This is a genomic window from Amycolatopsis ultiminotia (assembly GCF_039536925.1).
GTDB classification, from domain to species: Bacteria; Actinomycetota; Actinomycetes; order Mycobacteriales; family Pseudonocardiaceae; genus Amycolatopsis; species Amycolatopsis ultiminotia.
The window spans coordinates 406,508-464,178 of the sequence record NZ_BAAAZN010000006.1 but is presented as its reverse complement, the minus strand read 5'-3'; the positions used below and the strand labels follow the sequence as shown (position 1 = coordinate 464,178).

The window sequence follows — 57,671 nt, the reverse complement described above, 5'->3', positions numbered from 1 at the left end:
TCCAGCAGTTCGGTGCGCCGGGCGGTCAGCGCGAGCACCGCTCCCCGTTCGGCCAGCCGCACCGCCAGCGCCCGCCCGATCCCGCTGGATGCGCCGGTCAGCAGCACCCGCGCGCCCGACACCGTCCGCCGCCGCATGTCCCACCTCCTGCGTTCCGTGCCAGCGTGCCGACTGATTGATAATCAGTCAATACCGCGGGGACTGTGCAGGACGGTCCGGGGCGGCTACCGGGCCGGGACGCTCGCGGCGAGGATTTCCGCCAGTGGCCGTGGACGCAGCAGCGGGTCGATGTGGCCGACCGCGAGGGAGTGCACGTCGAACGGGTTGCCCGGGGTGAGTGCGTCGGCCTCTTCGATGAACCGGTCCTGCAGTGCGATCGGCAGGCTGGTGTCGCCGGTCAGCCGGACGTAGGTGTGCGCCGTGGTGCCCCAGGTGTCGGCGGCGGCCCGATCGGTGCCTGCGTCGAGTGACTCGTCCGGCTCCATGGTCGCGAGGAAGGCGAGCAGTTCCGCGTCGGTGCCCTCGACCACCAGCGCCCGTTTCAGCGCGGCGAGCTGGGCGGGATCGGTGGTGCGCCAGTTCATCCGCTGGGCACCGAGCCGGTGCGGATCGCCGACCAGCACCGTGGCCGCTTCCGTCAGCGGCTCCGACTGGAAAGCGGGTTCGGCCGCGTAGCCCGCGAAAGTACTGTCCACACAGCACCACGCGGATACGTAGACGATCCGCTCCAGCAGCTCCGGCACGGCATTCGCGACGCTGGTCAGGGTGAACCCGCCCCGGCTGTGCCCGACCAGCACGACGGGTCCGTGCTCCCGGGCCTGCCGGACCAGGCCGATCACCTGCGCCGTCGCGTCCGCTTGCGTGACCCCGGCCATCGGCGACGGTTCCTCGGCGAACGCAGCCAGGTCCTGGGTGTGGTAGGCCGTCGAGAACCCGGCTGCACCACGTCCGGGAAGGTCGACGCCGAGTGAACGATGTCCGAGCAGCGCCAGTTCCCGCTGCAGCGCGGTGAAGCACCGGCTGCTCGTGTGCGAACCGGGTACCAGGATGAACGTCGGTGACATGCGGGCGATCCTCGCACAGGAACCGGGCGGTCACGACCGGATTCCGCGCCGGCGCCGGTGCGGCACTGGGGCCGTTAGGGGTCGTTGTGGCGCGGTGCTCGTGGTTAACGTGGCCCGTCGAGACGAAGCCGGGTCGTCCCCGATCCGGCCGAGGGAAGGGCGCGGAGATGACGGCTGGCGCGGACATCGACGACGAAAGCTGGTTTCGTCGCTTCCACCCCTCGCCGGGGGCGGAGGCGAGGCTGGTGTGCCTGCCGCACGCCGGTGGCTCGGCTCCGTTCTACTTCCCGGTGTCGAAGGCGCTCGCGCCTGCGGTCGAGGTGCTGGCCGTGCAGTACCCGGGCAGGCAGGACCGCCGGCACGAGCCGTTCCTGACCAGTATCGACGCGATTGCCGAGCGGATTGCCGCGCTGCTGCGCGGCAGGGCCGACCTGCCGCTGGCGTTGTTCGGCCACAGCATGGGCGCGATGGTCGCCTTCGAGGTGGCCCGGCGGCTGGAGGACGCGGGCAACCGGGTGACAGCGCTGTTCGTGTCCGGTCGCCGGGCGCCGTCGCGGCACCGCGACGAGAACGTGCACACCCGCACCGACGACGGAGTACTCGACGAACTGCGCCGGCTGAGCGGTACCGAAATGGATCTGCTCGGTGACGACGACGTGGTCCGGATGATCCTTCCCGTGGTGCGCAACGACTACCGCGCGGTGGAGACCTACCGGTACCGGCCGGGGCAGCCGCTGGCCGCGCCGGTGGTCGCGTTCACCGGCACCGACGACCCGGTGGCGTCGGTGGACGAGGTGCGCTCGTGGGGCGAGCACACCGCGGCGGAGTTCGAGCTGGTACCGCTCGCGGGCGGGCACTTCTTCCTGACCCGCCACCAGGATGTGATTCTCCGCTATCTGGCCGATCGGCTTGTCGACAGGGGGCGTGTCCATGTCTGAGGCACCGGTTGCCGAGGCAGCATTCGAAAATCGGCTCGGGGAGCTGCGGGAGACCAAGGAGGCGGCACGGCGCGGACCCGACGACGCCGCAACCGCCCGGCAGCACAGCCGCGGCAAACTCACCGCACACGAGCGGATCGAGCTGCTGCTGGACCCCGGCACGTCCACCGAACTCGAAGCGCTGCGGCGGCATCGCGCGACCGGCTTCGGGCTCGAGCACCGCCGGCCGTATTCCGACGGGGTGGTCTGCGGCTGGGGCACTGTGCACGGTCGCACCGTTTTCGTGTACGCGCACGACTTCCGCATTTTCGGTGGTGCCCTGGGTGAGGCGCACGCGCAGAAGATCCACAAGGTGATGGACCTCGCCGCGGCTGCGGGAGCGCCGCTGGTGTCGCTCAACGACGGCGCCGGCGCGCGTATCCAGGAGGGCGTCACCGCGCTGGCCGGATACGGCGGGATTTTCCAGCGGAACACGCGTAGTTCGGGGGTCATCCCGCAGATCTCGGTCATGCTCGGGCCGTGCGCGGGCGGTGCGGCCTATTCCCCGGCGCTGACCGATTTCGTGTTCATGGTGCGGGAAACCTCGCAGATGTTCATCACCGGCCCGGACGTGGTGCAGGCGGTGACCGGCGAGCAGATCACGCAGAACGGCCTCGGTGGTGCCGACGTGCACGCGTGCACCTCCGGGGTGGCCGCGTTCGCCTACGACGACGAGCGTACCTGCCTGGAAGACGTGCGGTATCTGCTTTCGCTGCTGCCGTCCAACAACAACGAGGCACCGCCGGTGGAGCCGACCGGCGATCCGGCCGACCGGCGTACCGATCGGCTGCTCGAGCTGGTGCCGACCGATGCGGCACGCGCCTACGACATGTGCGCGGTGATCGAGGAAGTCGTGGACGACGGCGAATTCCTCCAGGTGCACGCGGGCTGGGCGACCAACGTGGTGTGCGCACTCGCCCGGCTGGACGGGCACGTGGTCGGGATCGTGGCGAACCAGCCGGCCACGCTCGCCGGGGTGCTCGACATCGAGGCCAGCGAAAAGGCGGCCCGGTTCGTGCAGACCTGCGACGCGTTCAACATCCCGCTGGTGACGCTGGTGGATGTGCCCGGTTTCCTGCCGGGGGTGGACCAGGAACACGGCGGGATCATCCGGCACGGGGCGAAACTGCTGTACGCCTACTGCAACGCGACCGTTCCGCGGGTGCAGGTGATCCTGCGGAAGGCCTACGGCGGGGCGTACATCGTGATGGACTCGCGGTCGATCGGCACGGACGTCTCGCTGGCCTGGCCGACGAACGAGATCGCGGTGATGGGTGCCGAGGGTGCGGCGAACGTGATCTTCCGCCGCGAGATCAACGCGGCGGACGATCCGGAAACGGTGCGGCGGCTGAAGATCAAGGAATACCGGACCGAGCTGATGCATCCCTACTACGCGGCCGAGCGTGGCCTCGTCGACGACGTGATCGAGCCGGCCTGCACCCGTGAGCTGCTGATCCGCTCGCTCGCGATGCTGCGTACGAAGCACGCCGACATCCCGGCGCGCAAGCACGGAAACCCGCCGGTCTGATGGCGGAGCCCGCGATCCGCATCGTGCGGGGCAACCCGGACGACGTGGAAGTGGCGGCCCTGGTCGCGGTGCTGTCGGCGCTGGGCGCCGGAACACCGCGATCGGCGCCGCCCGGATCGCCGGTGCCGAAGCCCCGGAAGCCGGTGCGCTTCGTCCCGGCGACCAGCTGGCGGATGGCCCGCTGAACCCGGAAGGCGCCCCGGACCGGAAGGACGGCTGAGACCGGACAGCCCGCTGTGATCGGCGGGTTGGCTGAGAGCGGCTGGCTTGCGGTGATCGGGATGAGCCGCTGTGGTCGGGGAGGTTCGCCGGGTGGGCTGGCTTGTTGTGTCTGAGGAGGCTCACTGGATTGGCTGGCTTGCGGTGATCGGGATGGCCCGCCGTGGTCGGGGAGGTTCGCCGGGTGGGCTGGCTTGCTGTGCCTGAGGAGGCTCACTGGATCGGATGGCCTGCCGTGCCCGGGGAGGCTCGCCGGACCTGGACCGGACTGCCCGCCGACGGCGGACGCCCGGTTCGTGGAAACCCCCAGAGCAGGGCCGCAACCCACCCGTGGCCCGGCAACCGGCGCCCCGGCTTGCGTGCCGGTGCGTCAGGCCTTGACGGCGGTGCGGTCCAAATAGGTCAGCACTGCGCGGATGCGGCGGTTCTCGTCGCGGCTGGCTTCCAGGCCCAGTTTCGCGAAGATGTTGCTGATGTGGTTTTCCACCGCGCCCTGGGTGATCACGAAGGCCTTGGCGATGGCCGCGTTCGACAGGCCCTGCGCCATCCTGGACAGGACTTCCGTCTCGCGGGCGGTCAGGCTGTCCAGCGGGTCCCGGCTGCGCGACAGCATCTGGGCCACCACGTCCGGGTCGATGGCGGATCCGCCGCCTGCCACGCGACGGACGGCTTCCAGGAAGTCCGCGACATCGGCGACGCGTTCCTTGAGCAGGTAGCCGACGCCGGAACTGCCTTCGGCGATCAGGTCCACCGCGTAGCTGCCTTCCACGTACTGCGAGACCACCAGCACCGGCAGTCCGGGGATCTCCTTGCGGGCAGCCAATGCCGCGCGCAACCCCTCGTCGGTGAAGGTCGGGGGCATCCGGACGTCGGCGATCACCAGGTCCGGCTGGTGCTCGCGGACGGCGCCGAGCAGAGCGTCGCCGTTGTCGACGGCGGCCGCGGTTTCGATGCCGACATCGGCCAGCAGGCTCTGCACCCCCGCGCGCAAGAGCACGGAATCCTCGGCGATCACCACACGCATGGTCGGGCCTCCAACACGAAAATCACCAGCGGACAGGAAGATCGGCGCGCACGACGGTCGGTCCGCCTGCCGGGCTGACCACGGTCAGCACGCCGTCGATCGTGGCGGCGCGGTCGGCAAGGCCGGCCAAACCGCCGCCAGGGTGTACTGAAGCACCGCCGTGGCCGTTGTCCATGATTTCGACGACCACGGTGTCGTCGTCGCGGGTCACGCGCACCGAAGCGCGGTCGGCACCGGCGTGTTTGGTCACGTTGGTGAGGGTCTCGCTCACGATGAAGTACGTCGTCGTCTCGACCGGTGCGGGCGGGCGCGGCTGCACCGTGACCTCGACGTCCACCGGGATCGGCATCCGCGCGGTGAGCGAGGACAGTGCCGCGTCGAGACCGCGGTCCTGCAGCACCGGTGGGTAAATGCCACGGGCGAGGTCACGCAGTTCGGAGACGGCCAGCTTTGCGTCGGTGTGTGCCGCGCCGATCAGGTCGCGCACCGAGGAGGAGCCGGAGAAGTCTTCGGAGTCCAGTTTGAGCTGCGCCCGGCCGAGACTCATCGCGACGGCCACCAGCCGCTGCTGGGCACCGTCGTGCAGGTCCCGTTCGATCCGCCGCCGCTCGGCTTCCACCGCGTCGACGCCGCGGGCCCGCGAATCCTGCAGTTGCTGGGTACGAGCCTCCAGCTGCGAAGTGCGGTCCGGCCCGAGGAACGACGAAGCGAGTGCGGCGTGCATGGTCCCGATCCGCGGTGCCACGAAGATCCCGAACGGCGGCACCGCGATCGAGACCACACCGGCAACGAATTCCACGATCCCCAGCGGAAAAGCGATCAGCACGAAGATCAGCGCACGCCACGTCGCACGGTCGAGCAGCCGCGCCTGCCACAGTGCGAGCAGACCGGGTGCGTGCGGACGGCGGAGGATCGGTTCGGCGATGGTGACTCGCAACATCTTGCCTGCCCACTGCCGTTCGAACGCGGCGAACCCGTGCATCAGCGAGGTCGAGACGAGCAGGATCGGGATGCCGATCCACAGCATCGTGGTGCCGACGCCGACCAGCATGGTGACCAGCACCAGCACGAAGGCCGCGAGCCGGATCGGGAAACTCACGAGGAGGAACCCGATCGCGCGGATCGTGGGCGGCCGCGGCGTCACCGGCATCCCGCGATCCGTTCCAGTTCCGGCACGAGGTCGCCGAGCGTCGGGGTGGCCAGCATTTCGTCGCGCACTTCGAGTGCGCAGTCCCGGAACGACGGCTCCTCCAGCAGCCGGCGCAGCTCGGTGCGGACGCTCGTCGCGGTCACGTCCGCCAGATCGAGCAGCAACCCGTTGCCCCGCTTGACCTGCGCCACCGCGGAGCCGCGTTCGCTCCAGGTGGTCCCGGGAATCACCAGCTGTGGCACACCGTTCACCACGGCGTTGCCGATCGTCGCCCCGCCACCCTGGTGCACGATCGCCGAGCACGAGGCGAGCAGTTCGTTCATCGGCACGAAATCCACCGCGCGCACGTTGTCCGGAACGGACCGTACCGACGCCAGCTGGCTCTCGTTGAGCGTGGCCACCACCTCGATGTCGAGGTCGGCGAGCCCGTCGAGCAGATCGCCGACCGAGGTCTCCTCGACGCCGAGCACCTGCCGGTTGGAGATGCCAAGGGTCAGCATCACCCGCGGCCGCTGCGGGCGCCGCAGCACCCAGTCCGGAATCGCCATCGGCTTGTTGAGCGGCACGAACCGGGCAGGCAGGTAGTCCACGTCCACGCCGTCGTAACGCAGGTACGACGGATGGCAGTCGATGGTCGCGGTGCCGTAGCGCAGTGCGTCGTCGTAGTCCGCGCCGAACCGGCCGACCGCAGCGGACATCCAGGTCACGAACGGATCCGGGCTGTCGTCGTCGGGCCGGCTCGCCCGCAGATCGCGGTACTGCGCACCGATCCGGGCAGTCTGGTCGGCCGCGTACATCATCCGCAGGTGCGCCGCGCCGATCGCCTGCGCGACGATCGGTGCCGCGTAGATCATCGGGTCCCACACGATCAGGTCCGGCTGCCAGTGCCGGGCGAAGCGGACGAGTTCGTCGAGCAGCGCGTCCGGCGTGGTCCAGCGGAACACCTCCACCCAGTGCTCGTACACGGTGCGCACGTATTCGTCGGTGTAGCGCTCCGGACGGCTTTCGGAAATCCGGAAGTCGCCCTGCATCGCGTTGTTCCCGTCGATCTGCAGCTGGCGGTGGCGCGCGATGTCCAGTTCGGCGCCGAACCACATCGCGTCGAGCCCGGTTTCGGCGAAGGAGGCGACCTCGCGTGGATTGCGCTGGCCGACGAACCGCACCTCGTGCCCCGCCGCGGCCAGCGCCCAGCCGACCGGAGCCATGCTGTAGACGTGCGTCCTCGTCGGGAAGACCATCAGCATCACGCGCATCGCGGTTCTCCGGGGTGTTCGCTCGGGCGGGTTTGTTCGGCCACCGGGGAAACGGTAGGGCCGGCGGGCGCTGCAGCCGACCCGGCAACGCCCGGGTAGGGGCCCCTCAACCGCAGGCCCGCCGACCGGATTCAGACCGGCTTTAGCCGCCCCTTAGGGGCTGGCCGCGACGCGGCCGTGGCGGATAGACAGGTAACCGGTCCGGAGTGCACCGGACGAGGAACACGAGCGAGGTGATGAGGATGGCCGTGGCACCCACCACGAAGGGCTGGGTCCCGTTCGGCGAGTACCGCACGTGGTACCGGGTCACCGGGGTGACCGGGGGTGCGCTGCCCGCCGTCGTCGTGGTGCACGGCGGCCCCGGCAGCACGCACGACTACCTGCTTGGCCTTTCCGAACTGGCCCGGCACGGTTTCCCGGTGGTCCACTACGACCAGCTCGGCAGCGGCGGCTCGACCCGGTGCCCGGACGAGGGCGCGGACTTCTGGACGCCGGAGCTGTTCGCCGACGAACTGGACAACCTCGTGTACCGGCTGGGCATCGAGGACAACTACGTCCTCTACGGACAGTCGTGGGGCGGGCTGGTCGTGGCCAGGCACGCGGCGCAGCGCCCGGACGGGCTGCGCGGCCTGGTGATCGCCAATTCGCCTGCCTCCTACCAGCTGTGGCGCAGTGAGATGGACCTGCTGCGGGCGCAGCTGCCGCCGGGGGTCGACGAGGGACTGCGTGCGCACGAGGCCGCGGGCACCACCGGCAGCCAGGAGTACTTCGACCTGATGCGGGTGTTCTACGACCGGCACGTCTGCCGGGTGCTGCCGTGGCCCGCCGACTACCTCGCCTCGTTCATGGAGATGGCCGACAACGGCACGGTCTACTCGGTGATGAACGGACCGAGCGAATTCACCGTCACCGGCACGCTCAAGGACTATTCGGTGATCGACCGCCTCGAGGACATCGAGGTGCCGACGCTGCTCATTTCCGGCGCGCACGACGAGGCCACCCCGGCCACCGTGCAGCCCTATTTCGACCGGATTCACGACGTGCGCTGGGAAATCCTGCCGGAATCCAGCCACGTCCCGCATCTGGAGGAACCCGAACGGTTCCACGAGGTCCTGCTGGGATTCCTGCGGGACGTCCACCCCATCCCCGCCGAAAGCGAGGTCGCCAGTCATGGATGAGGCAAGCCGATCCGGTTCGGCGGTCGTGTTCCCCGGTATGAGTCCGTGCCGGTTCGCCGATTTCGGCAAGTTTCTGCTGATCAACCCGTTTGCGCGCAGACTGATCAAGGAGGCGGACGCGCGCCTTGGCTATTCGCTGGTCGACCGCTTCCGGGAAACCGAGGGCGACTACTCCGAATACGCCCAGGTCGGGTTCATGCTGACCTGTGTCGCGCTCGCCGAATGGGCGGAGCAGGAATACGGGATGAGCCCGGACTACTGCACCGGACCGAGTTTCGGCGAGAAACCGGCCAGCGTGTACGCCGGCGCGCTGTCGTTCCCGGACGCGGTGTGGATGACCGCACAGCTCGCGCGGTGCCTGGACGAGTTCTTCGCCACCGAGTACACCGACGTGGTCACGCACTCGTTCGTCCGCACACCGGAGGAGAAACTGCGTGCCGCGCTCACCGAACTCGACGGGCGCGGCGAATGGTCGGACATCTCCTGCTACATCGACCACGACTTCTACATGGTCTCGGTGCGGGAGCGGAACCTGGAGTGGCTCAAGCAGACCGTGCGGAGCATGGGTGGATTGTCGTTGTACACCATGCGTCCTCCGCTGCACTCGCGTGCGTTCGGCGCACTGCGGCGCAAGGCGGAGGACGAGGTGCTCGGTGACCTCGGCTTCCACGATCCCCTCCTTCCGATCGTCGCCGATCAGGACGGTTCGATCCTGCGCTCCGGTGCCCAGGTCCGCACGATGCTGCTGGACAGCATCGTCGAACCGCTGCGCTGGCCGGACGTCGTCTCGTCACTCGAACAGCTCGGTGTGCGCAAGCTCTGGGTGGCCGGTCCGGACACGCTCTTCGGCCGGGTCCGCGCGACCACCAGCCGGTTCGAGGTGACCACGATCAACCCGCGCCTTGCCCTGCAGCCTCGCCGTCGCGGCACCGGCCCGCGGGTCAGCTAGCCGGCTGCAGCTGCGACAGCGTGGCCCAGAGCCGTCCGGGGTTCTCGAACGTCTCCAGGTTCAGCGCGTCGTCGGAGAACCGGACCTGGTAGGTCTCCTCCAGTACGGCCAGCAGTTCGACGGTGGCGAGCGAGTCGAGGCCGTACTCCCTGAGCGGGGTCTCGGCGGTCAGTGCCTCGTCGGCGGGCAGGAACGGGAGGAACGGACGAAGGGTCTCGTCGAAGGAACTGTCCCACATGGCTACTCCGGTGGCTGGATCGGACACGGGACCAGGCGGGGAAACCGACCGCCCGGTTCGGTTTTGGACTCTACCTCGTGCCGCCGTCCCGAAGCGACGCGCCGGCACCCCTATTCACCGCGGAGGACGATGATGGACCTGAGCACCATTCCCGGGCTGCACGCGCGCTTCCTGCGCGGGCTCGCCCTTTCCGAGAACGGCACCGCGGTGTCGGTCGGCGGGCAGACGCTGAGCTACCGGCAACTGCACGAGCGGGCCCTGCGCTGGGGCGGTGCGCTGGCCGAATCCGGCGCGCGCACGGTAGGGGTGCTGGCGGGCAAGGGAGTCACCGCCTACGCCGGGATCCTCGCCGGCCTCTACTCCGGCGCCACCGTGGTCCCGCTGCGGCCGGACTTCCCGGCGGCACGGACCGCGCAGATGGTCGAAGCCGCCGGGGTCGACGCGCTCATCGCCGACGAACGTGGTCTCGCGCTGGTTCCGGAGGTCGGGGCCGGGCGGACCGTGCTCGCCCCGGAATGCGGGGCGAGCAGCGGCGTGCTGCGTCCCCGTGCGGCACAAGCACTGGTGGCGCCGAAGGAAGTGCGATCCACCGACACCGCGTACGTGCTGTTCACCTCGGGCTCCACCGGACGGCCGAAGGGCGTGCGGATCGGGCACAGCGCCACCGAGCACTACTTCGGCCTGCTCGACGACCGGTACGATTTCAGCCCGGACGACGTGTTCTCCCAGACGTTCGATCTGAACTTCGACTGCGCGATGTTCGACCTGTTCTGTGCTTGGGGTGCCGGGGCCCCCGCGGTCGTCCTGCCCGGCGCGGCTTATCGCGACGTCCCCGCGTTCATCGCCGAGCACGGGCTCACCGTGTGGTTTTCCACGCCGAGCGCGATCGACCTGGTGCGCCGGACCGGACGGCTCACCCCGGGTGCGGCGCCGGGCCTGCGGTGGAGTTTCTTCGCCGGCGAAGCGCTGACCGTGCGCGACGTAGCCGACTGGCGCGTGGCGGCCGGAAACTCTGTGGTGGAAAACCTGTACGGACCGACCGAAGCGACCATCACTGTCGCCGGATACCGGTGGGACGACGAGAAGACCCCGCGGGTGGCAGTGAACGGCGTGGTGCCGATCGGTGCCGTGCACGACGGTCACGAGTACCTGCTGCTGGAGGAAACCGAAGCGGGGGAAGGCGAACTCGCCATCGCCGGCCCGCAGCTGACGCCGGGCTATCTCGATCCGGCCGACGAGCGGGGACGGTTCCTGCAGCGCCGGGGACGGCGTTTCTACCGCACCGGTGACCGCGTGCGCCGGCTCGGCGGCGACGAGCTGGCCTACCTCGGCCGGCTCGACTCGCAGGTGCAGGTGCTCGGCTGGCGCGTGGAACTCACCGAGGTGGAGCACGCGCTGCGGGACTGCGGAATCCCGGACGCGGTCGCGCTCGGTGTCACCGGGGCAGGCGGCACCGAACTGTTCGTCTTCTACACCGGCGGCGAACGCCCGGTGATCGAACTGGTGCGAGCACTGCGCGCGGTACTGCCGGAGGGGGTGATCCCCCGGCACTACCGGCACGTGGCCGAATTCCCGCTCAACGCCAACCGAAAGATCGACCGGAAGGCGCTCGCCGCCCGCGCCGCCGAACTGCTGGCCCCGGTGCCGGTCGGCTGACCGGTCAGCGGCGCACGGTGAGCACGCGGCCCAGTGCGGTCGTGGTGATCTCCGGATCGTGGAAACCGGCCTTCTCCGCTTCGGCTGCCAGCTCCTCGGCGGAGCGGCCGAACGTCGCGCCGGCGCGACGGTGGAAGAGCTGGTCGAGGTGTTCGCGGGCGCCGGCCTGCTCGGTCAGCGGCGGGAACAGCTCCTGCATCAGCAGCAAGCCACCGGGGCGCAGTGCGCGGTGGATCGCGGCGAGCGTGCCGGGCCGGGCGTCGCCGGCGAAGAACGGCTGTGCCCAGAAGCTCGCCGCGAACACGCCTTCGTCGTTCAGCTCGCGGGCGTCCACGGCGCGGATTTCCACGCGGTCGGCCAGTCCGGCTGCCTGCGTGCGGGAACGCAGTTCCGTCGCGATTTCCGCAACGACCTCGACGCCGACCCCGTGGAGCTGGTCGAACAGGGACACGGTGGTCAGCAGCGTGCCGCCGATTCCGCTGCCCACGTCGAGGACCGGGCCGCCTTGTTCCAGCAGGCCCCGGTATTCCGGCAGTGCCTGGTAGATCAGCCCGTACAGTGCTTGCGCGCCGGGGCCGACCCGGACCCCCGAGTCGCGTGCCACGGTCAGGGCCTGTGCGCCGTCGAGGCCGTTCGCGGGCTCGGCAGCCCGCGCGATCTCTGCGCGGGTCAGGTCCGTGGAGGCCAGCGTGGCACTCAAGTCGACCCCTGCGACACCGTCGACGAGTGCGGCGAACGACGGCGTCAGATGCCAGGAGCCGCCGTCGGCCTCGACGACTTCGGCGGAACCCAGCACGGACAGGACGTCGGCCGCCGATTCGACCGGAATACCGGTGGAAGCGGCCAGAGCCACGGCGGTCGTCCCGTTGCGCAGCCGGCTCAGCCAGCCGGCCTCGTGTGCCGTCCGCAGCAGCTCGACCAGCTCCGCGCCGGTGGACCAGTTCTTCACCACCGAACGCGCAGCCAGTGCGGCTTGGAGTTGCACGACGTCTTCGGGCACGGCCGTTCCTCCTGCGGTTGTTCGTCCGGAGAAGACCAGCCTAGCGGTGACGAGGCAGCGCTTGGCCCGGTGACCGAATACCGGAGAACCACCGTCGGCGCAGCGCGTCGAGGCCGGGCGCCGGACCGCACTCGCCCGGCCTCGACGAGCGTCACTGCGTCCGGTCGGCCATGATCGCGTGGAACGCGTTGGCACCGCAGGCACCGTGTACTCCGCCACCGGGGTGGGTGGAGGAGTCGCAGAAGTACATGCCCCGTACCCGGCTGCGGTACTGGCCGGTGCCTTCCCGCAAACGCATCTTGCGGTTGACGTTCTTCGCCAGCGAGATTCGCTGGGCGAGCACGGCGTCCTCGACGTTCGGTGCGTAGCGCCGCCACATCGTCAGGAACGCGGCCGGGTAGCTGCGCTGCACACCGGCGAGGTCCGCGTCGTCCAGTCCGTCCGGGAACGCGCAGTCCGCCCCGGCGACGTGGTGTCCGGCCGGTGCCTGACCGGGATCCCACAGCGTGTTCAGGCGAACGGGTCCGCACGGGGCCGGGAGGTGACCGGCCCGAAGCTCCTCCAGATGGTCGAGGACCTCGCGGGTGCTGTCGAGTCCGAGGAAGGTCTGTGCGCACTCGTCGATCGCCGGATCGTGTGCTGCGCTGGTGTACCGGGGTGCCTCGCGCAGCGCTGCCGCGTAGCTGCCCATCAGGGTGGCTCCGGTGTTCTCGAACCGGGACAGCTCCGCGGCCTCCGCCGGGCTCAGCTGTTCGCGGCCCACCAGCTCGTTGAGGTGCACCTCGTAGCCTGCGCTCGAAGCGACGACCGGGGCCTCGACGACTTCGCCACTGCGAAGCCGGATTCCCCGGACGGCGTTGTCCTCGATGAGCACCCGTTCCACCGCGGCCTCGGTCCGGATCCGCACGCCGGCCGCGGTCGCCGCCTCCGCCAGCGCCTGCGGGACCGAGCTCATCCCGCCGAGCGGCAGGGATCGCCTGCCCAGCAGCCAGAACACGTAACCGAGCAGTCCCACCGCACCGCCGGGCTCGTGCAGGTCCCCGGAGAACTCCGTGGCCAGCAGGTAGCACAGCGTCCGGACTTCGTCCGATTCGAAGAGCGTGTCGATCAGTTCCCTCGCCGACGCCCGTGCCAGCGTGCGCGGGTCCACGATCCCGTCGAAGGCCTCGGACACCTTGGCGAGGTACTTGCCGAACGACGCGGATCCGGGCGGGGTGAAGTACAGCCGGGACAGCGTCGTGGTCAGCCGGTCGGCACGTGCCTTGCACTCCTCGTAGGCACGGGCGTCTCCGGCCGAATAGCGCGACAGCGATCTGCGGGTCTTCTTCCGGTGGTCCCGCCGGTGGATGATCACCGGCGGGCGGCCGTCGCGGAAGCACAGTCCGTGCTGGGCGATCGGCGTCCGCGTCGGGGGCAGCGCCATCGCGCGGCACGCCGGTTCGGTCCTGGTGCCGATGAAGTCCTGAAAGGACAGATAGTTGGCATGCGGGTGCACGAGGAAACCGGGCAGCAGCGGCTGCTGCGTGCTCGCCTGCCCGCCGACGCGGCGTTCGCTCTCCACGACGAGCGTGCGCATCCCGGCCGCGGCCAGGTTCAGCGCGAGTGACAGGCCGTTGGTGCCGGCGCCGATGATCACGGCGTCGTACATGAGGCGTCCCTTCCGCCGGTGCCGATCAGCTCTTCGGCCCGAGGTAGTCGCGCATGATCTTGTCGATCTGCGGCCTGGTCTCCGGTGAATACTGGGTGTCAGGGTAGAGGTAGCGGAAGCCGTGCCCCTGTTGCGGCCCTTCGAACAGATGCACCGGCACTCCCGCGTCGCGCAACCGGTTCACGTACGCCATCGCCTCGCCGTGCAGGATTTCCCATTCGCCGAGCCAGCCGAGAGCGGGTGGCGCGCCCTTGAGCGAGGGAGCCAGCACCGGCGACGCCCGCCAGTCGTAGGCGTCCTCCCTTGACCGCAGGTAGTTCTGGCTGACGAAGTCCGCGTCGTCCAGCCGCAGGCCGTACCCGTCGGCGAATTCGAGATGGGACAGGTAGTTGTTGCGCATGTCGGTGGCCGGTGACCAGAGGAACTGGACGGCAGGCACGGTCTCCCCGGCGTCGCGGGCCATCAGCGAGATGACCGTGCCGATGCTGCCGCCCGCGCAGCCACCGCCCACGCCGATCCGGGCCGGGTCCAGCCCGAGTTCGTGGCCGTTCCTGCCGAGGTACTGCAGTGCGGCGTAACAATCCTCGACGGCGGCGGGGAATTTGTGCTCGGGTGCGACCCGGAAGTCCGGGCGGACCACCGCGCACCCCCAGTCGAGCACGTGCTGTCCTTCTTCGGCGTCGTGTCCTGCCATGCCGTTGCTGAAGTTCCAGCCGCCGCCGTGGGTGCTGAGATACACGCCCACCGGCTCGGCGGCCCCTTCCGACATCCAGATCCGCGTCGGAACGGGGCCGGCCGGTCCGGGGATCTCGATGTTGCGGGCGGTGACGCCCTTCGGCACGACCGACGCCTCCGGCCGGCCGGCTCCGGTGCGCATCGCCGCGATGCCGGTCTGCCGGATCGACGGACCGGCGGCCACCCGGTCGTAGACGGCCTTCATCTCCGGATCGACCTGCGTCATCCGTTGCCGGCGGAGTGCTTCGTAGTCGGTGGCGACCGGGATACCGGGCAGGTTGAGGAGGTGATCGCTGCCCTCGGCGGACGGTGCGGCTCCGGCTGCGTCCCCGCTGTCGCACGCGGCCGTTCCCGCGAGCAGCCCGGCCGCTCCGGCGCTGACGCCGAAGAACCGGCGGCGGCCGATCCCCGGAGTGTTTGATTCGGTCATTTCCGGGCCTCCGCATCGAAGCGTGCCGAAGATTCGGCGTTCGTCGACGTGCCGCCGCGGGCGCGGTCGAGCACTGCGGCCGGGTCGGGCTCTCGCGACGAGCCACGCCAGGCGACGTGCCGGTCGGGGCGGACCAGGAGCAGGTCGGCGCCGGTCAGCTCGCGCAGATCGGGGCGGTGCAAGCGGAATCGGGTCAGCGGCAGTCCGCGTGCGCCGGCGGCCGCTGCCCATTGCGGGCCGGCCGGCTCGCCGAGTTCGAGCAGGGTGAAGCCGGGGCCGAGCGCGTCGTAGAGGGAGCGGCCGGCGGCCTGCCACAGGTGGGGCAGCCGGACCCCCGGCGCGGCGGAGGGCCGGTAGTGCGAGGTCGTCGAGCCGGGCGCAGGTCCGTCGTCGTCGGCGAGCAGCGGTGAGCCGAGATAACGAGCGCCGAGCACGAATCCGAGCGTGTACAGCTCGGAAGTCTTGGTCCGCCGGATCGCGGCGGCGGCTTCGCGACGGGCGTGCGCACCGGCCGGACCGTCGTCGTCCAGCTCGGGGCGCGCCAGTTCGCCGGGCAGCACCTGCATGTTGCGCTCGGCCTCGGCGATGGTCCGCAGCCCCATCCGGCGCCGTTCGGCCTGGTAGGAATCGAGCAGCTGCGGTCCGGCCCAGCCCTCGACCGCGGCGGCGAGCTTCCAGCCGAGGTCGACAGCGTCCCCGATGCCGGTGTTGGCGCCGAAACCGCCCCACGGCGGGTTGAGGTGCGCGGCATCGCCGAGCAGGAAGCACCGTCCGGCGCGGTATTCGTCGGCGATGAGCATGCGCGCGGTCCACGGATCGTGCGCGAGGACCTCGACCGGATGCGGCGCCCCGATCATCGTGGTGAGCGCGTCGCGTACCCAGTCCGAGGACGGTGCGGCCGGTGCGCCGAGGATGATCGCCCACCAGGTGTCCTCGGTGTCCAGCTGCCCCATCAGGCCGTTGACCCGGTCGTTGACGATCCAGTACTGCACGGCCCGGCCGTGGTCGTGTGCGCGGTCGAGTCCTGGTGCGCGGAAGGTCGTCTGCAGGTTCCGGATTTCGTGGCTGCGTCCGGAAAGCCGGATCCCGAGCAGGCGGCGGACGCTGCTGCGGGAACCGTCTGCACCGGCGAGGTAACGGCCGCGGATCCGCAGCGCGGCACCGTCCGGGCCGTCGGCGATCGCGGTCACCCCGGTTTCGTCTTGTTCGATCCCGGTGAGCGTGGCGCCCCAGAGCGGGGTGACGCTCGTGCGGCGGCGCAGTGTCTCGCGCAGCGCCTCCTCGAGACGGTTCTGCGCACACCACTGCGCGGGTTCGGCGAGTTCGGTGGCACCGGCCCCGGACAAGGCGAAGATCTGGTCGAACCGTTCGATCCGGTGCCCGGTGAGGCTGGTGGCGAACACCGCGGAGTCCGACCAGCCGAACGGCAGCCCGGACGCGGCGCGGATGTCGTCCGCGACGCCGAGGCGGCGGAAGATCTCCATCGAGCGCGGGTTGACCTGTTTGCACCGGGGTGATCCGCTGCTGGTCGCCTCGCGCGGTTCCAGCAGCACGCATGCGATCCCGCGGGACCCGAGCTCGTGGGCAAGGGTCAGGCCGACCGGTCCACCGCCGACGATGACGACGGCTGTTTCGTACTCGTTCATACCGGTGCCTCCTCGCGGCGGGAGCGGGTCCGGGCGCGTGCGGGCAGCAACCCGATGATGATCGCGCCGAGGACCGCGGGAACGGCGAAGGCGTAGAAGCCCACGTGGGCCGTGGTGATCAAGATGGTGACCACGGCGAGGTAGCTCGGCCCGACGATCGCGCCGATCCGTCCGACGCCGAGGCTGAACCCGAGTGCGGTGCCGCGGATGCGCGGCGGGTAGAAGCGCGCGACGTAGCTGTTCACGAGGTTCTGCGCGCCGAGCGAGCCGAGTCCGGCGATCGCGCACATGGTCAGCAGCAGCCAGCGCGACTGCGGAACGCTGAGTGCGAGCATCGCGACGGCGGCGAACAGGAAGCAGGCAACCGTGACCGGTTTGACGTATCCACGGTCGGCAGCGGGGGCGACCAGGATCGTCCCGACGATCGCACCGACGTTGAAGGTGACCGCGAACTCGAGCGAGGAGCCGACGTCGTAGCCCGCCTCGACCATGAGCGTGGGCAGCCAGGTGCTCGCGCCGTAGACCAGGATCAGCGCCAGGAAGGTGGCCGCCCAGAACAACAGGGTGGGCCGGCGATAACCCGGGGCGAACAGCTGGGCCGCGGTGCTCGCCCGCTGTCCGGCGCGGTCCTTGGCGGGATCGTCGACCTCGCGGGGGACCAGGCGCCACACCACGGGGGCGAGCAGCAGCGGGAACGCGCCGATGAGGAACAGCCACTGGAAGTGCAGGGCCGGGAGCAGGGCACGGCCGAGCAGGGAAGCGGCGAGACCGCCGAAGGCGATCCCGGTCAGCGCGACGTTCGAGTGGAAGGTTCGGCGGTGCTGCGGTGCCCGGTCGGTCACGAAGGCCACCACCACCGGGACCAGCGCGCCGAGGCCGATCCCGGTGGCGAACCGGGTCGCGCCGAACAACCACAGCGTCGGGGCCACTGCGCTGAGCAGCATCCAGAACGAGATCCACACCAGGCTGACGGTCAGCGGGGTGCGTCTGCCCCAGCGGTCGCCGGACCATCCGGCGGCGATCGCGCCGAGCGGCATCCCGAGTGCGGTGACGCTGCCGAGCACCCCGAGCGCGGCCGGAGTCGCGTGCCACGGCGCGTAGGCGAGCAGGGAGGGTCCGGCCGTGCCGAGCACGAACAGGTCGTAGCCGTCGACGAAGAGGATGACTACGCCGAGGACGAGGCCCGCCGTCGAGCGACCGGGCGGTGCGGGGGTGCGAGCAGCCATGCGCGGACTCCTTCGTCCGTGATCGCCCCGGACGGGGTGGTGCGAGCGCCCACACCGGTATCGATCAGTATCAATCATGATTGATTGGTTCATCATGATGGCGTTCCCGCGGGCGGTCAAGCGGTGCCCTACGATCAATCATGACGAATAGGCCCGAGGGCTGCCGGGGACAGGAGGCGGTACGTGACGGATTCGGCCGAGGTTCCGGTGGCGGTGCCCGGTACGCACCTCGGAAGCCGGGCCGACGGTGCCGCGCGGAAGCTCCAGCAGCTCGCCGAGCGTGCCGAACCGGGTGCGCACCTCGGCACGAAGGTGCGCCTGCGGGAGGAGTGCGGGGTCTCGGTCGGCACCTTCAACGAAGCGGTCAAACTGGCGCAGAGCCGGGGCTACGTCGTCTCCCGCTCGGGTCCGGGCGGGGGGATCTTCGCCGCCGAGCGCTCGCCCATCGTGCGGCTCGGCAATTCGTTTCTCGCACTGGACGGCAGTGCGACCTCGGTCGCCGATGCGGTGCGGATGCGGGACGCACTCGACCCGCTCCTGGTGGACGATGCGCTCTGGTACTCCTCGGCCGCCGACATCGGCAAGATGCGCGGCAGCCTGGCGGACATGGCCGCCGCGCGGGACGGCGGGGACTACGTCGCGTTCGTCCGCGCCAACTGGGCGCTGCACCGACAGATCGCCGAGGTCAGCCCGAGCGTGCTGGTGCGCTCGGTCTACGTCTCGCTGCTGGAGCTCATCGAGGCGCACACCCGTGGCGTCGGCGGCACCGAAGCAGTGCCCCTGCCGGACTACGTCGCCGCCCGCCACCAGCTCCACGTGCGTCTGGTCGACGCGATCGAGGCCGGTGACCAGAGCGCGGCCCGCCGGCTGATCGCCGAGCACAACAACACCGAAACCGCGCGCTGAGGAACTATCGAGTGATGGGACCCGAGCTCGTCATCCTGATACTCTGACAGTACTCAGTCCCGTCACGGGAGAGTGTACGACAAGCGATCGGGAGAACCAGGTGGACGACTACGAACGCTTGCGCGAGGAGCGGCTCGCCAGGGTGTCGGCGGAGGACCGGGCGGCGATCGAGCGCTGGCCGGATCTGGCCGAGATCGGGGTGGCCGGGGTGCGCGGGCTGATCGGCGGGCACCGGCAGGCGCCGCCGGACAACGGGGTGGTGAGCCGGGACGTCGAGGTCGAGGGGCCGAACGGGCCGGTGCCGGTGCGCATCTACACGCCCGTGCACGAGGAAGGCGAGCGGCTTCCGGTGGTGCTGCACACGCACGGCGGCGGGTTCGTCGCGGGCGGCGACCCGGACATGTGGGACGCGGCGAACTCCTCGATGGCCGCGGCGGTGCCCGCGATCGTGGTGCACCCGAGTTACCGGCTGCCGCCGGAGAATCCGTTCCCGGCCGGGCTCGAGGACGGGTGGGCGGTGCTCAACTGGGTGGCAGACGGCGACGTGCACGAGGAATGGGACACCACCCGCGTGGCCATCGGCGGTGGCTGCTCCGGGGCGAACATCGCCGCGGCGCTGGCGTTGCTGGCGAGGGATGCGGGCGGGCCGGACCTCGCGCTGCAGTATCTGCAGGCGTGGCCCGCAGATCTGCGCAACGACAGCCGTTCGCAGTACGAGTTCGCCGACGGCTACGGATTGCGCAAGTCGGACAACGACTTCGTGAGCGCGCAGTATCTCGGGAACCCGGAGAACCGGTGGGATTGGCGGGCTTCGCCGCTGCTGGCGGACTCTGTGCGAGGTGTTGCGCCCGCGCACATCACGGTGGGCGAGCTGGACATCCTGCGGGACGAGGATGTGCTGTACGCCAACCGGTTGCGTGATGCGGGGGTGCCGGTGGAACTGCACGTGGACGCCAACCAGGGACACGTCGTCGCGGACTTCGGCCCGATCTTCACCCGGCAGGTCGACGCCCTGCGCCGCGCATTCGGGATCAAGCCGGCGGACTGACCGCGACGACCCGTCAGCGGCGGTGCAGCCGCCCGGGGAAGGGCCGGCATCCGGACGAGAGCTGCCGCCCGGGAGAACCTCGCTGTCCGGGAAAGGATCGCTGCTCGGAAAGGATCGAGGCTCGGCAGGATCGCGGTCGGGGAAAGGATCGAGGCTCGGCAGGATCGCGGTCGGGGAGAGGATCGTGGCCCGGCAAAGGATCGCCGCCTGGGAAAGATTGCTGCCGGGGAGAGCATGGTTGTCCTGGAGAGCATTGTTGTCCGGGAAAGCGCTGCTACCCGGCTGCTTGCCGGTCGATCGCCTCGGTGTCGGAGAGCCGGTTCGGTTCGTCGGTGAACCTCCGCCAGTGCGGCGGGGCCGAGCCGGTCGATCTGCTCCGCGTCGTCGGCGGTGTCGCGAACGCGGGCCCGGCGGCCGGACGAGGCCGTGCGCCTGGTCGAGCTTATCCAGTGGATTGCGGGGCGAACGCTGAGCCGGGTGACGATACTCAGTGCCGTCACCTAGGCTGGCGGGATGGGTCGATGGGAACCGAACGCGCGCGAACGTCTGGTGCGGGCGGCGCTCGAACTGTGCGCCGAACAGGGCTACGAGCGCACCACCGTGGTGGAGATCGCCGAACGGGCCGGGCTCACCAGGAGCACGTTCTTCCGGCACTTCCCGGACAAGCGGGAGGTCCTCTTCGCCGGCCAGGACATCCTGTCCCAGCTGCTGGTGGACGGGATCGCCGCGGCACCCGGCGCGGCCACCCCGCACGAACTGATCGCCGCGGCCCTCGACGCCGCTGCCGAGGCTTTCCCGGAACGGCGGCGCGCATTCGGTCCTCAGCTCAGCGCGGTGATCGGGGGCAACAGTGAGCTCCAGGAGCGCAGAGCGCTGAAGACCGTCCGGCTTGCGGAGGCCATGGCGAACGCCCTGACCCGGCGCGGCCTGCCGGAGATCACCGCCGGTCTCACCGCCCAGCTCGCCGGTTTCGTGCTCAACCGGGCCTACGCCCGTTGGTCGGATCCGAAGTGCGATCGCCCGTTCGGCGAGATCGCGCACCGGGAGCTGCGCGAGGTGCGCGAAACCCTCGGCACGCTCGGGACCGCCGTCGTGCTGCCCTGACCGGCGCTCAGCGGGAAGCCGACGCGTACAGGGCGCGGATCAACCGGTCGTTTTCCGGGGCGACGGCCGGCGGGAACGGCGTGCGCCTGCGGGTGTAGCCGTAGGCGATGCCGTTGCGGGGATCGGCGAACGCCTGCTGCCCACCCGCGCCGCTGTGCCCGAACGAACCCTGGCCCAGCACCGGGTAGTACTCGGAGGTGGCGTGGAATCCCACCGCGAACGCCTTGTGTTCCCGGGTCACCAGGTCGTGGCCGATGGAGTGGATCTGTGCGAACGCGGCCGCGGTGTCCGGCTCCAGCAGCGGTGCCTTGCCCTCCAGCGGGCTGATCGCCGCCGCGTACATCCTGGCCAGTCCGCGGGCCGGGGCGACGCCACCGAACGAGGCCGGGCCCAGCCTGCGTACCAGCGGGAAGTTCGGCAGTTCCCATACCTGCGGGCCGTCCGGGCGGTTCCGGCCGAAGGCGATCCCGCTCAGGCTGTTCGGACCGCTCGCCTGCGCGGCCAGCGCGGCCATCCGTTCCGGCGTCTGCTGCATCGGCTGAGCGGGCCGGAACCGGGGCTCCTGGTCCGCGGACAGCCCGAGGTGGAAGTCCACCCGGTACGCGTCGCGGATCCGCTCGGCGAAGTGCTCCTGGATGGTGCGGCCGGTGACCCGGCGGACCACCTCGCCGCTGAGCGCCGCGATGACGAGCGCGTGGTAGCCGAATGCGGTGCCCGGCCGCCAGTACGGACGCTGTGCGCCCAGGCGCTGCGCGACGATCCGGTCGTCGGCGAGTTCGGCGAGGGTGCATCCGGCGTCCGCGCCGACCAGTCCGGCCCGGTGCGCGAGCAGTTCGCGCAGTGTGACGTCCTGTTTGCCGGCCACGGCGAATTCCGGCCAGTAGTGGCTCACCCGCTGGTCCAGGTCCAGTACGCCGTCCTGCACGAGCAATGCGACGACCAGGTGTGCCGCGCCCTTGCTCGCGGAGTACGCGCCGAGCAGCGAATCCCCGGTGATTTCCGGTCCGGTCCACAGGTCCACGACGCGTTCGCCGTGCCGGTAGGCGGCCAGTTGCGCGGTGAACCCGGCACCTTCGGCGGCCAGTACCGCGGCGAACTCTTCGCGGACCGGCTCGAAGCCGTCGGCCACCGTGCCCTGCACTGTGCTTTCCTCGCTCATACCCACCAGTGAACCATCTTTGTGACCATTGGTCACAAAGGTAGGGTGCTCTGCATGGGTCACGTTTCGGCCGGCCGGCCGCGCCCCGGCCGCCCGGCACAGCTCAACCGCGAGCGGATCGTCGACGCCGCGTTGTCCAGCGGGAACCTCGACACGCTGACCATGCGGGAGCTGGCCGGACGGCTGGCGGTCAGCCACGGCGCGCTCTACCGCTGGGTTGCCGACCGCGATCAGCTGTTCGACCTGGTCAGCGAGGTGGTGATCGACCGGATCCTGCCCGCCGAAGGCCCGTCCGGGCGACGCTGGCGGCCGTGGCTGGTGCGCGTCGCATGGGCCATGCACGACGAGTTCCTCGCCGTGCCCGGGTACGCCACCCGGCTGTCCCGGCCGCACCGGCACCACGACCGTTCCTTCGAACGGATCCGGGGCGCGGTCGTCGGGGCCTTCACGCACGCCGGTGTCAGCCCCGGCCTCGCCGAGCAGAGCTGGTACATCTTCATCACCTGCGTGGTCAGCTGGCTTGCCACGCAGGAGAATCCGCTGGACCTCGGGCCCGGTGCGCCGCGTTTCGAACTGTTCCTCGACACGCTCCTGCGTGGTCTGCCCGCGCGCGAACCCGGCGCGGCGCGGAGCTGAGCGGCCGGCTCACTCGGCGAACGCGGCCAGCGCACGGGCGGTGTCGAGGTACTCCCGTTCGTGCCCAGCCCCTCGACCAGCCGCCTCGCCGAAGCCCGGTTCTGCTCGATCGTCGTGGTTCCCCGTCGCTGACGGAGCCTGCTGCGGAAGCCTACCCAGCCGTTACCGGCTTCGCGGCCACTCGCGCACGGCGTGGGCGTTGCGGTATTAGGGGCGGTTAGGGGTGTGGCCGCCGCTGCGCGTACGGCTAGCTTTCTCCGCGTCGGGGAGTGGGAATCCCCCGCCTGCACGGTGATTCTGGGGAGTGGCAGTCGTGAACGATTCCGGATCTCTCGTCCATGCTCTGCTCGACGCGGCGGTGGCCGATGCGCCGGACGCGCCGGCGGTGCGCGACCGCGCGGGAGTGTGGACCTACGCCGAGCTGTCCGTGTGGAGCCATGCGGTGGAGGCAGTGCTCGAGCGGCGCGGGGTGCGCCGTGGTGACCGCGTGGTGGTGCAGCTGCCCACGGACCGTGCGCTCGTCGCGCTGTTCCACGGCACTTCGCGCCGGGGCGCGGTGTTCGTGCCGATCAATCCGGCGATGAAACAGTTCCACTTCGACTCGGTGGTGGCCAATGCGGAACCGGTGCTGGTGCTCCGGCCGGCCGAGTTCGGTCCATTCTGGACAGAGGTCGAACAGGCCCGCGAAAGTGGTGTCCGGGCCGAATCCATCGAGGTTGTTCCGGACGACATCGCAGTGCTCGTGTACACCTCCGGCAGCACTGCGGCGCCGAAGGGGGTGATCGGCCCGCATCGGCAGGTCACCTTCGCCTCGCGGGCGATCCAGCAGGTGCTCGGTTACCGCCGCGACGACGTGGTGTTCTGCCGGTTCCCGATGTCCTGGGACTACGGCCTGTACAAGGTTCTGCTCGCCACGCTGGGACGCAGCGAGATCGTGCTGGCCGACGCCGAATCCGACCTTCGCCTGCTGCAGCGGATGCGGGAGGTCGGGGCCACGGTCGTGCCGATCGTGCCCTCGCTGGCGAGCATGATCGCCACGCTCGCCGAACGCGACACCGGCCCGGCCGCCCCGGTGCGGTTGTTCACCAACACCGGTGCGGCACTGCCGGATCCGACGATTACCAAGCTGCGGGCGGCTTTCCCCGGCGTGCGCGTGGTCCGGCAGTTCGGGCAGACCGAGTGCAAACGGATCACCATCATGCCGCCGGAGCAGGACACGCAGCGGCCCGGTTCGTCCGGGCTGCCGCTGCCCGGCACCTCGGTGCACATCCTCGCCGCGGACGGCACTCCGTTGCCTGCCGGGGAAATCGGCGAGATCGTGGCCGCGGGACCGCACGTGATGCCCGGTTACTGGCGGGCCCCGGAGCTGTCCGCCGGTACGTTCCGCCGCGCCGCGGCCACCGGGGATCTGCGCCTGCACACCGGCGACTACGGGCGGCTGGACGCCGACGGGTATCTCTACTTCGAGGGCCGCCGCGACGACATGTTCAAGCGCAAGGGAATCCGGATGTCCACTTTGGAGATCGAGGCGGCCGCGATGGACATCCCCGGAGTCCGCGCGGCCGGGGCGATCCCGCCGAGCGGCACGCGGGACCTGGCCATCTGCGTGGAAAGCGAGCTGCCGCCCACGACCGTGCTCAAGGAGCTGGCGAACCGGCTGGAACCGCAGAAGGTGCCCGCACTGTGCCACGTCGTGGACGAGTTCCCGCTCACCGCACACGGCAAGAACGCCACGAAGGAACTCGCCCTGCTGGTGGAAGGTGCCGGTAAATGAGCAACCACGACGCGCTGGCCGAACGGTTCGGCACTCCCACCTACGTCTACGACCTCGACGTCACCGCCCAGGCGCGGGACCAGCTTTTCGCACTGCTGCCCGACGGTTTCGGTCTGTACTACGCGCTCAAGGCCAATCCGCATCCGGAGATCGCACGGGAACTGCGCGAGGGCGGCTGCCGTGCGGAGATCAGTTCCACCGGTGAACTGGCGAACGCGCTGCGCGCCGGGTTCTGCCCGGAACACATCCTCTACACCGGACCGGGGAAAACCGACGGCGAGCTGGACGCCGCGATTTCCGCAGGGGTGCGGCTGTTCTCGGTGGAATCGTACACCGATTTGCAGCACGTCGGTTCGGTCGCGCAGCGCCACGGCACGACGGCACGCTGCCTGCTTCGGGTGAACACCACGCAGGGCAGCGCCTCCACCGGAATCCGGATGATGGGCAGGCCCTCGCAGTTCGGCATCGACGCCGAAACCCTGCCGTCGCTGATGCCCGCGTTCAAGGCGGTCGCCGGGGTGCGCGTTGTCGGGGCGCATTTCTTCACCATGAGCAATGCGCAAGACGAGGACGCGTTGCTCGGCGAGTACGAGTTCGTGCTGCAGTCGGCCGCGCAGTTGCGGCAGGAGGCGGGACTTCCGCTGGAGCTGCTCGACATCGGCGGCGGGTTTTCCTCGCCGTACGCGGTGCCGGGTGCGCGCACCGACTACCCGAAGCTGCGGGTGGGACTGACGCAGCTGCTCGATCTGTACCTGCCGCAGTGGCGGACCGGGGAGATCGAGCTGGCCTGCGAATCCGGCCGCTACCTGTCCGGCAGCTGCGGGACGCTGCTGGCCGGCGTGGTGAACGTGAAGGAGAGCAGGGGAAGCCGGTTCGTGATCCTCGACGCGGGGATCAACGTGGTCGGCGGCCTGTCCGGGATCGGCCGCCTGCTGCCCGCTGCGGTCGGCATCGAGCAGGCCGGCCAGGAGCCGGGGCATCTGGTCGGTCCACTGTGCACGCCCGGAGATTCGCTGGCCAAAGCGGCAAAGCTGCCCGAACTGGCGCCCGGCGACCTGGTCACGGTGCCGAACGTCGGCGCCTACGGGGTTACTGCGAGCCTGCTCAGTTTCCTGGGCCGACCCGCGCCGACCGAGGTCGTGCTACGCGGTGGTGATGTGGTTTCTGTGTCGCGTTTGGACTATCAGCGCGCCTATGAGGTTTCGCCATGAGCGAGGAAGTGCACGCGTACCGCGGTGGGGTGGTCACCGAGCCCGGCAGGCGCACGGTGATCGTGAGCAGCATGGCGTCGGACTCGCACACCTGGAATCTGGTCTATCTGGAGCTGCTGGTCGGCGAACTCGGTTTCGACGTGGTGAATCTCGGCGCCTGTGTGCCGGACGAGCTGCTGGAGTCGGAATGTCTCAGCAGGCTGCCGACAATGCTGGTGCTGAGCAGTGTGAACGGGCACGGCTACCAGGACGGGCTGCGTGTGGTGCAGCGGCTGCGGGCGTTCCCGCAGCTGCGGCACCTGCCGATCGTGCTCGGCGGGAAGCTCGGCACCGGCGGCCCGCTCACTGAGGAACAGACCGCGGAACTGCTGTTCGCCGGCTACGACGCGGTCTTCGACGACCAGCAGGGCGCGGCCGCCTTCCGCCGGTTCGCCGCTGCACTGCCCGGCGCCGCTCCCGTACCGGTGGAGGGCGCGTGATCCCCGCCGACGTGCTCTTTCCCGCGGAGGCGGAATTAGGCGCTGCCGACGTGCTCTTTCCCGCGGAGGCGGAATTAGGCGCTGCCGACGTGCTCTTTCCCGCGGAGGCGGCATGAGCTTCGAGCGGTTCATCGCGCAGCAGCATGCGGCCGGGCGGTTGGTCGTGCAGCCTCGGATGGGGTTTGCCGATCCCGGGGTGATGCGGGATGGCCTTGCCGCGACGAAGCGGGCCGACGCGGCGACCGTCGGCACTGTCACGCTCGACAGTTACACCCGGGTCGGTGACACCGATTCGGTGGATCATGCGCTGCGCAACGGTATTCCGCTCAACGGGTACCCGATCGTCAACCATTCCCCGGAAGTCACCAGGCGAATGCTGGACGGCATCGAGGGGCCGGATTTTCCGGTGCAGGTGCGGCACGGTTCGGCGCGGCCTGCGGGCATCTTCCGCGCGATGATCGCGGCCGGGCTGCATGCCACCGAGGGTGGTCCGGTGTCGTATTGCCTGCCCTACAGCCGAACGCCGCTCGACGAGTCGGTGCGCAACTGGGAGCACTGCTGTGAGCTGCTGATGGCCGCCGATCATCCGGCCGGCCGGCCGCACCTGGAGACCTTCGGCGGCTGCATGATGGGTCAGTTGTGCCCGCCGAGCGAGCTGGTCGCGATCAGCGTGCTGGAGGCGTTGTTCTTCTACCGCAAGGGGGTGCGCAGTATCTCGGTGAGCTACGCGCAGCAGACCAACTTGCGCCAGGACCAGGAGGCGGTGGCGGCGTTGCGCCGGCTGTGTGCCGAGCTGCTGCCGGAAGCGGCGTGGCACGTCGTGATCTACGCCTACATGGGACTCTTCCCGCGCACGCCCGGCGGCGCGATGTCGTTGCTGGGCAAGGCCGCCGAGCTGGCCACGAGCACCACGTCCGAACGGCTGATCGTGAAGACCGTCGCGGAGGCGCACCGCATCCCGACGGTCGCCGAGAACCTCTCGGCCCTGGAACACGCGGGTTCGGTGGCCGCGTCCGGCCCGGTGGTGGTGGATGCCGACAACCAGGTCTACCGCGAGGCCTGCGCGCTGGTCGACGCGGTGCTGAACAGCCATGCCGACCTCGGCCGCGCGATCGTGGTCGCGTTCAAGCGCGGTCTGCTCGACGTGCCGTACTGCCTGCATCCGGACAACGCCGGGCAGGCCCGCAGCCGGCTGGACGCCGAGGGCAGGCTCGGCTGGTCCGAGCTCGGTTCGCTGCCGCTGCGCGGCGTCGTGGACCGTGCGCCCGGCGGCCGGATCACCTCGTCGACGCTCATGTCGGCGCTGTCCTACGTCCAGCACGTCCACGACACCGCGGCGCTGGAAAACCCGATGACCTCGATTGGAGGGGATTCGCGATGAGCACCCGCCGGACCGTCCGGGCCTACCCGTTCGACATGCACGAGATCTCCGTTTCCGAGACCTACCACCAGCTGCAGCGCGACGAGCCGATGAGCCGGGTGCAGCTGCCCTTCGGCGAACCTGCCTGGCTGGCGACGAAGTACGCCGACGTCAAACTGGTGATGACCGACCAGCGCTTCAGCCGGGAGCTGGCGCAGGGTCTCGACCAGCCGCGGATGCGCCGTCAGCAGATGGGCGACGGCATCATGGGGATGGATCCGCCGGACCACTCGCGGCTGCGCCGCCTGGTGTCCAAGGCGTTCACCGCACGTCGGCTCGAAGCAATGCGTGCCGGGGTGCGAAACCTGGTGAACGAGCTGCTCGAGGGCATGGTGGCCGACGGCGACGCGGCCGACGTGGTCGAGGATCTGGCCCGCCCGCTGCCGGTCACGGTGATCTGCGATCTGCTCGGGGTGCCGCAGGAGGACCACAAGATCTTCCGCGAGTGGACGCAGGCGCTGGTCAGCGACGCCACGGCGAAGGGCGATGTGCTCGACGTCTACGGCGACCAGCTCGACAACTACGTGGCAGGCCTGGTCGCGCAGCGGCGTGAGGAACCGACCGACGATCTGCTGGGCGCGCTCGTCTACGCACGGGACGCCGGGGACAAGCTGACCGAGAACGAGCTGATCTCCATCGCCGGTGCGGGCCTGCTCACCGGCGGCGTGGAAACGGTGTCCTCGGCGTTGCCGAGCTTCGTGTTCACCTTGCTGACCCAGCCCGAACTGCTGGCGCAGCTGCGGGCCGATCCGGACTTGATGCCGACGGCGGTGGAGGAACTGCTGCGGTACGTGCCGATCAACACTGCCGCGATGTTCGCCCGCTACGCCCGTGAGGACGTGCGGTTCGGCGATGTCGTGGTGCGTGCGGGCGATCCGGTGCTGCCGGCGCTGCACGCGGCCAACCGCGACCCCGAGGTGTTCGCCAATCCGGACGCTGTCGACCTGACCCGCAGCCCCAATCCGCACGTGGCGTTCGGGCACGGCCCGCACCACTGCATCGGGGCGCAGCTGGCCCGGCTGGAACTGCAGGAGGCGCTCAAGGCGATTCTCGCGCGGTTCCCCGAACTGCGGCTCGCCGACGGGCGGGACGGCGTGAAATGGGAGTACGGGGTGATTGTGCGCGGCCCTTCGCTGCTGCGCATCACCTGGTGAGTTCCCTGCCCCTAGCGGCTTTTTCTGGGGATCCGGCCGGTTCGTGACCCGGCTTACGATCCCCGCGACGACCATGAATGCTGCCTTGCTACAGCGGTGGAGTGCGCAATGCGTGACAGTGAGAAGAATCGGGAATCCGGCTTCGGTCAGCGGTTGAGTGAATTGCCGCCGGGGGACCGCGCGGCGTACCTCGCCGATCTGGTGCACCGCGCCACCCGGGCCGCGCTGCAGGCGGCGCTGCCCGAGGTGCCCGCCGTGCTGGATCCGGAGAAGGCGTTCTCCGACCACGGGTTCGACTCGCTCGCCGCGGTGGAGCTGCACGCGCAGCTGACCGACGCGACCGGCCTCGACCTGCCGGTCACGCTCGCCTTCGACCACCCGACGCCGGCCGCGGTTGCCCGGTTCCTCTACGCCGAGGTGTTCGGCGCGGAGACCGGGCACGCCGCCGCCCCGGTGGGCGGCGCGACGGACGAGCCGGTGGCGATCGTCGGTATCGGCTGCCGCTACCCGGGTGGTGCGGTGTCGCCGGATGCGTTGTGGCAGCTGGTTTCCGGGGAGGTGCACACCATCGCCGGGTTCCCCACCGACCGTGGCTGGGATCTGGAGGGCCTCTACGACCCCGATCCGGACCGGCCGGGCAGCAGCTACGCGAGCTCGGGCGGGTTCTTGCCGGGGGCGGGCGAGTTCGACGCCGGGTTCTTCGGCATCGCGCCGCGCGAGGCGTCGGCGATGGACCCGCAACAGCGGCTCGTGCTGGAGACCGCGTGGGAAGCGCTGGAACGCGCGAAGATCGATCCGGGCACCCTGCGTGGCACCCCGGGCGGGGTGTTCATCGGCGCCGAGGCACAGGAATACGGCCCGCGGTTGCACGAAGCCCCGGACGGGCTCGACGGGTACCTGCTCACCGGTAACGCGCCCAGTGTCGTTTCCGGTCGAGTCGCCTACGCGCTCGGCTTGGAGGGGCCCACGCTGACCGTCGACACGGCTTGTTCCGGTTCGCTGGTCGCGCTGCACCTCGCGGTGCAGTCGCTGCGCCGTGGGGAGACGCACCTGGCGCTTGCCGGTGGGGTGGCGGTGATGGGCGCGCCGGGCACGTTCACCGCGTTCAGCCGGCAGCGTGGCCTCGCCGAGGACGGCCGTTGCAAGGCTTTCGCGGCAGCTGCGGACGGCACCGGATTCGCCGAGGGCGTCGGCGTCCTGGTGCTGGAGCGGCTCTCCGACGCGGTGGCGAACGGACACACCGTGCTCGCCGTCGTACGTGGCTCCGCGATCAACTCCGACGGCGCCTCGAACGGGCTCACCGCACCGAACGGCCCGTCGCAGCAGCGGGTGATCAACCGTGCGCTGGCCGACGCCGGACTGGCTCCGTCCGATGTGGACGCGGTCGAGGCGCACGGCACCGGAACCCGGCTCGGCGACCCGATCGAGGCGCAGGCGCTGCTGGCCACCTACGGCCAGGGCCGTGAGACGCCGTTGCTGCTCGGTTCGATCAAGTCGAACATCGGGCACACCCAGGCCGCAGCGGGCGTTGCGGGCGTGATCAAGATGGTCGAGTCGATCCGGCACGGCGTGCTGCCCAAGACCCTGCACGTGGACGAGCCGACCCCGCACGTCGACTGGTCGGCGGGTTCGGTCGAGCTGCTCACCGAAGCCCGGGAGTGGCCGCTGCGCGAGCGTCCGCGCCGGGCCGGGGTTTCGTCGTTCGGGGTCAGCGGCACGAATGCGCACGTGATCATCGAGCAGGCGCCTGCCGCCGAGGAACCGCCACACGCCGACGCCGAACTGCCGATCGTGCCACTGGTCGTTTCGGCACGCAGTGCGGAAGCGCTCCGCGCGCAGGCGGATGCGTTGGTGTCCACTGTGGAGCAGAACGGGCTGACCGACGTCGGGTTCTCGCTCGCCACCACACGCGCCGCGCACGATCAGCGTGCGGTGGTCGTTGCCGGGAACACCGCGGACGCCGTGCGCGGCCTGCAGGCGCTTGCCGCCGGTGAACAGGATCCGAACGTCGTGCTCGGGGAACGCACTCCGGGCAAGCTCGCGATGCTCTTCACCGGTCAGGGTTCGCAGCGGCTCGCCATGGGTCGCGAGCTGTACCTGGCCTACCCGAAGTTCGCCGAGGTCTTCGACGAGGCGGTGGACCACCTCGACGTGCAGATGGAGCTTCCGCTGCGCGACGTGCTGTTCGGTGACGACGCCGAGGAGCTCGACGGCACCCAGTACGCGCAGGCCACGCTGTTCGCGGTCGAGGTCGCGCTGGCGCGGCTGCTCGAGTCGTGGGGGGTGGCCCCGGCCATCGTGCTCGGCCACTCGATCGGTGAGCTCGCTGCCGCGCACATCGCGGGTGTCTGGTCGCTGGAGGACGCCTGCCTGGTCGTCGCCGCGCGCGGCCGGCTGATGCAGGGGCTTCCCGAGGGCGGCGCGATGGTGGCCATCGCCGCGACCGAGGACGAGGTTCACCCGCTGCTGAACGAGCAGGTGAGCCTCGCCGCGGTGAACGGGCCTTCGTCGGTCGTGGTTTCCGGTGCGCGGGACGCGGTGGACGCCGTGGTGTCGGTGTTCCGGATGCAGGGCCGCAAGACCAGTGAACTGCGGGTGTCGCACGCCTTCCATTCGCCGCTGATGGAGCCGATGCTGGCCGAGTTCCGCGAGATATTGGAGGTCGTCGACTACGCGCCGCCGTCGATTCCGGTGGTGTCCAATGTGACCGGCCGGATCGCCACACCGGAAGAGCTGTGCTCGCCGGGGTACTGGCTGTGGCACGTGCGCCGCGCGGTGCGGTTCGCCGACGGCGTCGCGGCACTCGCCGAGGCCGGCGTGACGACCGCGATCGAGGTCGGCCCGGATGCTGTGCTGTCGGCGATGGCCGCGACCGGACCGCATGCGGAGACCATCGCGTTCACCGCCGCGCTCCGCCGGGACCACTCGGAGACCGGTACGCTCGCGGCCGCGCTGGGCCGGCTGCACACCCGGGGTACTGCGATCGACTGGAACGAGTTCTTCGGCCCGGCCGGCGTGCTCGATCTGCCGACTTATGCCTTCCAGCGCAAGCACTACTGGCTCACCGCGCCGTCCGGGACCGGTGCCGCCACCGGCCTCGGCCAGCTCGCTTCCGGGCATCCGCTGCTGGCCGCGGAGATCGGCCTGGCCGGCGACGACGGCCTGGTCCTCACCGGCCGTGTCGCGCTGCGCACGCACCCGTGGCTGGCCGACCACGCGATCGCCGGATCGCCGGTGCTGCCGGGCACCGCGTTCGTGGAAATGGCGCTGCACGCGGCGGCGCAGGTCGGCTTCGGCGTGGTCGACGAGCTGACCCTGCAGGCCCCGCTGACGCTGCCGGAAACCGGCGGCGTCGCGCTGCAGACCTTGGTCGGCCCGGACGTCGAGGGACGCCGGACCATCGAGTTCCACTCCCGGCCGGACCAGGACGCCGACGCGGCCTGGACCCGGCACGCCGTCGGTGTGCTGGCCGCCGGACCGGTGGTGGAGCCGGCGCGTGCCGAGTGGCCGCCGGCCGGAGCCGAGGCGGTCGCCACCGCAGAGCTGTACGGCGAACTGGCCGGACAGGGTTACGGCTACGGCCCGCTGTTCCAAGGCCTGCGCACGGCGTGGAAGCACAACGACGTGGTGTACGCCGAGGTCGCGCTGCCCGCGACGGGCCGGGACGACGCGTTCGGGGTGCACCCGGCGCTGCTCGATGCGGTGCTGCACGCTACCGACTTCGCCCCGGGCGAGACACGGGAAGCCGGTGAGCTCCGCCTGCCGTTCGCCTGGACCGGAGTGCGCCTGCACGCCACCGGCGCCACGGAGGTGCGGGTGCGGATCACGTCGCCGGCCACCGGCGGGGTGTCGATCGACATCGTGGACTCGGCGGGCGCGCCGGTGCTGTCGGTCGAGTCGTTCCGGTCGCGGCCGGTCCGCGAGACCGACCTCGGCACCCAGGCTCGCGACCTGCTGTACACAGTGGAATGGTCCCCGGTCCCGGCCGGGGGCGAGCTGCCGACGCTGGCCGCGCTCGGTTCGGTGGGCGGGATCGACGTGCCGGTGGTGGACTCGCTGGTGTCGCTGGTCGAGCCGCCGGAAGCGGTGCTGTTGCCGGTTTCGGTGCCGGGCAAGAACATCGCGGCCGCCGCGAAGCAGACCGTGCACCGCGTGCACACCGTGCTGCAGCAATGGCTGGACAGCGATCGTTACGGGTCGTCGCGTCTGGTGGTGCTGACGCAAGGGGCACTGTCCGACGCCGCCGTCCGTGGGCTGGTGCGTTCGGCCCAGTCCGAGCACCCCGGCCGGATCGTGCTGGTGGAAGGCGCCTGCACCGAGACGACGCTGGCCACCGCACTCGGCTCCGGCGAACCGGAGCTGCGCATCGAAGGTGACGCGGTGCTCGCCGGCCGGCTGGTCCGGCTGGCCGCGGAGCCTGCCGAGCCGGCCTGGCCTACCGAGGGCACGGTCTTGATCACCGGTGGCACGGGCGGGCTCGGGGCGCAGGTCGCCCGCCACCTCGTGGCCCGGCACGGCGTGCGCAGCCTGCTCCTGCTCAGCCGTCGGGGCGAGGCCGCGCCGGGCGCCGGCGAACTGGTCGAAGAGCTGGCCGGGCTGGGTGCTTCCGTGCGGGTGGTCGCCGGTGACGTGCGCAAGAAGCGTTCGCTGTCCGCCGCGTTGAAGAAGGTCCCGGCCGACCAGCCGCTGTCCGCCGTGGTGCACACCGCCGGGGTGCTCGACAACGCGATGATCGGTTCGCTCACCGCGGAGCGGCTGGACGCGGTGCTCGCGCCGAAACTGGACGCGGCCTGGGCGTTGCACGAGCTGACCGCCGGTCTCGACCTCTCCGCGTTCGTGCTGTTCTCCTCGTCGGCGGGGCTCGCCGACGGCGCCGGACAGGCGAACTACGCCGCGGGCAACACCTTCCTGGACGCACTGGCCGAGTACCGCCGCTCGGCCGGTCTGGCCGCGACATCGCTGGCCTGGGGACTCTGGGCGCCGGATGCGGGCGGGGCGCTCGGCATGGGCGCCACACTGTCCGAAGTAGACCGAAATCGGATCGCGCGGCTGGGTTTGGCGCCGCTGTCGGTTTCGGAAAGCCTGGCCGCGCTCGACGCCGCATTGGGCACCGGCGCCCCGAATGTGGTGCCGACCCGCGTCGACCGGGCCGCCCTGCGGGCCCGTGGCGAGGACGTTCCGGCGGTGCTGCGCGGGCTCGTCCCCGCGGGTCGCCGCCGCGTCGCCGCGTCGCTGCCGTCCGGTGAGCTGACGCCGGAGCAGCAGTTTGCCGGCAGTTTCGCGCACCTCGCCGAGGCCGACCGTGACCGGGCGCTGCTGGACCTGGTGCGCACGCACGTCGCGGCCGTGCTCGGCCATGACGGTGCGGACGCGATCAGTCCGGCCCGCCCGTTCGGCGAGATCGGCTTCGATTCGCTGGCCGCGGTGGAGCTGCGCAACATCCTGGACTCGGTCACCGGTATGCGGCTGCCTGCCACGCTGGTGTTCGACTACCCGACACCCCGGGCGCTGGCCGAATACCTCTCCTCGCGGCTGACCGGGCTCGCCCCGGCACCGCCGGTCGCGCCGGTCACCACCGCCGACCTGCAGGAGCCGATCGCCATCGTCGGCCTCGCCTGCCGTTACCCCGGCGGCATCGAGACGCCGGAAGACCTGTGGCGGCTTGTGGCCGATGGCGCGGAAGCACTGTCGGAGTTCCCGTCCGACCGCGGCTGGAATCTCGATGCACTCTACGATCCGGAGCAGGGCAAACCCGGCCACTCCTACGTCAAGCACGGTTCGTTCCTGCACGACGCGGCCGAGTTCGACGCCGACTTCTTCGAGATCAGCCCGCGCGAGGCGGCGGCCATGGACCCGCAGCAGCGGTTGCTGCTGGAGACGTCGTGGGAGGCCTTCGAGCGGGCCGGGATCGACCCGGTTTCGCTGCGTGGCAGTGCCACCGGAGTGTTCGCCGGCGTGATGTACCACGACTGGGGCACCCGGCTGGGCAAGGTTCCCGACGACATCGCGGGATACCTCGGCAACGGCAGCCTCGCCAGCGTCGTCTCCGGCCGGGTGTCCTACGCGCTCGGGCTGGAGGGACCGACGGTCACGGTGGACACTGCCTGCTCGTCGTCGCTGGTCGCGTTGCACTGGGCAGTCCAGGCGCTGCGTCGGGGGGAGTGCACCCTCGCGCTCGCCGGTGGCGTGACCGTGATGTCCACTCCGGACACCTTCGTCGATTTCAGCCGCCAGCGGGGACTTTCCGCGGACGGCCGGTGCAAGCCGTTCGCAGAGGCGGCCGACGGAACCGGCTGGGGTGAGGGCGTGGGCATGCTGCTCGTCGAGCGGCTCTCCGACGCGCAGCGCAACGGGCACCCGGTGCTCGCGGTACTGCGTGGCTCCGCCGTCAACCACGACGGCGCTTCCAACGGCCTCACCGCGCCGAACGGTCCGTCACAGCAGCGCGTGATCGCCAAGGCACTCGCCGACGCCGGGCTCACGTCGTCCGAAGTGGACGTAGTGGAGGGGCACGGTACCGGTACCACTCTCGGCGACCCGATCGAGGCGCAGGCCCTGCTGGCCACCTACGGGCAGGGCCGTGCGGCGGACAACCCGCTCTGGCTGGGCTCGATCAAATCCAACCTCGGCCACACCCAGGCCGCCGCCGGGGTCGCGGGCATCATCAAGATGGTCATGGCGATGCGGCACGAACAGCTGCCGCAGACGCTGCACGTCGACCGTCCGTCCACTGTGGTGGATTGGGACGCCGGTGCGGTGCAGCTGCTCACCGAGCGGCGCGAGTGGCAGGCCGAGCGGCCACGCCGGGCCGCGGTGTCTTCGTTCGGGATCAGCGGCACCAACGCGCACATCATCCTGGAGCAGGCTCCCGAGGGCACCGCCGAGCAGCCCGCGGAGACCCGGACCGTCGTCCCGGTCGCGCTGTCCGGCCGGTCCGCGGCTGCGGTGCAGGGGCAAGCAGCCCGGCTGCGTTCCTGGCTGGCCGGGCACGAGGACGTGCCGGTCGCCGAGGTGGCCCGTTCGCTCGCCGGGACCAGGTCCGCACTGGAGCACCGTGCGGTGGTGGTCGCCGAGACCACGGCCGAGCTGGCTGCCGGTCTCGATGCGCTGTCCGCCGGCGAAGCCGAGGGCGGCCAGGTCACCGACGGCAAGCTCGCGTTCCTGTTCTCCGGGCAGGGCGCGCAGCGCGTCGGGATGGGCCGTGCGCTGTACGAGAGCTATCCGGCGTTCGCGACTGCCTTCGACGCGGCGTGTGCCGCCATCGATCCGTTGCTCGACGTACCGCTGCGTGACGTCGTCTTCGGCACCACCGAGCTGGCTGACCGCGGCCTGCTGGACCAGACGCAGTACACGCAGACCGGTCTGTTCGCGGTGGAGGTCGCGTTGTTCCGGCTCGCCGAGTCGTGGGGCATCACGCCGCATGCGCTGGCCGGGCACTCGATCGGCGAGCTGGCCGCAGCGCACGTCGCGGGCGTCCTGTCGCTTGCGGACGCGGCGAAGCTGGTCGCCGCTCGTGGCCGGCTGATGGGCTCGCTCACCGAACGGCGGGGCGCGATGGTCGCGATCTCCGCTCCCGAGGACGTCGTGCGTGAACTGCTGCGCGGGCACGAGGACGACGTCAGCATTGCCGCGGTGAACGGCCCGGCCGCGGTCGTGGTTTCCGGCGGGGCGGACGCGATCAGTGACATCGAACGAGCGGCCGAGGGCGTGCAGACCCGGCGGCTGCGGGTGAGCCACGCCTTCCACTCGCCGCTGATGACGCCGATGCTCGCGGAATTCCGCGAGGTTGCCGCAGGACTCACCTATGCGGCACCGAAGATCCCGATCGTTTCCACGGTCACCGGACTGCAGGCCACCGACGAGGAGCTGCGTTCGCCGGAGTACTGGGTCACCCACGTCCGCGAGGCGGTGCGCTTCGGTGCGGCGGTCACCGCGCTGGCCGAGAGCGGCGTGCGGACGTTCCTGGAGATCGGGCCGGACAGCGTGCTGTCCGCGCTCGGCCCGCAGAACACCGCCGAGGACATCGAGTTCGTCCCGTTTGGCCGGCGAGACCAGGACGAGGTGCGCACCGCGCTCGCCGCGGTCGGCCGGCTGCACATCCGCGGCGCGGCAAAGCTCGGCCCGGTGCTCGGTGACGGCCCGATCCGGCTCGACCTGCCGACGTATGCGTTCCAGCACAAGCGTTACTGGCTGGACGCCACGCCGTCCGGTGACGTGAGCGCGGTCGGCCAGCAGCCACTGTCGCATCCGATGCTCGGCGCGGTGCTGGCACTGTCCGGTTCGGACACCACTGTGCTCACCGGACGGTTGTCGGCCGGTTCGGTGCCGTGGGTGGCCGACCATGTGGTGAAGGGCGCGATCCTGGTGCCTGGCACCGGATTCGTGGAACTGGCCGTCGCAGCGGGTGACCAGGTTGGACATCCGGTGGTGGAAGAGCTGACGCTGCAGGCGCCGCTCGTGCTGCCGCCGGACGGCGCGGTCGCGCTGCAGGTCGTGGTCGGTCCGGCTGCCGGCGACCGTCGTCCGGTCACGGTTTTCTCCCGTCCGGCGAACGCTCCGGTGGACGGTGCGTGGACCCAGCACGCGCTGGGCACGCTTTCCACCGCGGCGCGTCCGGAACCGGCGGGGCTGACCGAATGGCCGCCGCCGGGTGCCGCCCCGATCCCGGTCGAGGGTGCCTACGAGCGGCTCGGCGAACGCGGCTACGGCTACGGCCCGGCGTTCCGGGGCCTCAAGGCCGCCTGGCGCCGTGGCAACGAGGTGTTCGCCGAGGTGGCACTGCCGGAACCGGCCGCGTCGACCGCGGGCGCCTACGGTCTGCACCCGGCGCTGCTGGACACCGCGATGCACGCGGATCTGCTCGGTGACCCGGACGGTTCGACGCTGCTGCCGTTCGTCTGGAACGGCGTGACCCTGCACGCGGTCGGTGCTTCGGTGCTGCGGGTACGGATCGTGCGGCTGGACGGTGACGAGCTGTCCGCCATCGAGGTCGCCGACAGCGAGGGGCACCCCGTGGCGTCGGTCGAATCACTGGTGTCGCGCCCGGTGCGGGCCGAGCTTTCCGCGCCGCCCGCCGATCCGGTCGCCGGTTCGCTGCTCAAGATCGGCTGGCAGCCGGTACCGGTGCCGGCCGCGGAGGCGGGCGAGGTCGTCGCGGTCGGTCGTGGCCGGATCGGCGTTGCCGCCACCTACGGCGGGTTCGCCGACCTGATCGCCGCGGTGGACCGGGGCGAGCCGGTGCCAGGGGTCGTCACGCTGTCCGCGCCGGGACAGCACGGCGAGGTTCCCGAGGTGGCTCGCGGCAAGGCGGCCTGGCTGCTCGCCGAGATCCAGGCATGGCTGGCCGAACCGCGGTTCGCGGGCACCAAGCTCGCGGTCGTCACCGACGACGCTGCCCCGATTGACTCCACTGTGGACGTCAGCCAGGGTGCTTTGTGGGGCTTGGCCCGCGCAGCGCAGGCAGAGCACCCCGGCCGGATCTTCCTGGTGGACGCCGACATCGACACCTCGGTGGACACGATCGCCGCAGTACTCGCCTCGGCCGAGCCGGAAGCCGCGATCCGCAAGGGTTCGGTGCTGGTGCCGCGGTACGTGCGCACCGAGGCATCCGCCGGTGCACCGTGGGGTTCCGGCACGGTGTTGATCACCGGCGGTACCGGCGGGCTCGGCAGTCTGCTCGCGCGGTACCTGGTCGCCGAGCACGGCGTGGCGCGGCTGGTCCTCACCAGCCGCCGGGGCAGCGACGCTCCCGGCGCGCAGCAGCTGGCCGAAGAGCTGGCCGATCTCGGTGCCACGGTGACCATCGAGGCCTGCGACGTCACCGACCGGACGGCGGTCGAGCAGCTCGTCGGCTCGCTGTCCGACCTCAGTGCAGTGGTGCACGCGGCGGGCACCGCGGACAGCGGCGTCTTCGATTCGCTCACCGCGGACCAGCTGGATTCCGTGCTGCGGCCGAAGGTCGACGCGGCCTGGCATCTGCACGAGCTGACCGCGGACCGGAACCTGTCGGCGTTCGTGCTGTTCTCCTCGGCCGGCGGTCAGGTGCTGCCTGCCGGTCAGGCGAACTACGCGGCGGCCAACGCGTTCCTGGACGCGCTCGCCGAGCACCGCCGGTCCGCCGGGCTTCCGGCGACCGCGCTCGCCTGGGGCCTGTGGGCGGAGAACACCGGCCTCGGCGGGGACCTCGCCGAAGCCGATCTCGCCAGGATGGCCCGGCTGGGTCTGCCCGCGGTGACCGGAGAACAGGGTCTCGCGCTGTTCGACCAGGCAGTGTCCACTGCGGACGCAGTGATCGCTCCGCTCCGGATCGACGTTGCCGCACTCCGTGCCCGCACCGACGAACTGCCCGCGTTGCTGCGCGGCTTCGTGCCGCCGAAGGCCCGGCGGGTGGCGAAGGCAGCCAGGGCTGCCGACGACAACGCGCTGGCCGCCGAGCTGGCCGCACTGGGCGAGAGCGAACGGGACCGGGTACTGCTTGATCTCGTGCGCACCCAGGTGGCGACCGTGCTCGGCTACCCGGACAGGTCCGAAGTGGACGGCACACGGGCGTTCAAGGAGCTGGGCTTCGACTCGCTGGCCGCGGTCGAGCTGCGCAACCTGCTCGGTACGGCCACCGGGCTTTCCCTGCCCGCGACGCTCATCTTCGACCACCCGACCGCGAAGGCGGTGGCGGACTTCGTGCAGGGCAAGCTGCTCGGTGCGGTCACGAAGACCCCGGCCACCACGGCGCGGACGAACGTTTCGATGCAGGAGCCGATCGCGATCGTCGGCATGGCCTGCCGTTACCCCGGTGGCGTGCGGTCGCCGGAGGATCTGTGGCAGCTGCTGGTGGACGAGGTCGACGCGGTGAGCGGGTTCCCGACCAACCGCGGCTGGGACGTCGAGGGCATCTACGATCCGGAACGGGGCAAACGCGGCAAGACCTACGCCAACGAGGGTGGGTTCCTGCACGATGCCGCCGAGTTCGACCCGGCGTTCTTCGGCATCGGCCCGCGCGAGGCGATGGCCATGGACCCGCAGCAGCGGCTCCTGCTGGAGACCGCGTGGGAGGCCATCGAACGGTCCGGGATCGACCCGAGCTCCCTGCGCGGCAGCCTGACCGGCGTTTTCACCGGCGCGATGTACGACGACTACGGCAGCCGGGCACCCGGTGCACCGGCCGACGTCGCCGCCTACATCCCGAACGGCAGTTCGGGTGCGGTCGTCTCCGGCCGGATCTCCTACCTGCTCGGGCTGGAGGGGCCGTGCATGACGGTGGACACCGCGTGCTCGTCCTCGCTGGTCACGCTGCACCTCGCGGTGCAGGCGCTGCGGGCCGGGGAATGCGGGCTGGCGCTGGCAGGCGGCGTGACCGTGCTTTCCCAGTCGGACCTGTTCGTGGATTCCAGCCGGCAGGGCGTGCTTTCGCCGAACGGGCGGTCCAAATCCTTCTCGGCCGCCTCGGACGGCGTCGGCTGGGCCGAGGGCGCGGGCCTGTTGCTGCTGGAACGGCTCTCCGACGCCCAGCGCAACGGGCACGAGGTGCTGGCCGTGGTCCGTTCGAGCGCGGTGAACCAGGACGGGGCGTCCAACGGCCTCACCGCGCCGAACGGTCCGTCGCAGGAACGGGTCATCCATGCCGCACTGGCCGCCGGTGGGCTCCTTCCCTCCGATGTGGACGCGGTGGAGGCGCACGGATCGGGCACCAAGCTGGGTGACCCGATCGAGGCGCAGGCACTGCTGGCCACTTACGGGCAGGACCGGGACCGCCCGCTGTACCTGGGTTCGGTGAAGTCGAACATCGGGCACGCGCAGGCCTCCGGCGGTGCCGCCGGCGTGATGAAGGTGGTGCAGGCGCTGCGGCACAACGTGTTGCCGAAGACCTTGCACGTGGACGCACCGTCGCGGGTCGTCGACTGGACCACCGGTGAGATCGAACTGCTGACCGAGGCCAGGCCGTGGCTGCCGAACGGGCACCCGCGCCGGGCGGGCGTCTCGTCCTTCGGCATCAGCGGCACGAACGCGCACATCATCATCGAAGAGGCGCCGCCTGCCCCGGCCGAGGACAACCGGCGGACCGCACCTGCGCTGCCGGTGGTTCCGCTGCCGTTGGCGGGTTCGGTGGGCCAGGCACTCGCCGACCAGGCCGCACGGCTGGCCGCGCACCTGCGGGCCAAGCCGGAGCTGGACCTGACCGACGTCGGCTACTCGCTGGCCACCGGACGTGCGGCGCTCGACCACCGTGCGGTGGTGCTGGCCGCCGACCGTGAAGCCGCGCTGAAGGCGCTCGACGGGCTGGCCGAGGGCCGTACCCCGGCGGGCACGGTGACCGGCACGAAGAGCGCGGCCGACCTGACCGCGTTCCTGTTCACCGGTCAAGGCGCGCAGCAGCCGGGGATGGGCCGTGAGCTGTATGCCGCCTTCCCCACCTTCGCCGGTGCCTTCGACGAGATCTGCGGGCTCTTCGACGCGGAACTCGAGGTGCCGCTCAAGCAGGTCATCTGGGCGGAGAAGGGTTCGGACGACGGACAACTGCTCAACCAGACCGCTTACACGCAGTGCGCGCTGTTCGCCATCGAGGTCGCGCTGTACCGGCTGGTGGAGTCCTGGGGCCTCGCGCCGGACTACGTCGCCGGACACTCGATCGGTGAGCTGGCCGCGGCGCACGTCGCCGGGGTCTTCCCGCTGGCCGACGCCTGTGCCCTGGTCGCCGCCCGTGGCCGGCTCATGCAGGCGCTGCCGTCCGGCGGGACGATGGCCGCGATCGCGGCCACCGAAGCGCAGGTACGTGACGCGCTGCCGGCCGGGGTGGACATCGCGGCGGTCAACGGCCCGCGGTCGGTGGTCATCTCCGGTCCGCAGGATTCGGTGCGGGCGGCGATGGCGGGCTTCTCCGAGGCCGGCCACCGGACCAAGCAGCTGGTCGTCTCGCATGCGTTCCACTCCTCGCTGATGGAGCCGATGCTGGCCGAATTCGCCACGGTGGCGCGGACGCTGGACTACTCGGCCCCGTCGATCCCGGTGGTGTCCAATGTGACCGGACGGATCGCGACCGCCGCCGAACTGTGCTCGCCGCAGTACTGGGTCGGCCACGTGCGGGAAGCGGTGCGGTTCGCCGACGGCGTCGGCTCGCTGCTCGCCGCAGGTGTGACGCGGTTCGTGGAGCTGGGCCCGGACGCGGTGCTGACCGGTATGGCCAGGGAATGCGACACCGCGGTCGCCGACCGGCCGGACCGGGTGGTGCAGGTACCGGCGATGCGCCGGGGCCGGGCCGAAGTGCCGACGGTGTTCAGCACACTGGCCACGCTGTACGCACGCGGTGCGAAGGCCGACTGGCGGGCGCTGTTCTCCGGCCAGGGTGCGTCCATAGTGGATCTCCCGACCTACGCTTTCCAGAACAAGTCCTACTGGCTCGAGGCCACGAAACGCGGTGGCGACGTCACCTCGCTCGGTGCCCGGTCCGCCGCGCACCCGCTGCTGGGTGCGTTGGTGGAGCTTCCCGACGGTGGCGCGGTGCTCACCGGACGGCTCTCCACCGCGACGCAGCCGTGGCTGGCCGATCACGTGGTCATGGGCCGCACCATGCTGCCCGGAACCGCATATGTCGAACTCGCGATGCACGCCGGTGACCAGGTCGGTTGCCACGTGCTGGAGGAACTGACCCAGCAGGCGCCGCTGTTGCTGCCCGAGGGCGGCGTCGACCTGCGGGTGGTCCTCAGCGCGCCGGACGCGAGCGGCCGCCGTGAGCTGTCGGTGCACTCGCGTGCCGAGGCGGGCTGGATCCGGCATGCTGCGGGCACGCTGACCACCGGCACACCGCAGCCGGCCGCCGCCGGGCTGACCGAGTGGCCGCCGTCCGGGGCCGAGGCGGTGGATCTGACCGGTCTGTACGACGATCTGTCCGGGCTCGGGTTCGGCTACGGTCCGACCTTCCGCAACCTGCGGGCGGTGTGGCTGCGCGACGGCGAGGTGTTCGCCGAAGTCGCGTTGCCCGACGGCGCTGCGGCGAACGAGTTCGGACTGCACCCGGGGCTGCTCGATTCGGCTCTGGGCGCGACGGACTTCCTGGTGCCGGGCGGGCCGAAGGCACTGACCGAGACGACCATCCCGTTTGCCTGGAACGGCGTCGAACTGCACGCCACCGGTACCGCCGCGCTGCGGGTGCGGGTGCGCAAGACGGACAACGGTTCGGAGCTGTCCCTCTCCGACGTTGCCGGTACTCCGGTCGCCCGGATTGCTTCGCTGGTCACCAGGCCGGTCTCGGAAGGACAGCTCGGCACGAAGGTGCCGGACTCGCTGTACCGGATCGACTGGCAGCCGGCGTCCGGCGTACGGCTGGTTCCTTCGCTGGCGGGCTGGGCCGTGCTCGGCGCGGACGATCTCGGTCTCGGCGTTCCGGTGCACGACGAACCGGTTTCGGCCGACGTCCTGGTCCTGCCGGTGGTTTCCGCGGCAGGCGAGGTGCCTGCCCGGGTGCACGCGACGGTGCAGGAAACGTTGTCGCGCTTGCAGAATTGGCTCGGTACGGCGGACGGGAAGCTGCTGGTGCTCACCCGTGGCGCGGTGGCGACCGCGGAACCGGACCTGGCGCAGGCGCCGGTCTGGGGCCTGGTGCGCGCGGCGCAGGCCGAGCACCCGGGCCGGATCCAGATCGTCGATCTCGACGACGCTGCCGAGTCGGCACGAGCGCTGCCCGCGGTGGTGGCCGCCGGCGAGCCGGAGGCGGTCGTCCGGCGCGGTGAGGTCCGCGTGCCCCGGCTCGCCCGGGTCACGGAAGTCGGCGAAGCGCTCGAATGGGATCCGGACGGCACGGTGCTGATCACCGGCGGCGCCGGCTTGCTCGGCGGCCTGCTGGCCCGGCACCTGGTCGCCCGCGGTGCTCGTGACCTGGTGCTCACGAGCCGGAAGGGCCTCGACGCACCGGGTGCCAAGGAGCTCGCCGACGAGCTGGCCGAACAGGGTGCGAAGGTGACCGTCGCCGCGTGCGAGGTCACCGACCGGGCCGAGCTCGCCCAGCTGCTCGACACGCTGCCGCGGCTGACCGCCGTGGTGCACGCAGCAGGCCAGATGGACAGCGCGGTACTGAACGCGCTCACTCCGGAGCAGGTCGAGACCGTGCTGCGGCCGAAGGTCGACGCGGCCTGGCACCTGCACGAGCTGACCGCAGAACGTGACCTCGCGGCGTTCGTCCTCTACTCCTCGGCCGGCGGTCTGCTGCTCGCTGCCGGTCAGGCGAACTACGCGGCAGGCAATGTGTTCCTCGATGCGCTGGCGGAGTTCCGCGCGGCCCGCGGCCTTCCGGCGACGGCACTGGCCTGGGGCCCGTGGGAAGGCACCGACGGCGAGGTGGATCTGGCGCACATCGCCCGGTCCGGCGTTGCGGAGCTGCCCGCGGACGAGGGCCTGGAGCTGTTCGACGCCGCGCTGGCGGCCGGGGCACCGGCGCTGGTTCCGGTGCGGCTGACCGGCCTCGAGGAAGCCGACCGGATGGCCCCGCTGCTGCGGGGCCTGGTCACCACGGCACCTCGCCGGAACGCCGGCGCGCCGGCGGCTGCCCCGGAGACCGGATTCGCGGACAAGCTCGCCACCCTCCCGCGGGACGAGCACGACACGGCGGCGCTGGAGCTGGTGTGCGAGCACGCGGCGGCGGTGCTCGGCTACGACGATCCGTCCGCGGTCGGGCCGGAGAAGGGCTTCACCGATCTCGGCATCGACTCGCTCGCCGCTCTCGAGCTGCGCAACCGGCTCGGCGCCGCGACCGGGCTGCGCTTGCCGGCCACGGTGATCTTCGACTACCCGAGTCCGCTCCCGCTGGCCAGGCACCTGCTGGCGGAGCTGGCTCCGGAACCGGAGGAGACGCCGGCCGCGCGGAACGGCACCGACGGCAGCACCGACGAAGCCGCGTCCGCGGTCGCGGCGATGGACCTGGCCGACCTGGTCCGCTCGGCGATGGGCGGCACCGGCACTGACGAACGGGGTGAGTCCCAGTGACCGAAGCGCCTTCGACCGAGCAGATCGTGGCCGCGTTGCGGCAGTCCATGACGGACAACGAACGGCTTCGGGAGGACAACCGGCGCCTCGCCGCGCAGCAGCACGAGCCGATCGCGGTGATCGGCATGGGCTGCCGCTATCCCGGCGGGGTGCGCACCCCGGCGCAGCTGTGGGATCTGGTCGCCGGGGGAGCCGACGCGATCGGCGAGTTCCCGGCCGACCGCGGCTGGGACGTCGGCGCGGTTTTCGACCCCACCGGCACCCGGCCCGGTACGTCCTATTCGAACGAAGGTGGTTTCCTTTACGACGCCGCCGATTTCGAGCCGGAGTTCTTCGGCATCTCGCCACGGGAAGCCCGCACGCTGGACCCGCAGCAACGGCTGCTGCTGGAAACCGCGTGGGAGGCCGTGGAGCGTGCCGGGATCGTGCCGTCGACCTTGCGGGGCAGCAGCACCGGGGTGTTCGCCGGGGTGATGTATCACGATTACGGTGCGGGCAGCAGCGATGGCAGCCTGATCTCCGGACGGGTTTCCTACACCCTCGGCCTCGAAGGCCCGTCGGTGTCGGTCGACACGGCGTGTTCGTCCTCTTTGGTCGCGATGCACCAGGCGGCACAAGCACTGCGGCGTGGTGAGTGTTCGCTGGCCCTCGCCGGTGGGGTGACCGTGATGGTCACGCCGGACATGTTCGTGTACTTCAGCGAGCAGCACGGGCTTTCCTCCGATGGGCGCTGCAAGGCGTTCGGCAGCGGCGCGGACGGCGTCGGCTGTTCGGAGGGCGCGGGAATGCTGTTGCTGGAAAAGCTTTCCGACGCTCGCCGCAACGGGCACCACGTGCTGGCCGTACTGCGTGGCAGCGCGGTCAACTCGGACGGTGCCTCCAGCGGCATCACCGTGCCCAACGGTCCCGCCCAACAGCGGGTGATCCGGGCGGCGCTGGCCGACGCGGAACTCGACCTGTCCGATGTGGACGCGGTGGAGGCGCACGGAACCGGCACGAAACTGGGCGACCCGATCGAAGCGCAGGCACTGATCGCCACCTACGGCAAGGCCGCCACGCCCGAGCGGCCGCTGTACGTCGGTTCGTTCAAGTCGAACGTCGGGCACACCCAGGCCGCGGCCGGGGTCGGTGGCGTGATCAAGATGGTGGAAGCACTGCGGCGCGGCGTGCTGCCTCCGACGTTGCACGCGGACGAACCGTCGCCACACGTGGACTGGGCGGACGGCACGGTCGCGCTGCTGCGTGCGGAGCAGCCGTGGCCGGATGCCGGACGTCCACGGCGGGCCGGGGTTTCGTCCTTCGGGATCAGCGGGACCAACGCACACGTGATCCTGGAGCAGGGCGACCCGGTGCCGGAGCCATCGGCGGACGCGTCGCCGGTGACCTGGTTGCTGTCGGCGTCCTCTCCGGAGGCGGTGCGGGCGCAGGCGGGGCGGTTCGCGGAGTTCGCCGGATCGGCCGTCGCCTCGACGGCCGATCTGGGGCTTTCGCTGGCCGGCACCCGGACGTTCGCCGAGTATCGGGCCGGAGTCGTTGCTGCGGACCGGGATTCTGCGATGCGGGCGTTGGCCGAGTACGCCGCCGGGCGCACCCCGGCGGGAGTGGTCGAAGGCGTGGCCGAACCGGGCCGGGTGGCTTTCCTCTTCACCGGACAGGGCGCGCAGCGCGCCGGGATGGGGCTGGCGCTGGCGGCGGCGTTCCCCGCCTTCGCCGAGGCGCTCGACGAGGTGGCCGCCGAACTCGACCGGCATCTGGACGTGCCGCTGCGTGAGCTGCTTGCCGACGCGCAGCGGCTGGACGAGACCGGGTACACCCAGCCTGCGTTGTTCGCGGTCGAGGTCGCGGTGTTCCGGTTGCTCGAGTCGTGGGGAGTCCGTCCGTCGCACCTGCTGGGGCATTCGATCGGGGAACTCGCCGCGGCACACGTGGCGGGAGTTCTTTCGCCGGCCGACGCGTGCACGCTGGTCTCCGCCAGGGCACGGCTGATGCAGGCGCTGCCGTCCGGTGGCGCGATGGTGGCCGTGCAGGCGCGCGAGGACGAGGTGCGACCGCTGCTCACCGACGGCGTCGCCGTCGCGGCAGTCAACGGGCCGGATTCGGTGGTGCTCTCCGGGATCGAGGACGAAGTGCTTGCCGTGGCCGGGAAGTTCTCCCGGACCTCGCGGCTGCAGGTCTCCCACGCCTTCCACTCGCCGCTGATGGAGCCGATGCTCGAGGAGTTCGCGGCGGTTGCCCGGACGTTGACCTACTCCGCGCCTTCGGTACCGATTGTGTCCACAGTGGAGACAGGTGCGGATCTGGCCACGCCGGAGTACTGGGTGCGTCAGGTACGTGCTGCGGTGCGTTTTGCCGATGGCGTTCGCGCGGTGCTCGACGATGGCGTGCGCAGCTTCGTGGAGGTCGGCCCGAGTGCGGTGCTCACCGCAATGGGACAGAGCTGCCTCGGCTCGGATGACCGGGCCACGTTCGTTCCCGTGCTGCGCAAGGATCGGCCTGAGGACGAGTCGGCGGCGAGCGCGGTGGCGACGCTCTTCACGCTCGGCGCCACTGTGGACTATCCGGCGTTCTACTCCGGTGCGCATGTGGTGGAGTTGCCGACGTATGCCTTCCAGCGCAGCCGCTATTGGCTCGACAACCCGACCGGTGCCCGTGTTCGTGGGGTCGCCGAGGCGGGGCAACGCGAGGCGGCGCATCCGCTGCTGGGAGCCGTCGTGGTCACGGCGGATTCCGGTGCGGCGGTGCTCACCGGCCGGCTCTCGTTGAGCGCCCAGCCGTGGCTGGCCGACCATGTGGTGCAGGGAGCCGCGCTGTTCCCGGGCACCGCATTTGTGGAGCTGGCGGTGCGGGCCGGGGACGAGGTCGGCTGTGCGCACCTGGATGAACTCACCCTGGCCGCGCCGTTGGTCCTGCCGGAAGGCGGTTCGGCGCGGCTGCAGGTGACGGTCGGTGCGGAGCAGGACGACGGCAGCCGGGCGCTGGGCATCTACTCCCAGATCGAGGGTGACCAGGAGTGGGTGCAGCACGGCAACGGCCGGCTTTCGCCGGCGGCCGCTGTTCCGGCGGCTGCTGTTCCGGCGGCTGCGGCGGAATGGCCGCCTGCCGGCGCGACCGAGCTCGACGTGACCGATCGGTACGACCAGCTTGCCGCACAGGGCTTCGACTACGGTCCGGTGTTCGCCGGGCTGCGCCGGGTTTGGCAGGCCGGTGAGGTGCTGGCCGCCGAGGTCGCGCTGCCGGACCACGCCGATGCCGGTGCGTTCGGGCTGCATCCCGCGTTGCTCGACGCGGCGTTGCACACCATCGGGCTGGCCGGGCCGACCGAGGACAAGCCGGTGCTGCCGTTCGCCTGGTCCGGCGTCTCGCTGCACGCCAGTGGTGCGGCGAACCTGCGGGTGCTGATCTCGTCGGAGGTGGCGAACACCGTTTCGCTGACCGCGACCGATCCGGCGGGTGCGCCGGTGCTGAGCGTCGAATCCCTGGCGCTGCGGCCGATCGCGGACGATGCTTTTGCCGCGAAGGCCCGTTCGGCCGTCGATGATTCGCTGTTCCGGGTCGAATGGCTGCCCTGGCAGGGTGCGGACGTCACCGGCGTCACGGCCGCGGTGCTGGGCACCGACGTGTTCGGCTTCGGCGGTGAGGCTCACCAGGACCTCGATGCGTTGATCGCGGCGATTCGTGCCGGCGCGGCGGTACCGGACGTGGTGTATGTCCCGTTCGCCGCACCGGAATCGGCCACGCCACAGGGTGCGCGCGAGGCTGCGCACCGGCTTCTCGCGCTGGCGCAGGCTTGGGTCGGTGAGGATGTGCTGGCTGCTTCTCGCCTGGTGGTCGTTGCCTCCGGCGCGATCGCGACCCGCCCCGAGGAAGGCGCGGACGACCTGACGCACGCCGCGCTGTGGGGCGTGCTCCGCACGGCGCAGCTGGAGTATCCGGAGCGGTTCATGGTCGTGGACGTGGACGGCGGGCCGGTGCCGGTGGGTGCCGTGCTCGGCGCGATGTACGCGGACGAACCGGGAGTTGCCGTCCGGGACGGCGCGGTGCTGGTGCACCGGCTGGTGAAGTTCACCCCGGAGCCGGTCACCGCGTCGCTCGACCCGGACGGAACCGTCCTGGTCACCGGCGGTACCGGGGTTTTGGGCCGGCTGATCGCCCGGCACCTGGTGACCGAGCGCGGTGTGCGGCACCTGCTCGTGACGAGCCGCCGGGGACCTGCCGCGCCCGGTGCTGCCGAGTTCGTCGCCTCGCTGGAAGAGCTGGGTGCGACGGTTTCGCTGGAGGCGTGCGACCTCGCCGAGCGGGACGCCGTTGCCGGACTGCTGGCCGGCGTTCCCGCCGAACACCCGTTGACCGCGGTGATCCACACCGCCGGGGTGGTGGACGACGGGGTGCTGCTGTCGTTGACCCCGGAGCGGATGGACACCGTGTTGCGGCCGAAGGTGGACGCGGCCTGGCATCTGCACGAGCTGACCGCGTCGATGGACCTGGCGGCGTTCGTCCTGTATTCGTCGGCAGGCGGCACCTTGGGCGCGGCCGGGCAGGCGAACTACTCGGCGGGGAACGTGTTCCTCGACGCGCTGGCGCACCACCGCGCCGCGGCCGGGCTGCCCGCGGTGTCATTGGCGTGGGGCCTGTGGTCCGAGGGCGGGATGTCCGGTGAACTGGCCGACACCGACCTCATCCGGATGGCGCGCTCGGGTGTGTTCGGACTGTCCTTTGCCGACGGTCTGGAGCTGTTCGACGCCACGTTCGGGACGACGCAGCCCGCACTGGTGCCAGTGCGGCTGGACATGTCCGGGTTGCGAGCGGACGCGCACAGCGTGCCCGCGATGCTGCGCGGACTGGTGCGGGGTGGCAGGCGGCGAGCCGAGACGACGGACGACTCCTGGGCCCGCGTCATGGCACTCGCCGGCGCGGAGCGGTTGCGAGCCGCGGTGGATCTCGTGTGCAGTACCGCCGCGGTGGTGCTCGGTCACGAGCGTGCGGATGCGGTCGATCCACGTAAAGGGTTCATCGAACTGGGCTTCGACTCACTGACCGCGATCGAGCTGCGGAACCGGCTGGACACGGTGACCGGGATGCGGTTGCCGGCCACGGTGATCTTCGACTATCCGTCGGTACAGGTGCTCGCGGAGCACCTCGTGGCGGAGGGACCATCGCCGGTGGAGGCGCACCTGGCCGCGCTGGAGGAGGCGCTGCGGGCGCTGCAGCCGGCGGAGCTGAACGGCGTACTGGCGCGGTTGAAGGCGATGACAGCAGGACTGACCCCGGACGAGGATGTCGCCGAGGCCAGTGCCGATGAGCTGTTCGCCTTGCTGGACGAGGAGCTGGAGGCCCGCTGAAACCGGCAGCCCCATTCCGGCCGGCCACGCCGGACCGTTCGGGCTAGGGGACGTCGCGTAATCTGGTGTGGGTCGGTTGGGTGTGTTGGTCATGGTGTGGTGCAGGTGATCTCGGCGTCGCGGTCGGAGCGGATTGCCCCGTTCACGGGGCTGGAGCCGGGCCCGGTCCGCACACGCCGGATCGACGCGGTCGCGGTCATGGACAGCACACTGGCGCCGACACGGGACCACCGGTCGGCGGCACCGGCGACAAACTACCGGTACCCGGGGAACGTGCAGATCGCGGTCGACGCCGACACCCGGCTGGTGATCACCACCGGCGACGCGCATCCGGGCAACCGCAACGGCTGCACCGTCTACCGCGACTCCGGAATCGTGCAGGAACTGGCACGGCACCCGGTCATCACCGACGGCAGCGATCTGCCCGGCCGGCAGGAAGACCTCAACGCCGGCCACCACACGATCCGCGCCCGCATCGAACACGCCCCGGCGCGGATGAAGTGCTGGAAGACACCGCGCGACTACCGCCGCGCCGCCAGCACACTCGACGACACCGTCTCCGATATCGCACACCTGCACAACATCCCCCGCACCAACTGATCACCAACCCCACCAGACACGAGACATCCCTTAGGGTCGGCTGCATGCTGGAGCGGACGGGATTGGCGGCGGCCGCGGCGGTGGCAGTGCTGGTCTGGGGCGAATGGTGGAACTGGCGCCGGTCGCGCGCTGTGGTGGAGACCGGCGAAGGTGTCTCGGAGGCCGTCGTCGTGCTGGGGTATCGGAACCCCCGGCCGACGGCGAACTTCGTCAACCGCTGGCGAGTCCGTGCCGGGCTCCGCTCCGTCCGCGACGGCCGCGGCCAGGACACCCGCGTGATCTTCAGCGGAGGCGCGGACGGCGACGATGTCTCGGAGGCCCGGCTGATGGCCGGCTACGCGAGGTCGGTGCTGGGCTTCGACGGCCACGTGCTGATCGAGGACACCAGCAGGACGACCTGGGAGAACGTCACGAATGTGCTTCCGCTGCTCGAGGACGTCGACCGGATCAAGTTCGTCTCGCAGCCCGCGCACGCGTTCAAGGCCCGTGCCTACCTGCGGCGCCGTCGTCCGGATCTGGCCGGGAAGCTGGTGCCCGCGCACGACTATCGCCCCGGTGAGTGGCTGCTCCTCAAACCGCTGCTCGCGCTGCACGGAATGGTGGCGCTGCGTGGTCTCGAACCGGCCGAACGGAAGCTCCCGCTCCGGCCGGGCCGGCGCCGGTCCTGAGCTCACCCGCGCCGGGCCGGAGTTCCTGGCCACCTGTGCATCCGGGGGGACCGGCGGAGCGGCACGCCGAGCCGCGGGGCAGCCGGTTCAGTCCTCCTGGGCCATGCCCAGCGAGCAGAGCGAGCCGGCCAGTGCGATCAGGTCGTAGCGGGTGTCCTCGGGGTCGGTTTCCCACAGCGCGGAGAGCACTTCGGCGGCCTGGTCGATGTCGCCGTTGTGCTGCTTCAGCGCGATCCACATGGCGGCCGCCACCGGCTCGCATTCGATGTGGCGGCTGCTTTCGCGGCAGGTGAGTTCCAGGTGGCCGTTGGCCAGCATCCGCTGCGTGACACCGGGAGCGGTGGTGATCGCCATCATGACTGACCTCCGGGAGTTGTGGTCCTCGTCCTTGCTGAAACCAGTTTCGCCGAATCCGGTGCCCGCGGCCATGGGGTGCGCACCTGAACCCGGGATGGGGTTTCCCCACCCTCATCCGGGCGGGTTTCCCGGCCGCCATTCGGCCAGCCGGGCGGCCACCACCGCCAACACGCGCGGCAGCTGTTCGTGCAGGTAGAAGTGCCCACCGGGGAGGACTTCCACGGCTGTGGACGCCGTGCTGTGCGCGTGCCAGGCGCCCGCATCGGCCAGGCTGGTCACCGGGTCCCGATCGCCGGTGAGCACCTGGATCGGGCAGCTCGGTTCCGCGCCGGGACGGTGCCGGTAGGTCTCCACCGCGGTGTAATCGCCACGGACCGCGGGCAGCACCATGCGCAGCAGCTCGTCGTCGCCGAAAACACCGGCGTCGGTGCCGCTCAGCTCCTTCAGCGCGGCGATCAGACCCTCGTCGTCGCGTTGGTGCACGTACTCGATCCGATGCACGGAGGGGGCACGGCAGGCGGAGGCGAACAGCCCCAGCGGCGGCGTCCCCCGCACCTCCAGCCGGCGGGCGACCTCGTAACCGACGGTTGCGCCCATACTGTGGCCGAACAACGCCAGTGGCAGATCCGCCCACCGACGCAGGTCGTCGGCGATCGCGTCGGCCATCGCGCCGACGTCGTCGAAGCAGGGCTCACCGCGGCGGTCCTGCCGTCCGGGGTACTGGACGGCGACCACTTCGACGTCCGGCACGGCCTCGGCGGCGGCGCGGGAGAACGGGAAGTACGCGGTCGCCGAGCCACCGGCGTGCGGCAGGCACACCAGGCGGGCACGGGCGCCGCCGGACGGGTGGAAACGCCGGATCCACCGGCTCACGCCGGTTTCGCTCAGGACAGTCACAGTTTCAGGAGTGTTCGGACCGGGCGGGCCGGCGGCAACCCCTACCGCCGTCGCGACGCCGAGTAGCCGGTCTCACCTGTTCGAGTGACTTTAGATCGCGGTTGGCTGCACTTAGGGGTCGGCTGCCACGGTTCTTCCTGCAGAGAAGCAGGACCGTCGGGTCGAGGAGCTTGCGATGGGCGAGAACTGGGGGCAGAACCGCCGCACCGAGCCACCCGAAACCGTGGCGCTGGTCGAGGGGCTGTTGATCGAATGCGACGCGGGAACGGGTGACACGGTGCTGGTGGGCGGAGGACCTGCCAGCGGGAAGACACAACTGCAGCACCAGGCGGTGGCACGGGCGCGGGAACTGGGCGTGCTCACGCTGACCGCAGCCGGTGCGGCCGACGAACGGGAGATCGACGGAGGGGTGCTGGACCAGCTGCTGGCCAGCCCGGCACTGCCGTCCGCGGTGGCCGCCGAGTACACCAGCGCCGAGGGGGACCGGATCGCCGCGCTGTGCAACGCACTGCATCGGCTCGCCAGGCAGCGGCCGGTGCTGATCGCGGTCGACGACCTCCAGCACGTGGACGGGACTTCCGCGCGGCTGCTGCTGCGTCTGCAGCGCAGGGCGCGCTCGGCGGCGCTGCTGCTGGTGCTCACGCATCCGGACAGCTGGTACTGCGGCGACGGACTGCCGTTTGCGGCGCAGCCGCACCGGCACGTGCAGCTGACGCCGTTCACCGTGGCGGCGATCGCGGAGCTGGTCGCCGGCGACCACGAAGACGGGCTGCCGGAGGAGATCCACCGGCTCAGCGCGGGCAATCCGTTGCTGGTCAACGCACTCGTCGATGCGCACCACAGCAGCGTCGACCACGGTTCGGTGTATTCCGAGGCGGTGCAACGGCTGCTGCACCGCTACGGTTCACCGCTGCGGGAGGTCGCGACGGCGATCGCGGTGCTGGACACCGACGTGACCACCGAAGCCGTGGCCACCGTCGCCGGCGTCGATCCGCTCGATGCGGAGACCTCCACCGGCCTGCTCACCGAAACCGGTCTCGTCGACGGCGTGCGGTTCCGGCAGCAGCCGGCCGCCGCCGCAGTGGTCGGCGGGTTGCGCGGACCGGAAAAGGTCCGGTTGCACGCGCGCGCCGCCGAAGTGAAGCACGCACGGGGCCTGCCTGCTCCCGAAGTCGCGCGGCATCTCGTGGCGGCCGGTGCAGCCGAGGCGGACTGGGCGTTGCCGGCGCTCGTCGCGGCGGCGGAAGAAGTGATGCTCGGCGACGACGTCGAGTTCGCCACCCGGTGCCTGCGGCTTGCCGCGTCGGTGGCCACGGCACCGTGGGAACAGCAGAGCATCGCGCAGTTGCTGGCCAAGATCACCTGGCGGGTCAACCCGGCGGCGGCCGCGCCGCACCTGGCCACCCTGCGCGAAGCCGGGGATTCGCTGGACCAGTCGGACCGGCTCGCGCTCGTACGCCAGTCGCTGTGGTTCGGCGAGCGGGAGACGTTCGAAGCCGCGGTGGCCGGGCTCGGTGACGACCTCGAACCACTGCACCCGCGTACCGCCGCGGAGCTGACGCTCGCCGCGTATTGGCACTACGGCACCACGGTGCCGATGTCCGCCGATCCCAGCGATCCTTGGCTGCGTACCGCGGAATCCCTGGCGTCGGTCTGGCGCAACGGCGGCACCGAGGAAACGTCCGCGAGCGCCGAGCGCATCCTGCAGAACTGCCGGCTGTCCGACACGTCGCTGGAAGCACTGGCCACGGCCATCCTCGCGCTTGCCTACGACGGCCGGACCGACCGGGCCGAAGGATGGTGCACCTCGCTCGCGGAGGAAGCCGAGTACCGCGGCGCGGTGACCTGGAAGGCGGTGCTCGACGCACTGGGTGCGAGCCTGCTGTTGCGCCGGGGCGAACCGGCGGCAGCCGCGGACGCGGCGAACCGGGCGCTGGCCTTGCTCGACGGGCCGAACTGGGGCGTCGCGATCTGCTACCCGCTCGCCACACTGCTGGCCGCGCAGACTGCCGCCGGTGCGTTCAAGGCCGCGGCCGCGGTGCTGCGCCAGCCGTTGCCGGAAACGGTGTTCGACACCCTCGGCGGCGTACGGTTCCTCCGAGCCCGCGGGCAGTTCCACCTCGCGACCAATCGTGGACTGGCCGCGGTCAGCGACTTCCAGCAGTGCCAACGGTTCCTGCGTGACCGCGGGCTCGAGCTGCCGGCGGTCGCACCGTGGCGGACCGACCTCGCCGAGGCGAACCTGCGGCTGCGGAATCCGACGCTCGCGGTCGAGCTGGCCAAACAGCAGCTCGCCGAAACCGCGCCCACCGACGGGTATTCACGGGCCTCGGCGTTGCGTGTGCTCGCGTTCGCCGGGGAGGCCGCGGCTCGCCACGGACTGCTGAGCAGGGCCGCGGAAGGGTTCAAGGACTCCGGTGACCGGCTCGAACTGGCCCGCACGGTGCGGGCGATCAACCAGCTCGGCCAGCGCGCGGAACGCTCCGCGGGCCTGGTGAAACCGGTGCGGGTGCCGAGGCCGGGCGTGGCGCGTGCGGTGGTGGCACGGCCGGTGGCGGCCAGCCCCGCACCGCCGCCGCGGCCCGAGCCGGATCCGGACAGTGCGGCGGCCACCGCGTTGTCCGAGGCCGAGCTGCGGGTGGCGGAGCTGGCTGCGCACGGGCGGACCAATCGGCAGATCGCCGAAACGCTGTACATCACGGTGTCCACTGTGGAGCAGCATCTGACCAGGGTGTACCGGAAACTCGGCGTCGGCGGGCGCAGTGCGCTCGCGGGCGAGCTGGCCGGAGCCGGCAGCGGGCAGTGAAATCCGAAGAGAGGACTCCTCCGGTGGTGCTGACCGAACTCGAGCTGCGGGTCGCCGAACTCGCCGCGGCCGGCACTCCGGCCCCGGCGATCGCGGAGGCACTGGGGGTCTCCGCGAACGCCGTGGCAGTCCACTTGACGGCGATCTACCGCAAACTGGGGCCCGGACCTGGGTGAGCGGCGGGATCGGCAAGGATCCCGCCGCTCACCAGGAGACGGTCAGCTGCGGCGGTCGGCGATCACCGCGTTGATGATGTCCTCCAGCGTGCGGGTCGGGGTGAAGCCGATCTGCTGGTGAGCCCGCGAGCAGTCCGGGATGCGGCGCTGCATGTCCTCGTACCCCTCGCCGTAGGCCTGCTCGTAGGGCACCTTCGAGATGGTGCTCGACGATCCGGCCGCCGCGATCACCCGCTCGGCCAGCTGCGAGATGGTGGTCTGCTCGGTGCTGCCGAGGTTGAACACCTTGCCGTGCGCCGATTCGTCCGAGAGCAGTTCGACCAGCGCAGGCACCACGTCGTGCACGTGGCAGAAGCAGCGGGTCTGCTGGCCGTCGCCGAACACCGTGATCGGCTCACCGGCGAGCGCCTGCGTGACGAACCGCGGGATGACCATTCCGTAGCGGCCGGTCTGGCGCGGGCCGACGGTGTTGAACGGGCGCACGATCACTGTGCGCAGGCCGTGTTCCACCGCGTAGAGGTGGGCGAAGGTTTCGTCGAGCGCCTTGGCCTCGGCGTAGGACCAGCGGTTCTTCAGCGGCGAGCCGATGATCCGGTCGGCGTCCTCGGTGAGGCCGTCGGCGGTGTTCTTGCCGTAGATCTCGCTGGTGGAGGCGACCAGGATGGGCACGTCGTGGCGCAGCGCCGCGTCCAGCAGGTGCTCGGTGCCGTGCAGGTTGGTGCGCAGGCTGTCCAGCGTCTTGTCGAGAATGGTGAACACGCCGACCGCCGCGGCGAGGTGGAACACCGCGTCGATGCCCGCCATGCACGCCTCGATCGCGGACGGATCGGTGATCGAGCCGCGCACGAACCGGAAACCGGGGTGCCCGGCCACGCCCGCGAGGTTGTCCATGGTGCCGGTGCTCAGGTTGTCGAGCGCGACGACCTCGTCGCCACGCGCCAGCAGGTGCTCGGTGAGGTGGGAGCCGATGAAGCCGGCGCCGCCCGTGATGAGGTAACGCACGTTTTTTCCTCTCAGTTCGCGTACAGCGCGCGGTCGAAACGGTAGGTGGCGTCGATGACGGTGGGACAGCGGGTGATCCAGTCGTAGCTGTGTCCGGGGTGCACGGTGTGGATCAGCACGACGTCCCAGTCCCGGCCGTCCGGATCAACGACGCTGTCCAGCGAACCTCCGGTCACGCGGACGTTCGGCACCAGCGGATCGTGGTAGCCGACCTTCGCGCCCTTGGCCGCGAGCAGGTCGAGAATGTCCAATGCGGACGACGAACGCACGTCCTGCACCCCGGGCTTGTAGGTCACCCCGACCACCAGCACACGGGTACCGGACATGCCCTTGCCCTCGTGCGAGAGCGTGTTCAGCACCCGCTCCACGACCTGCTTCGGCCGCTCCGCGATCGCGTGCATGGCCTGGGTGACCAGCGGCGCGTTGCTCTGCGTGGCGCGCAGCTGCCACAGCAGGTAGTGCGGATCGCACGGGATGCAGTGCCCGCCGACGCCGGGGCCGGGGTGGAAAGCCATGAACCCGTACGGTTTGCTGGCCGCCGCGTCGATCACCTCGATCGGGTCGATCGAGAATCCGTCGCTGATCTCGGCGAACTCGTTGGCCAGCGCGATGTTCACCGCGCGGAAGGTGTTCTCGTACAGTTTGGTCATCTCCGCGGTCTCGGGGGAGCTGACGCAGTGCACGGCCGGGGTGAGCACGTTGATCACGCGTTGTGCCATCGCGGTGCACATCGGGGTCACACCGCCGAGCACGCGCGGCGTTTCGGCTTGCGTGTGCGTGTTGTTGCCGGGGTCGATCCGCTCCGGGCTGGACGCGACGAACAGGTCCCGTCCGACGGTGAAACCCTTGGCGGTCAACGGCTTCACCAGCAGCCGGTGTGCGGTGCCGACGTAGCTGGTGGAAGTGAGGATCAGGGTCTGCCCGCGGCGGGCGTGCGTGACCAGTTCCGCGCACGCGCTCTCCAGCGGGCGCAGGTCCGGCATCAGGTACTCGTCGAGGCCGGTCGGCACGCACACCAGCACCGCGTCCGCCTCGGCCATCCGCG

General features: G+C 70.8%; 36 protein-coding genes and 1 pseudogene (2 of these 37 running past the window's edge). 21 read left to right on the top strand and 16 right to left on the bottom strand.

The genetic code is table 11. The annotated features are described in order from the left end of the window. Together ABD793_RS17170 and ABD793_RS17165 are read right to left on the bottom strand one after the other, a co-directional pair. Positions 1-137 carry the 5' portion of an SDR family NAD(P)-dependent oxidoreductase gene (locus ABD793_RS17170; protein ID WP_344861001.1) on the bottom strand. It extends 706 nt beyond the left edge of the window, so only the first 137 of its 843 coding nucleotides appear in the window; the start codon lies at positions 135-137; its stop codon lies off the left edge, out of view. Between the two features lie 87 nt (positions 138-224). Continuing rightward, positions 225-1,064 carry an alpha/beta hydrolase gene (locus ABD793_RS17165; protein WP_344860999.1) on the bottom strand — a complete coding sequence of 280 codons (840 nt, stop codon included), beginning with the start codon at positions 1,062-1,064 and terminating at the stop codon, positions 225-227. A 167-nt stretch (positions 1,065-1,231) separates the two neighbouring features. Here ABD793_RS17165 and ABD793_RS17160 point away from each other — a divergent pair, with 167 nt between their 5' ends. Genes ABD793_RS17160 through ABD793_RS17150 form a run of 3 tightly spaced genes read left to right on the top strand, consistent with a single transcriptional unit; the run spans position 1,232 to position 3,754 of the window. After that, the gene (locus tag ABD793_RS17160) at positions 1,232-2,002 is read left to right on the top strand and encodes a thioesterase II family protein (RefSeq protein ID WP_344860997.1); all 771 of its coding nucleotides are present in this window, start codon (positions 1,232-1,234) and stop codon (positions 2,000-2,002) included. Continuing rightward, the gene (locus ABD793_RS17155; protein ID WP_344860995.1) at positions 1,995-3,569 is read left to right on the top strand and encodes an acyl-CoA carboxylase subunit beta; all 1,575 of its coding nucleotides are present in this window, start codon (positions 1,995-1,997) and stop codon (positions 3,567-3,569) included. Before ABD793_RS17160 ends, ABD793_RS17155 begins: the two co-directional genes overlap by 8 nt. Then, positions 3,569-3,754: an acyl-CoA carboxylase subunit epsilon gene (locus ABD793_RS17150; RefSeq protein WP_344860994.1), complete on the top strand. Its 186-nt coding sequence runs from the start codon at positions 3,569-3,571 to the stop codon at positions 3,752-3,754. The genes ABD793_RS17155 and ABD793_RS17150 overlap by 1 nt, the downstream gene beginning before the upstream one ends. 404 nt (positions 3,755-4,158) lie before the next feature. Here ABD793_RS17150 and ABD793_RS17145 read toward each other — a convergent pair whose 3' ends face one another. The 3 genes from ABD793_RS17145 to ABD793_RS17135 are packed head-to-tail and all read right to left on the bottom strand — an operon-like array spanning position 4,159 to position 7,215. Continuing rightward, positions 4,159-4,812, bottom strand: coding sequence for a response regulator transcription factor (locus tag ABD793_RS17145; RefSeq protein ID WP_344860992.1), 654 nt, complete (start codon positions 4,810-4,812; stop codon positions 4,159-4,161). A 22-nt stretch (positions 4,813-4,834) separates the two neighbouring features. Next, positions 4,835-5,962 carry a sensor histidine kinase gene (locus ABD793_RS17140; RefSeq protein ID WP_344860990.1) on the bottom strand — a complete coding sequence of 376 codons (1,128 nt, stop codon included), beginning with the start codon at positions 5,960-5,962 and terminating at the stop codon, positions 4,835-4,837. Further along, a complete protein-coding gene (locus tag ABD793_RS17135; RefSeq protein ID WP_344860989.1) occupies positions 5,953-7,215 on the bottom strand; it encodes a nucleotide disphospho-sugar-binding domain-containing protein in 1,263 nt (420 codons plus the stop codon). Before ABD793_RS17135 ends, ABD793_RS17140 begins: the two co-directional genes overlap by 10 nt. Before the next feature lie 242 nt (positions 7,216-7,457). Here ABD793_RS17135 and ABD793_RS17130 point away from each other — a divergent pair, with 242 nt between their 5' ends. Both ABD793_RS17130 and ABD793_RS17125 read left to right on the top strand, forming a co-directional pair. Then, complete coding sequence (locus ABD793_RS17130; RefSeq protein WP_344860987.1) at positions 7,458-8,393, top strand: proline iminopeptidase-family hydrolase; 936 nt, start codon at positions 7,458-7,460, stop codon at positions 8,391-8,393. Continuing rightward, positions 8,386-9,342 carry an ACP S-malonyltransferase gene (locus ABD793_RS17125; protein WP_344860985.1) on the top strand — a complete coding sequence of 319 codons (957 nt, stop codon included), beginning with the start codon at positions 8,386-8,388 and terminating at the stop codon, positions 9,340-9,342. The genes ABD793_RS17130 and ABD793_RS17125 overlap by 8 nt, the downstream gene beginning before the upstream one ends. On the opposite strand, the gene ABD793_RS17120 is transcribed toward ABD793_RS17125, so the two are convergent. Further along, positions 9,335-9,580, bottom strand: coding sequence for a phosphopantetheine-binding protein (locus ABD793_RS17120; RefSeq protein WP_344860983.1), 246 nt, complete (start codon positions 9,578-9,580; stop codon positions 9,335-9,337). The two genes, ABD793_RS17125 and ABD793_RS17120, sit on opposite strands and share 8 nt — an antisense overlap. 132 nt (positions 9,581-9,712) lie before the next feature. On the opposite strand from ABD793_RS17120, the gene ABD793_RS17115 reads away from it, so the two are divergent. After that, positions 9,713-11,236: an AMP-binding protein gene (locus tag ABD793_RS17115; protein WP_344860982.1), complete on the top strand. Its 1,524-nt coding sequence runs from the start codon at positions 9,713-9,715 to the stop codon at positions 11,234-11,236. Positions 11,237-11,240: 4 nt separating this feature from the next. Here ABD793_RS17115 and ABD793_RS17110 read toward each other — a convergent pair whose 3' ends face one another. The 5 genes from ABD793_RS17110 to ABD793_RS17090 form a co-directional block, all read right to left on the bottom strand. Further along, the gene (locus tag ABD793_RS17110) at positions 11,241-12,236 is read right to left on the bottom strand and encodes an SAM-dependent methyltransferase (RefSeq protein ID WP_344860980.1); all 996 of its coding nucleotides are present in this window, start codon (positions 12,234-12,236) and stop codon (positions 11,241-11,243) included. Between the two features lie 151 nt (positions 12,237-12,387). Beyond that, entirely contained in the window at positions 12,388-13,884 is a 1,497-nt protein-coding gene (locus tag ABD793_RS17105; protein WP_344860978.1) for a phytoene desaturase family protein, read from the bottom strand. A gap of 25 nt (positions 13,885-13,909) precedes the next feature. Next, positions 13,910-15,049: an alpha/beta hydrolase gene (locus ABD793_RS17100; protein WP_344860976.1), complete on the bottom strand. Its 1,140-nt coding sequence runs from the start codon at positions 15,047-15,049 to the stop codon at positions 13,910-13,912. Then, a complete protein-coding gene (locus ABD793_RS17095) occupies positions 15,046-16,695 on the bottom strand; it encodes an FAD-dependent monooxygenase (RefSeq protein WP_344860975.1) in 1,650 nt (549 codons plus the stop codon). Before ABD793_RS17095 ends, ABD793_RS17100 begins: the two co-directional genes overlap by 4 nt. Then, positions 16,692-17,921, bottom strand: a complete 1,230-nt coding sequence (locus tag ABD793_RS17090) for an MFS transporter (protein ID WP_344860973.1) — start codon at positions 17,919-17,921, stop codon at positions 16,692-16,694. Before ABD793_RS17090 ends, ABD793_RS17095 begins: the two co-directional genes overlap by 4 nt. A 183-nt stretch (positions 17,922-18,104) precedes the next feature. Here ABD793_RS17090 and ABD793_RS17085 point away from each other — a divergent pair, with 183 nt between their 5' ends. The 3 genes from ABD793_RS17085 to ABD793_RS17075 all read left to right on the top strand — a co-directional run bounded on the left by ABD793_RS17085 (position 18,105) and on the right by ABD793_RS17075 (position 20,979). Next, positions 18,105-18,827 (top strand): FadR/GntR family transcriptional regulator, encoded by a 723-nt coding sequence (locus tag ABD793_RS17085; protein WP_344860971.1) that lies wholly within the window; start codon positions 18,105-18,107, stop codon positions 18,825-18,827. 100 nt (positions 18,828-18,927) lie between these two features. Beyond that, positions 18,928-19,875, top strand: a complete 948-nt coding sequence (locus ABD793_RS17080) for an alpha/beta hydrolase (RefSeq protein WP_344860969.1) — start codon at positions 18,928-18,930, stop codon at positions 19,873-19,875. A gap of 513 nt (positions 19,876-20,388) precedes the next feature. Beyond that, entirely contained in the window at positions 20,389-20,979 is a 591-nt protein-coding gene (locus tag ABD793_RS17075) for a TetR/AcrR family transcriptional regulator (RefSeq protein WP_344860968.1), read from the top strand. A 7-nt stretch (positions 20,980-20,986) separates the two neighbouring features. Here the strand turns inward: ABD793_RS17075 and ABD793_RS17070 are convergent, their stop codons facing one another. Next, complete coding sequence (locus ABD793_RS17070; protein ID WP_344860966.1) at positions 20,987-22,138, bottom strand: serine hydrolase domain-containing protein; 1,152 nt, start codon at positions 22,136-22,138, stop codon at positions 20,987-20,989. 54 nt (positions 22,139-22,192) lie between these two features. Here ABD793_RS17070 and ABD793_RS17065 point away from each other — a divergent pair, with 54 nt between their 5' ends. The 10 genes and pseudogenes from ABD793_RS17065 (at position 22,193) to ABD793_RS17020 (ending at position 51,388) form a co-directional block, all read left to right on the top strand. Continuing rightward, positions 22,193-22,774, top strand: a complete 582-nt coding sequence (locus ABD793_RS17065; protein ID WP_344860964.1) for a TetR/AcrR family transcriptional regulator — start codon at positions 22,193-22,195, stop codon at positions 22,772-22,774. Positions 22,775-23,087: 313 nt separating this feature from the next. Continuing rightward, entirely contained in the window at positions 23,088-24,548 is a 1,461-nt protein-coding gene (locus ABD793_RS17060) for an AMP-binding protein (protein ID WP_344860961.1), read from the top strand. After that, complete coding sequence (locus tag ABD793_RS17055; protein ID WP_344860959.1) at positions 24,545-25,759, top strand: alanine racemase; 1,215 nt, start codon at positions 24,545-24,547, stop codon at positions 25,757-25,759. Before ABD793_RS17060 ends, ABD793_RS17055 begins: the two co-directional genes overlap by 4 nt. Continuing rightward, positions 25,756-26,238, top strand: coding sequence for a cobalamin B12-binding domain-containing protein (locus tag ABD793_RS17050; protein WP_344860957.1), 483 nt, complete (start codon positions 25,756-25,758; stop codon positions 26,236-26,238). The genes ABD793_RS17055 and ABD793_RS17050 overlap by 4 nt, the downstream gene beginning before the upstream one ends. Positions 26,239-26,350: 112 nt before the next feature. Next, positions 26,351-27,619, top strand: a complete 1,269-nt coding sequence (locus tag ABD793_RS17045; protein WP_344860955.1) for a methylaspartate mutase — start codon at positions 26,351-26,353, stop codon at positions 27,617-27,619. Next, the gene (locus ABD793_RS17040; RefSeq protein WP_344860953.1) at positions 27,616-28,812 is read left to right on the top strand and encodes a cytochrome P450; all 1,197 of its coding nucleotides are present in this window, start codon (positions 27,616-27,618) and stop codon (positions 28,810-28,812) included. Before ABD793_RS17045 ends, ABD793_RS17040 begins: the two co-directional genes overlap by 4 nt. Before the next feature lie 108 nt (positions 28,813-28,920). Beyond that, a complete protein-coding gene (locus ABD793_RS17035) occupies positions 28,921-44,781 on the top strand; it encodes an SDR family NAD(P)-dependent oxidoreductase (RefSeq protein WP_344860950.1) in 15,861 nt (5,286 codons plus the stop codon). Further along, positions 44,778-50,120, top strand: coding sequence for a type I polyketide synthase (locus ABD793_RS17030; protein ID WP_344860949.1), 5,343 nt, complete (start codon positions 44,778-44,780; stop codon positions 50,118-50,120). Before ABD793_RS17035 ends, ABD793_RS17030 begins: the two co-directional genes overlap by 4 nt. A 108-nt stretch (positions 50,121-50,228) precedes the next feature. After that, a pseudogene (locus tag ABD793_RS17025) lies at positions 50,229-50,720 on the top strand (transposase); the annotation flags it as partial. A 44-nt stretch (positions 50,721-50,764) separates the two neighbouring features. Continuing rightward, positions 50,765-51,388: a YdcF family protein gene (locus ABD793_RS17020; RefSeq protein WP_344860947.1), complete on the top strand. Its 624-nt coding sequence runs from the start codon at positions 50,765-50,767 to the stop codon at positions 51,386-51,388. 87 nt (positions 51,389-51,475) lie between these two features. Here the strand turns inward: ABD793_RS17020 and ABD793_RS17015 are convergent, their stop codons facing one another. Both ABD793_RS17015 and ABD793_RS17010 read right to left on the bottom strand, forming a co-directional pair. Continuing rightward, complete coding sequence (locus tag ABD793_RS17015) at positions 51,476-51,817, bottom strand: hypothetical protein (protein ID WP_344860945.1); 342 nt, start codon at positions 51,815-51,817, stop codon at positions 51,476-51,478. A 39-nt stretch (positions 51,818-51,856) separates the two neighbouring features. Next, positions 51,857-52,642, bottom strand: a complete 786-nt coding sequence (locus ABD793_RS17010) for a thioesterase II family protein (RefSeq protein WP_344860942.1) — start codon at positions 52,640-52,642, stop codon at positions 51,857-51,859. A 175-nt stretch (positions 52,643-52,817) separates the two neighbouring features. Between ABD793_RS17010 and ABD793_RS17005 the strand changes: the two genes are divergently transcribed. Next, the gene (locus ABD793_RS17005; protein ID WP_344860940.1) at positions 52,818-55,448 is read left to right on the top strand and encodes a LuxR C-terminal-related transcriptional regulator; all 2,631 of its coding nucleotides are present in this window, start codon (positions 52,818-52,820) and stop codon (positions 55,446-55,448) included. A gap of 23 nt (positions 55,449-55,471) precedes the next feature. Beyond that, the gene (locus ABD793_RS17000; protein WP_344860937.1) at positions 55,472-55,624 is read left to right on the top strand and encodes a LuxR C-terminal-related transcriptional regulator; all 153 of its coding nucleotides are present in this window, start codon (positions 55,472-55,474) and stop codon (positions 55,622-55,624) included. Positions 55,625-55,666: 42 nt separating this feature from the next. Here ABD793_RS17000 and ABD793_RS16995 read toward each other — a convergent pair whose 3' ends face one another. Beyond that, positions 55,667-56,626 carry an NAD-dependent epimerase/dehydratase family protein gene (locus ABD793_RS16995; RefSeq protein WP_344860935.1) on the bottom strand — a complete coding sequence of 320 codons (960 nt, stop codon included), beginning with the start codon at positions 56,624-56,626 and terminating at the stop codon, positions 55,667-55,669. Between the two features lie 11 nt (positions 56,627-56,637). Beyond that, a protein-coding gene (locus ABD793_RS16990) for a nucleotide sugar dehydrogenase (protein ID WP_344860933.1) crosses the window boundary here: on the bottom strand, positions 56,638-57,671 show its 3' portion. Its footprint extends 259 nt past the window's final position; the window shows 1,034 of its 1,293 coding nt (coding positions 260-1,293); its start codon lies beyond the right edge, outside the window; its stop codon occupies positions 56,638-56,640.

Excerpts from the sequence above, each read along its gene's own strand:
- ABD793_RS17075 (WP_344860968.1), top strand. The coding sequence starts at position 20,389 with ATGGGTCGATGGGAACCGAACGCGCGCGAACGTCTGGTGCGGGCGGCG.
- ABD793_RS17055 (WP_344860959.1), top strand. The coding sequence starts at position 24,545 with ATGAGCAACCACGACGCGCTGGCCGAACGGTTCGGCACTCCCACCTAC.
- ABD793_RS17160 (WP_344860997.1), top strand. The coding sequence starts at position 1,232 with ATGACGGCTGGCGCGGACATCGACGACGAAAGCTGGTTTCGTCGCTTC.
- ABD793_RS17050 (WP_344860957.1), top strand. The coding sequence starts at position 25,756 with ATGAGCGAGGAAGTGCACGCGTACCGCGGTGGGGTGGTCACCGAGCCC.
- ABD793_RS17145 (WP_344860992.1), bottom strand. The coding sequence starts at position 4,812 with ATGCGTGTGGTGATCGCCGAGGATTCCGTGCTCTTGCGCGCGGGGGTG.
- ABD793_RS17020 (WP_344860947.1), top strand. The coding sequence starts at position 50,765 with ATGCTGGAGCGGACGGGATTGGCGGCGGCCGCGGCGGTGGCAGTGCTG.
- ABD793_RS17125 (WP_344860985.1), top strand. The coding sequence starts at position 8,386 with ATGGATGAGGCAAGCCGATCCGGTTCGGCGGTCGTGTTCCCCGGTATG.
- ABD793_RS17135 (WP_344860989.1), bottom strand. The coding sequence starts at position 7,215 with ATGCGCGTGATGCTGATGGTCTTCCCGACGAGGACGCACGTCTACAGC.
- ABD793_RS17165 (WP_344860999.1), bottom strand. The coding sequence starts at position 1,064 with ATGTCACCGACGTTCATCCTGGTACCCGGTTCGCACACGAGCAGCCGG.
- ABD793_RS17090 (WP_344860973.1), bottom strand. The coding sequence starts at position 17,921 with ATGGCTGCTCGCACCCCCGCACCGCCCGGTCGCTCGACGGCGGGCCTC.
- ABD793_RS17130 (WP_344860987.1), top strand. The coding sequence starts at position 7,458 with ATGGCCGTGGCACCCACCACGAAGGGCTGGGTCCCGTTCGGCGAGTAC.
- ABD793_RS17140 (WP_344860990.1), bottom strand. The coding sequence starts at position 5,962 with ATGCCGGTGACGCCGCGGCCGCCCACGATCCGCGCGATCGGGTTCCTC.
- ABD793_RS17015 (WP_344860945.1), bottom strand. The coding sequence starts at position 51,817 with ATGGCCGCGGGCACCGGATTCGGCGAAACTGGTTTCAGCAAGGACGAG.
- ABD793_RS17005 (WP_344860940.1), top strand. The coding sequence starts at position 52,818 with ATGGGCGAGAACTGGGGGCAGAACCGCCGCACCGAGCCACCCGAAACC.
- ABD793_RS17065 (WP_344860964.1), top strand. The coding sequence starts at position 22,193 with ATGGGTCACGTTTCGGCCGGCCGGCCGCGCCCCGGCCGCCCGGCACAG.
- ABD793_RS17095 (WP_344860975.1), bottom strand. The coding sequence starts at position 16,695 with ATGAACGAGTACGAAACAGCCGTCGTCATCGTCGGCGGTGGACCGGTC.
- ABD793_RS17105 (WP_344860978.1), bottom strand. The coding sequence starts at position 13,884 with ATGTACGACGCCGTGATCATCGGCGCCGGCACCAACGGCCTGTCACTC.
- ABD793_RS17120 (WP_344860983.1), bottom strand. The coding sequence starts at position 9,580 with ATGTGGGACAGTTCCTTCGACGAGACCCTTCGTCCGTTCCTCCCGTTC.
- ABD793_RS17115 (WP_344860982.1), top strand. The coding sequence starts at position 9,713 with ATGGACCTGAGCACCATTCCCGGGCTGCACGCGCGCTTCCTGCGCGGG.
- ABD793_RS17150 (WP_344860994.1), top strand. The coding sequence starts at position 3,569 with ATGGCGGAGCCCGCGATCCGCATCGTGCGGGGCAACCCGGACGACGTG.
- ABD793_RS17035 (WP_344860950.1), top strand. The coding sequence starts at position 28,921 with ATGCGTGACAGTGAGAAGAATCGGGAATCCGGCTTCGGTCAGCGGTTG.
- ABD793_RS17040 (WP_344860953.1), top strand. The coding sequence starts at position 27,616 with ATGAGCACCCGCCGGACCGTCCGGGCCTACCCGTTCGACATGCACGAG.
- ABD793_RS17045 (WP_344860955.1), top strand. The coding sequence starts at position 26,351 with ATGAGCTTCGAGCGGTTCATCGCGCAGCAGCATGCGGCCGGGCGGTTG.
- ABD793_RS17100 (WP_344860976.1), bottom strand. The coding sequence starts at position 15,049 with ATGACCGAATCAAACACTCCGGGGATCGGCCGCCGCCGGTTCTTCGGC.
- ABD793_RS17155 (WP_344860995.1), top strand. The coding sequence starts at position 1,995 with ATGTCTGAGGCACCGGTTGCCGAGGCAGCATTCGAAAATCGGCTCGGG.
- ABD793_RS17070 (WP_344860966.1), bottom strand. The coding sequence starts at position 22,138 with ATGAGCGAGGAAAGCACAGTGCAGGGCACGGTGGCCGACGGCTTCGAG.